Origin of the sequence: Methylomonas koyamae (assembly GCF_006483455.1) — a bacterium.
GTDB lineage: Bacteria > Pseudomonadota > Gammaproteobacteria > Methylococcales > Methylomonadaceae > Methylomonas > Methylomonas koyamae_B.
Genome location: NZ_PPPU01000011.1, coordinates 57,672 through 100,426, shown reverse-complemented (window position 1 = coordinate 100,426; position 42,755 = coordinate 57,672). Strand labels below are relative to the sequence as shown.

Below are 42,755 nucleotides of genomic sequence, written 5' to 3'. Positions count from 1 at the left end.
GACAAGCTCAGCCCGAACGGAATGCCAGTGTTAAATAGGGCTCGCTTAAGAAGAACCGCTGACTTTAGTTGACGAGCCCGTTTCATAATCGATTTTTAATGGCAATCGTGGTCGTAAATACTTTGCGTAACAAGTAGTCGGACGGTGTGACCGTTTCGCCAGTGTCTGCGACATCGCCGTCTGCGTTTGTGTCGATAGCGTACTGCTGTGGGGAACTGGTAAGCCCTTGTTCGTCTTGACGGGAGACCATTAATAAGCTGACGCGAATGCCTAAAACTTTCGACCAATCGGTCACATTGGTGGCTGTAACGTATGCATCGACCGCACCGTCGGTCCCGGTGTCTACCGCATACGAAATTTGCATGTCCTGCACGCCTTCGATCAGTTCTTCGGCGGTATTGGTCGGAGCGCCACCGGATGTCGATAAAACTTGGCGATACAACGACGGTTCGTTGCTGCTATTAAGGCGAATGTGATAAGTCGTAGCACTTAACCGAAATATTCTCGAGCCGGCATCGAACGTATCGCTAGTACCGTCCGGACAAGAACCAATCGGATTGCCGAGTCCTTTTCGGCTATTTCCGCTACTGCATGGGGTAACGGCATTATGCTGAATCAGACTATGGCCGCAATTGCCATTACTGTTATAAGTGCATTCTTTGGTATTTTGAAACACCGCTATGCGCGAGCAGTTTGCTTTGGCAGCAATAAGAATCTGGCCTTGCTTGATATCGTGATTGGCGGTCAGAGTAAATTGCGGCGGATTCGACGTCGGAGTATGAGCGGATACGATGTATTCTTGAGTATTGTCGGAATGGAGGATAGTTAAGGCGTCGCCGGCGACAACGTTTCCGACCACACCGGTCACTCCTGCCGGAAAAGCGCTCCAGGCCGCCGCGGTGGCTTTTTCGTAACCTATTAAGGGTTGAGCTATCAGATTTTTGTCCCAATCGGTACTGTTGACCAGAACATTGATATCCCCGCCAGCTGCTGCGTTGACTGGACAGCCCCGAAATCCCGTCATGCGAATGTCTTTTGCAATAATGTTAAAAGCGGTACGGGCACCTTCCTGCATCCGCGCCAAGGCGTCCTGGCTGCGGAAACTCTGCCGGGAGCCGAGTAATACGTATCCGATTGCCGCTATGATGACCAGGCCGATAGTCAGCGAAATCATGAGCTCGATCAATGTCACACCCGACATGGTGCGGGAGGCAGACGGCAAATGTGGTAATGTCCGCTGGGAACTCATATAAGGCTTTGGGTGGTAAATGTTGTAGGCGTAATCGTTCCATCGGCTGCGCCTTTGACTACTTCACTCCAACGTATGTTAATGGTGACGTTGCCTCCACCGTCAACTGTTACCTGACCGTCTCCGTTAGGCAACGAGTTTTCTAAATTTGTTTTCCAGTTCCTTAATTCCACATTCTGAATCTCTGTACCGCTGGGCACGCTTCCACTTGGGCTACTGCCGGCAGGGGCAAAGTTGATCGTAAAATTTCCGGCAACTGCCTGAGCACGATTCAGTCTTAGACGTTCCACTATGTCGTAACTTAATAGTGTCGCTTGACTCCTGAGAAACGCACTGTGGCTGGCTTTTGCCGACAATGCTATGACACCTGCTTGACCCAGTAGGCCCAGCGAAACAATCAGCATGGTTACGAGGACTTCGATCAGGCTGGCACCGTGTTGGTTGGTAAGCTTGGATAAGTTTTGCTCTGTACTGGCGCTTAACATAAGAAATTTGCCGCTCGGATTAAGGAGATGTACAAGATGTCAGTCCGTCTGGAATTCCGTCATGGTCGGCATCTTGGCCAAGGCGGACGCGTCCGGTACTGCTCACAATGATGCGTTTTGCTGTGCCTTGCTCTGGGGTATTGTTACCGTCAGAGTTGTCGCAAATAGCGAAAGACCCAAAAGTATTGCTTTCCCCGGTGGGGCTGTAGCTAATATAGTCGGCGAAATTGTTACCTCTTAACGTGTAATTGGTGGGCAAAGACTCGTAAGTTTTCAGACTACAGTCCTCGTCGTCCTCGCATAGTTTTTTATCGTTATCTTGGTTAAAGACGTTTGTTTTGCTTGACGACGAGCGATCTACGTCAACAAACACCTGCCATCCCTCTTCCCAGTTCGTACCGGTTTTGCGCACGACGACAATCCTTCCGCGCTTTACAGCTTCGCTACGGGCAAAACTTAACGAAGTAATAAATTGATTCGCTGCAGCGGTTAGCCGACTGCTTCTGATTGCCGCGGTAAAGCTCGGAACCGCGACTGCCGACAATATGCCGACGATCGTTACCACTATCAGTAGTTCGATCAGGGTGAATCCTGCGGCAGCTCTGAGTTTGCTCATAGGGGGGAGTGAATCCGGGTTTTCTTGGGCGGTATATTGCGAGGCCTGTTGGAAGATAGCACAGGATCAAACAAAGTTATGAGAGCTGAAACAAAATTCGGCGCGACCTCGCAAGATCGGATTTCAGTAACTACACTCTTGTAGGAGCTTGACTACACTTCCTGCGTCTGGGAATTGGAGTAACGCTCGGCGGAGCCAAAACGGCAATTTCGACTACGTTTTTTACTGTGACTCAAAACTGGAGGAAATAATTGTGGCGACGATTCTTGCCGTAGACGATTCGGCATCGATGAGACAAATGGTGGCGTTTACTCTGAAGGGGGCCGGCTACAGCGTAGTGGAAGCGGTCGATGGTGTGGATGCTTTGAACAAAGCCAAAGGGCAGGCTTTCGATTGTGTGGTGACCGATGTCAACATGCCCAACAAGGATGGAATCCAATTGATCAGAGAACTGCGGGCGCTGCCCAACTACAAGTTCACGCCGATGTTGATGTTGACGACGGAAGCGGGGTCAGACAAAAAGCAACAGGGTAAGGATGCCGGAGCAACCGGCTGGATCGTGAAGCCGTTCAATCCTGATCAGTTACTGAAAACGATCAAGAAAGTGATGGGCTGAAGTCCAACGGCATCTTGACAGTCATTTTTGGGTGGTTGTATGGCAATCGATATGGCGCAATTTCATCAAGTGTTCTTCGAAGAAAGTTTCGAAGGATTGGATGCGATGGAATCCGGCTTGCTGAACATGGATACCGGCGATGTTGATGCCGAAGAGATCAATACTATCTTCCGTGCAGCCCACTCCATAAAAGGCGGTAGCGGCACATTCGGCTTTAACGCGGTGTCCGATTTCACCCACGTGATGGAGACCTTGCTCGACGAAATGCGCGACGGTCGGCGTAAAGTGACGCAACCGGCCGTAGACGTTTTACTGGGTTCGGTCGATTGCTTGCGCGATATGTTGCAATCGATCCAGATCGGCGCCGAAATCGATCAGGCGACGGTCTCGGCCCACAAGCAAGCCTTGGATAACGAGTTGCGTAATGCCGGGCAGCCGGCCGGCGACCCTAGGGGCGTAATCGCTCAGCCGATCCTACAGCAACCCGCTCCGCAGCAGACTGATACTGCGGAACTGAGCGGTTGGTCGATCGCGTTCAGCCCGCATCTGAACTTACTCAAAACCGGCAATGAACCGGTAAGGATGTTCAGAGAATTAGCCGCTCTGGGAGAACTAACGACAACGGTTGATTTACAAGGCGTACCCAGTCTTTACGATCTGGATCCTGAAGAATGCCATTTGTCCTGGAAATTACACGTCGCGGGAAACATCCCGGCCGGCGAAATCGACGAAATTTTCGATTGGGTGGAAGACCACTGCGATTTGGCCAAGCAGCCCATCCGTCGGCCAGACGCGGTGCACGTTGAGCAACCGGTTGATATTCCGGCAGTGACTGCCAGCGTGGCGGCGGTCGAAGCCAAGCCTGAGGCGGAGCCGGGAAACGAAAGCGGCGCTCAAGCGGCAGATGCTAAATCGGCCAAAAAAGACGATGGGAAAGTTGCCGGCAAAGGCTCAAGCTCGATTCGGGTCGATACCGGTAAGATCGACACCTTGATTAATATGGTTGGCGAACTAGTCATCACTCAATCGATGTTGAGTTTGTTGGGCGAGCACTTTGAAATCAACAAGCTTGATCAGCTAAAAAACGGCTTATCGCAATTGGAGCGTCACACGCGCGAATTGCAGGAAAGCGTAATGAATATTCGGATGCTGCCAATCAGCTTCGTATTCAGCCGGTTTCCGCGTTTGGCGCATGACATCAGCAGTAAGCTGGGTAAAAAAATCGAGCTTCGATTGGTCGGCGAAAATACCGAAGTGGATAAAACCGTCGTCGAGTTGCTGAGCGATCCTCTGGTACATCTGGTCCGCAACAGCCTGGATCACGGTATCGAAATGCCCGAAGTGCGCGTTGCGGCCGGCAAACCCGAAACCGGCACGGTCACCCTGGAGGCGTACCACCGCGGCGGAAATATCGTGATTGAAGTTTCGGACGACGGCAAAGGTTTGGACAAAGAAAAGCTGCGCGCCAAAGCGGTCGAAAAAGGCTTGATTGATGCCGATGCCGTACTGAGCGAAAAACAGACATACGAATTGATCTTCATGCCTGGTTTTTCTACGGCGGAAAAATTGACAGACATCTCCGGCCGCGGCGTCGGTATGGATGTGGTGAGGCGTAATATTCAAGCCTTGGGCGGCGATATCGAAATCTTGTCGGAGTTGGGTAAGGGCTCGACTATCTCGATCCATTTGCCGCTGACCTTGGCGATTTTGGACGGCCAATCGATCGCGGTGGGCGACGAGACCTACATTTTACCGTTGGGCTCGATTATTGAATCCCTGCACGTCAGAGAAGAGTTTATTAACCGGGTGGCCGGGAAGGGCGAGACCTTTTTGCTGCGGGGCCAATATCTGCCGGTGATCCGCATTCACGAGATCTTTAAAGTACCCAGCGCCAAAAATACCAAATTGACCGAAGGATTAATCGTTGTGGTTGAGGGGCAAGGCGCACGCTGCGGATTGTTTGTTGACGACTTGCTGGGCCAACAGCAAGTCGTGATTAAGTCGCTCGAAGCCAATTATCGGCGGATCGAAGGCGTCTCGGGGGCGACCATCCTCGGCGACGGCTCGGTTGCGTTAATTTTGGATATTCCAGGATTGGTCCGATTATCAAATCAATAATTGCTGCGAATTAAATATGACTCATAACGTCGAAACGATTACCTCCGAACAGGCGGAAGCCATCAATCAGGAACATCTGTTGCAGTTTTTGAGTTTTACCCTGGGTCGGGAAGAATACGGAGTCGATATTTTAAGGGTTCAGGAAATCAGGAGCTGGGAACCCGTGTCGCGTATTCCGAACGTCCCCGCTTACGAAAAAGGCGTCGTTAATCTGCGCGGTGCGATCGTACCCATCATCGACTTACGAGAGCGGTTTCAACTCGGACGCTGCGAATATACCGCGCTTACGGTGGTGGTGGTGCTACAGGCTAAAGTTGCAGACCGGACTAGAATTATGGGCGTGGTGGTCGATGCGGTTTCCGACGTAGTGGACGTCAATAAAAAACAGATTCAAACCGCACCCGATTTTGGGGCCAAGGTCAGTACCGAGTTCATAACCGGTCTGGCTTCAGTCGGCGGCCGGATGGTTATGCTGTTGGACGTCGATAAACTACTCAGTCTCGATGGTGTAAATGATGAAAATGACAATTCGAACAAATAAAGCAAGAAAATTAGCGGCTAAGGAGCGTTCAAAATGAAGATAAACCATCCGGTAACCGACCGTGAAGTGTTGATGAAAGAAGGCACCATCCTGGTTACTAAGACCGATTTAAAAGGTCGGATTGTCGACGTTAACGAAGCCTTTGTCGAAATCAGCGGATTTTCGAGAGAGGAATTGCTCGGCCAGAACCACAATATCGTTCGCCACCCGGATATGCCGCCGGAAGCGTTCGCCGACTTGTGGAGTACGATTTCCAAAGGTAAGCCTTGGCGGAATTTAGTGAAAAATCGCTGTAAATCAGGCGATTACTATTGGGTGGAAGCAAACGTTTCGCCTGTTTTCGAGCAAGGCAAGGTCACCGGTTACGTCTCCGCCCGCTATGCACCGAGTCGGGAGCAAATCCGCGCGGCAGAGCTTTTGTACGACAGAGTCCGTAATAAGAAGAGCCAGATCAGATCGGATCGGTTTGTCGATAAGATCAATTTCGTCAATCGGCTGAACATAACCGCCAAACTGGTGTTATTCGCGCTGCTGTTGCTGCTGCCCGGCGCGGTTTTGCTGGGGATGGTCAACCAAGACAAAAACGCCGACATCGAATTCGCCAGAAAAGAAATCCGCGGCGTAGATTATCTAAAATCGTTGAAACATTTGCTTGTCGAATTGACCGAACATCGAGGAGCAAGCTATCTGGCCTTGTCTGCGGCCGGCAATCGCGACTCCGCCGCATTGAGCCAGTCTGGCAAACGGGTTGCCGACGCGATAAAAGCAGCGGATGCGGTAGATGCCGAGTTTGGCGCTGAATTCAACAGCACCGAAGCTTGGCAAAAAATCAAGAGTGATTGGGCGCTACTCGAGCCGCAAAACGCTGCGCAGCTGACTGCGCAAGCCAGTTTGGCTAAGCACAGCGAGTTGGTTGAGAACGTTACCAAGCTGATGATTCATGTTAGCGACCAGTCGAACCTGACGCTCGATCCCGAGGTAGGCACCTATTATGTGATGAATGTTGTCTCGATACGGCTACCGGAATTAATCGACCATGTCAGCGAGCACATGGCGAATGCGGTTGTATTCGCAAAAGCCGGGACTAGTCTGGACCCGCAAGCCAAAATCGAAATGGCCGTGGTCGACCAGCATATTGGCGAAAGGCTTGGAGAAACCGAACATGATTTGGCGGTGGCGTATGCCGCCGATGCAGAAGCGAAAACGGCGCTGGCCGACAAACAGGAGATAATGTTTGGCGACACCGCAAAGTTTTCCGATTTGATCGAACAAAATTTATATCTGGCGTCGGCGGTGAACGTTTCGCCGGACCGCATCGCGGCTTCCGGTGCGTCGGCCTTGCAAGCGGTGAATGCCTTATACGATGCCGCAAGTCCGTTATTGAGAAGCATGTTGCAGAAACGGGTCGATGGACTGGAGCAGGAAAAATATCGTCAGTTCGCAGCGGTAAGCGGATTGATAGTGATCGTAGCGCTGATCGGGTTCGCGATTGTCCGCCACATCACTTCGAATCTGCGTACTGTGAAAGGGGTATTTGCCAAAATCACGGAGGGTAATTTCCGTAGCACCATTCACTTGGACGGGCACGACGAACTGGGCGATTTACTACGCAGCTTGCAAATGATGCAAGTCAATCTGAATGTCGACATTTCCGACACACGGGAACGAGCCATAAAAGCCACTCGCGTCGAACGGGCCTTGGATAACGTCAGTTCGTGCGTGATGTTGGCGAATAGTAACTTGGAAATTATCTACATGAACAGAGCGGTAGCGGAGTTGTTCAAAAACGCCGAGCAGGATATTCGGCAGCAGTTACCTCGCTTCGATTCGGCTAAATTGATGGGGGCAAATATCGACCAATTTCATAAAAATCCGAGCCATCAGCGCGGTATGTTGGCCAAATTGGAATCGACTTACAAATCAGGCCTGGAAATCGGTAGCCGCCATATGAATATTATCGCCAATCCGGTCATAGATGCAGAAGGCAACCGGATCGGCACCGTAGTCGAGTGGCTCGATAGAACCCACGAAGTGAAGATCGAACGCGAAATAGCGGACATCGTCGAGGCGGTAAAAGTTGGAGAACTCTCCAGTCGAATCGAGTTGGGCAACAAGCAAGGCTTTTTTGCCTCGCTCAGTGCAGGCATTAACGAATTGACCGACGTTATCGAAAACGTATTCAGCGATATCGGCAGCACAATGCAGAGTATGGCGGAAGGTGATTTGACCAATCGTATCGATCGCGATTACCGGGGCACCTATTTGAAATGCAAGAACGACATCAACAGCACGATAGACAAATTGAACGAGATATTCGGCCAAGTCAGCGAGTCGGCGCATTTTATCAATAACTCCTCGCAAGAAATTGCTAGTGGAAACAATAACTTGTCGCACCGCGCCGAGCAGCAGGCGGCCAATCTGGAGCAAACGGCTGCCAGCATGGAGCAACTGACCAGTACGGTGAAAAACAATGCCGATAATGCTCAGCAAGCCAACTTGGTAGCCAATAACGCCAAAGATCTGGCCGAAAAAGGCGGAAACGTGGTTAAGGCTGCCGTATCGGCCATGCAAGAGATCAACGAAAGCAGCAATAAAATTGCCGACATCATCGGTGTCATCGACGAAATTGCATTCCAGACCAATTTGTTGGCATTGAACGCGTCGGTGGAAGCTGCCAGGGCCGGAGAACAAGGACGCGGTTTCTCGGTGGTGGCGACCGAGGTTAGAAATCTGGCGCAGCGCAGTGCGACGGCAGCCAGAGAAAGTAAAGAACTGATTCAAAACAGCGTGCAAAAAGTTCGGGCCGGAACCGAGTTCGTCAATGAAACCGGCAAGGCGCTCACCGAAATCGTTGCCGGCGTCAAAAAAGTGGGAGACATTGTGGCCCAGATAGCGGACGCCAGTGTCGAGCAGTCTGCCGGTATCGGTCAGGTCAACCAAGCCGTGGCGCAGATGGATGAGATAACCCAGCAAAATGCTGCATTAGCCGAAGAAGCTTCGGCGGCAAGCGTATCGATGAGCGATTTGTCCACCAATATGGTCGAGATGCTCGCTTTCTTTAAAACCGACAAAAACATTGGTCAACAACCTGTTGCGCAGCGTGGACATAGCCCCACGGTCGCCCGGGCGGAGGTAGTGCGTAGCGCTCCTGTTGCGGCTCCAGCCGCAAATACGCAGCCTGCCTTTGCCTCTAAATCGAACGATGCGGATGACGAGTGGCAGGATTTTTGAGGGTGTTGCAAACATTATCGAGCGATCGGCGAGGACGATGAGCCATGGCAACCAATAAGCAGGTTGAACAATTTCTGACGTTCGAACTGGCGGGAGACGCTTACGGTATCGATATCTTGAAAGTCCAGGAAATCCGGGGTTGGGAACCGATCCGTAAGATTCCGAATACACCGGCTTTCGTCAAAGGTGCGCTGAATCTGCGCGGGACCATTGTGCCGATTATCGATTTGCGCGAGCGGTTTCAGATGGAAAAAGTCGAATACACGCCGGTGACGGTGGTGATTGTCATGAGTATCCAAACCGCAGCCGGAACCACTGTGATGGGGGTCGTTGCCGATACCGTGTCCGACGTGTTGGATATTAATCCGGCGGATATTAAAAACGCGCCGAATTTGGGGACTAAAATCAATACCGAATATATGCGAGGCATGTATGTCGGCAAAAAACACATGGTGATGCTGTTGGATGTCGACAAATTGCTGAATCCGGAAGAGTTCATCAATATCGCCAATTTGCAATGAAGGCGAAAGTCATAGCCGTACTGAATCAGAAGGGCGGTGTTGGCAAAACCACGACTTCGGTCAATTTGACCCACGCTTTGGCCAGATCCGGAAAGGCAGTAACTGTGATCGATCTCGATCCGCAGAGCCACTTGGCGGTGTCGCTGGGAATCGTCGGGCCGCAGCCGCAAGGGGGGATCGATGAAGTGATGCTGAATGGCGGTTCGTTACAGAGTCGATGCATTCCGGCCAGAAAAAATTTGAATCTGGTGGTCTCCGGCCCACGCCTTCAAGAAATCGAGCAACTAAGCGACGGCGATTCCTGTCGCGGCGATTTACTGCGCAAGGCTTTGGAACATTCGGATCCGGATCAGGACTTTATTTTCATCGATTGTCCGCCGTCTTCGGGCGTGCTGGTCGCGAATGCCTTGTTCGCCGCCGACGAAATTTTGATTCCGATGACCAGCGATTATCTCGTTCTTCAAGGCTTGTCGCATTTGATGGGGACCATCAAGAAATTCGAGGCGGCGTTGCAACGGCAGTACCGTTTTTCGTTGGTAATGTCGCGTTACATACCGACGCGGCGGTTATCCGCAGATGTATTGGATCTGGTTAAAAACTATTTCCCCGGCAAAATTCTGGCGACACCGATCAGGGAGACGGCGTTGCTGGCCGAGTGCCCGAGTTTTGGTAAGACTATTTTTGAGTATCGTCCAGGCTGCCGTTCGGCACGGGATTTTGCCGAATTGGCCAAAGACTTTTTGGAAAATAGGGTGATGTAATGGCTGAAAATGGCGAAAACAGTTTAATTGGCTACGATCCGTTAGCCTGGATGCGAACCTTGGGTCCTGAGGAGCAAGCCGCTGAGGCGATGCCGGCGGCTTTACCCGCCGATGGCGAGGACGCCTTGACATCGGTAACGGAAGCCGCCGATACCATCGTCTCCGATACGGCGTCAACCGACCAACTATCTGAATCCGTGCCGCAAACGTCGGCTAAAGGTAGCTTGGCGTTGGAACCGTTGTTGAATATACAGGGCGTCGCCGATTTGCATCAAAATTTGATGCAAATGTTAAGCCGGTACGATGCGATCGACATAGACGCCTCGGCGGTGGCCAGCATCGACACGTCGACTCTTCAATTGCTGGTGATCCTGAAACGGACGGCCGCAGGGTTGCAGAAAGTCGTGGCGATCGATTTTCCTTCGGATAAGTTTATCGAGGCGGCGGAGCTGTTAGGCGTCTCCGAAATGCTGGAAGTCGATACCGCAGCCTCCGGTTTTTTTTAAACGTTTCCGGTTCGCTATCGAATGGCTACAAGCAATATGGCAAGCAGTATTCGCGAATTCGAATATACTCACGCGGATTTCGATGTTCTTCGAAAAATTTCCCGCCAATATTCCGGCATATTAGTGCCGGACGACAAGTTCGACATGTTTTATTCCCGGCTAGCGAAACGGATTCGTCTGTTGGGTCTGAGCAGCTTTAAAGAATATTGTCAGTATCTCACCGACCATCCCGACACCGAGTTTACCGAGTTCATCAATGCGGTTACGACCAACCTGACTGCGTTTTTTCGGGAAAACCACCATTTCGAATATTTGAGTAGTACCGTGGTGCCTGAGCTTTTGAGAAAAAAAGCCGGGATCAAACAGGTCAAAATTTGGTCGGCCGGGTGTTCTACCGGTGAAGAGCCCTATTCGTTGGCGATAACGTTAAAAGAAAGGTTGCCGGCCGATTGGGATATAAAGATTCTGGCGACCGATCTCGATACCAATGTGTTGGCCACTGCCGCCAGCGGGGTTTATAGCGAAGAGCGCGTCACCGGTATTGCCGAGCAGCGATTAAAGCGCTGGTTTCAAAAAGGCAGCGGCCGGCAGGCGAACAAAGTGCGCGTCAGAGCCGAATTGCGTCAATTGATAACCTTCAGGCAATTGAACTTGATGCAGGAATGGCCGATGCGCGGCGGTTTCGACGCTATTTTTTGCCGGAACGTATTGATTTATTTCGACCGCGAAACCAAAGCCATGCTCGCAGAACGCTATGCCGGTTTGCTCGATACCGGCGGTTGTCTGTTTATAGGCCATTCGGAATCGTTGCATCAGCTCGATACCGCCTTCGATCCGATTGGAAACACTATTTACAGGAAAGCGCGCAAGTGACCCGTCATACAGTCGAAAAACCACCGATCGCCGGTTTCGAGGGCATAAACCGCTACTGGGATCAGGAAAACCAAATTATTGCCGCGAAATTGATGCCCGGCGACTACTATGTCACCGGTGCCGATGAAATGATCACCACTGTGCTGGGGTCTTGTGTGTCGGCATGTATTCGCGATTGCGAATCCGGAATCGGCGGTATGAACCACTTCATGTTGCCGGAGACCAGCCAAAATCGTTTGAATGCGCGCGACGAAGCCGTGGTGGGCAATGCCTTGCGTTACGGCAATTACGCCATGGAGCATCTGATCAACACCATATTGCAACATGGCGGGAAACGAAAGAATTTGGAAGTCAAGTTATTCGGCGGCGGCAAAATTATTGCTTCGCTGAGTGACGTCGGCGCTCGCAACGTGCAATTTGTGTTGGATTATGTCGATACGGAAGCGTTGAAGTTGGTTTCTCAAGACTTGGGCGATATCTATCCGCGTAAAGTCAATTTCTTTCCGCGTACCGGACGCGTCAGAATGAAAAAAATCAAAGACTTGCATAACCAGACCATTTTCCTGCGCGAGAAACAATACAGTTTCAGCATCAAAGACGCACCGGTTGAAGGCAGCGTCGAGTTGTTCTAGAGGCGAACATGGCAAAAATAAAGCTACTGATCGTCGACGACTCGGCCTTGATCCGGCAGATGCTGACGCAAATTTTTAACGAGGCCGGCGACATAGAGGTCGTCGGCACGGCCAGCGATCCGTTGATCGCTCGCGATAAAATCAAAGCGTTAAACCCCGATGTGCTGACGCTGGATGTGGAAATGCCGCGTATGGACGGTCTGACGTTTCTGAAGAATCTGATGCGTTTGCGGCCGATGCCGGTGGTGATGATTTCGACCTTGACCGAAAAAGGCGCCGAAGTCACCTTGGAGGCTTTGGCTTTGGGTGCCGTCGATTTTGTCGCCAAGCCCAAAGTTGACGTATCGCAAGGCTTAAGGGCTTATGCCGACGAAATCGTTAGTAAAATCCGGGTGGCGGCACAGGCCAGGGTAAAGGCTTTGGAAACGCCTAATCCCCGCGTAATTCCCAGCCATACCGACGGCTTGGCAAACACCGTGATGAAAAAACATTTCAAGACTACGCACAAAATCGTCGCATTAGGCTCCTCCACCGGCGGAACCGAGGCGGTCAAACACTTGGTGAGGACTTTGCCGCGGACCGCCCCCGCGATCGTGATTGCCCAGCACCTCCCGCTAGCCTTTAGCGCTTCGTTCGCCAAGCACGTCAATGATGCTACCGACATGACAGTGGGCTTGGCCGAGGATGGGCAGCCGATAATGCCAGGGCATGTCTACATTGCCCCCGGCGATCGCCACTTGCTGGTTGCCCGCGACGGTGCCCGCTACATTTGCCGCTTGGACGACGGTCCGCCAGTGAATCGGCATAGACCGTCGGTTGAAGTTTTGTTTCGTTCAGTAGCGCAAAACGTGGGCGGTAACGCCATCGGCGTGATGTTGACCGGAATGGGGGCGGACGGCGCCAAAGCCATGCTGGAGATGCGCGAGGCCGGGGCGATCAATATCGTGCAGGACGAGGCTTCCAGCGTAGTCTGGGGTATGCCTGGGGAGGCCTTCAAACTGGGTGCCGCGCATCATGTGCTATCCTTGAACCGAATAGCGGAAAAACTTTTAGCCCTGGCGGAATAGATCATATGGTGCAGTTTTTTAAGGATAACGGTGTTTTGATTGGCTTGACCGCTGTGGTGTTAGCGCTGCCGTTATTGATTGCCGATACCCAGGTGTATTGGGCTGCAACCGGATTGCTCAGTCTGCTGTGGATGTTCCGCACGTTTCGTATACAGGCAGCCGGCATGCTCCGGCAAGCCGCTCAAGGCGAGCAAAATGAAACGGACATATCCAGGGCGGTTGACAGTTATCTGATTCACCTGAGCGATTGCATCGAACAGGAAAGCAGCACTTTTCGCAGCGAGCTTAACCAATTGAAGGCGATGTTGGCGGATGCGGTCAGCACCATGTCCAATAGCTTCAACAATTTACATGCCTTGACCAGCGGCCAGTCAACGGTGGTTTGCTCGCTGGTATCGGATTTGGAAGATAGTGTTGAGCGGGACAGTGCGCATATCAATTTCACCAGTTTTACCCACGAAACCGATAAAGTTTTGCAATTTTTTATCGACCACATCGTGCAAATCAGTAAGCAAAGCGTGGAAATGGTCGCCGTGATCAACGACGTCGGCGACCACATGGCCCATGTCGAAAAATTACTGGGCGATGTGCAGAAAATCGCCGACCAAACCAATCTGTTGGCGTTGAACGCGGCCATCGAAGCGGCGCGGGCAGGCGAGGCGGGGAGAGGGTTCGCCGTCGTGGCCGGCGAGGTCCGCAATTTATCGAAAAACTCCGATAAATTCAGCGAAGAAATCAAGGCGGTTGTCAAAGCGTCCAAAGATAACATCCGCAATGCTCGCGATATGATCGAAGTGATGGCGTCGAAGGACATGAACCTTGCGTTAAGTTCCAAAGCCAATATCGACAAGATGATGTTCGATATCAGCACGATCAATGCAAACGTCGCCCGAAACGTGGACGAGATTTCCCAACTGACCGGGAGGATAGAAGTCAGTGTGGGCAACGCCGTCAGAGGGCTGCAGTTCGAAGACATGGCCCGCCAATTGATCGAACAGATGCAGGCTAACCTGGACCATTTCGCCGCATTGAAAGACGAAGTTGCTATCGGTATGGCGACGTTCAAAGCGGGAAACCGCAAGGAGTGGCAGTTGGAATTGGGGCAGGGATCGGATCGTTTAAGGCAGATGAAACAACAATGGCAGGCCGGTAACTACCGCGTGGTATCGCAATCGTCTATGGACGAAGGCGATGTGGATTTGTTCTGAGTTTGCCGTTCGGGCAATTTTGCGATAAGGAGAAGCTATGGGTATTGAGGCAAGAGCCGATTCTGGCGTATTACACATTAAGGTCAGCGGAAAATTCGATTTCGGTTTGCATAACGAGTTTCGCGAAGCCACCAAACTGGCTGAGAGCGGCGTGAAACAGATTGATGTCGATTTGTCCGGCACTGACTACATGGACAGCTCAGCGCTGGGGATGTTGTTGGTGTTGCGCGATAAGGTCGGCGGCGACAAGTCGGCGATCCGGATAAAGAACGCTCGCGCCGAAGTAAAAAAAATTCTGGAAATCGCCAATTTCGATAAACTATTCTCTTTAGTTTAACGCCTTTCCTTTTTCCCGTCCGGTAGTTGGGTGCCGGCTCTTGCCGGACCTTCGTCAGCGCTCCATGAACCAGTACAGCAATAATTCCAGTCACGGCATCGTGCGCCTTTTTTTACGGCGTTTCTTACCCAATTCGCAGGTGGCCGGGTTGGCGATAATACTGTTGGGCGGTTTCCTGCTGATATACAGTCTATTGGGGCTGTTGATGCCGGTATTCGTTGCCGTGGTACTCGCGTATCTGCTGGAGGGCTTGGTCGTCAAATTGGAGTTGCGCGGCGTGGCGCGGCTACTCGCGGTGCATCTGGTGTTTTTTGCCTTTACGGCGGTGCTGGGTTTCGTGCTGTTCGTGTTGGTACCGATGGTATCGGAACAGACCGTACAATTGGTTCAGCACATCCCGGAAATCGTGTCCAGAACCCAAGCCGAGATCATGCGCTTTCCGGAACGCCATCCGGAGTTGATTTCGGAAACCCGGATTCGGGAAATCATGTTCTCGATCCAACAGGATTTGCTCAAATACGGCCAGGATCTGATATCGGGCTCCGCCCAATCCTTCGTCGGCTTGGTGGCCGTAATCATTTACCTGTTTCTGGTGCCGTTAATGGTGTTTTTCTTTTTGAAAGACAAACAGGTGCTGCTGGGGTGGATGCTACAGTTCCTGCCCGCCGACACCAGCTTGAGCCTGCGAGTCTGGCAGGAAGTCGACAAACAAATCTCCAACTACGTGCGCGGCAAGTTTGTCGAAGTCTTCATCTTGTGGGCAATAAGTTATCTGGTGTTTTGGTGGCTGGGCTTGAATTACGCGATGTTGCTTGCGGTGTTGATGGGCCTGTCGGTCGTGATTCCTTACGTCGGTGCAACTTTGGTCACCTTTCCAGTGCTGGGCGTGGCTTATGTGCAATGGGGAGTCGGCGGTGGCGACCAGTTCATGTACGTGTTCGTCGCCTATTCGGTAATCCAAGCCTTGGACGGCGTAATATTGGTACCGTTGCTGTTCTCGGAGGCGGTCAATTTGCATCCGGTAGCGATCATCGTTGCGATTTTGTTCTTCGGCGGCGTGTGGGGATTCTGGGGCGTATTTTTCGCAATCCCATTGGCCACGCTGGTTAAGGCTGTGTTAACCGCGTGGCCGCGCTGGGAAGCCAACGGCACGTTGGCGGGCTAGCTTACAAGTTGTCCGAGGCAAAATCGGCCAAACGCGAGCGTTCGCCGCGGCGCAAGGTGATGTGAGCGCTATTGGGCCAGTTTTTGAAGCGGTCCACCACGTAGGTCAGGCCGGAACTGGTCGCGGTCAGGTAGGGTGTATCGATCTGCGCCAGATTGCCGATGCAGATGATTTTGGTACCCGGTCCGGCTCGGGTGATCAGGGTTTTCAGTTGCTTCGGCGTCAGGTTTTGGGCTTCGTCGATAATCAGATAGCGGTTGAGGAAGGTGCGGCCGCGCATGAAATTCAACGAGCGGATTTTTACCCGGTTCATCACGACGTTTTGCGACGCGCCTTGTTCCCATTCGGTATTGCCGGCCCGGCTGCCGAGCAGTTCCAGATTGTCCATCAGCGCGCCCATCCACGGCGCCATCTTTTCTTCCTCGCTACCCGGCAAAAAGCCGATGTCCTGACCGACCGGCATGGTTTCGCGGGTCATGATGATTTCCTGATACAGCTTCCGCTCCAGCGTCAGCGACAGGCCGGCCGCCAATGCCAGCAGGGTTTTGCCGGTACCGGCCGAGCCGATCAGGGTTACGAAATCCACTTCCGGATCCATCAACGCATTCAACGCAAAATTTTGCTCCCGGTTTTTGGCGAAAATGCCCCAGATATTATTGTGTTTAGTCCGGAAGTCCCGCGCCAATTGCAGCACCGCGGTCTCGCCGTCGCAGCTTTTCACGATCGCCTCGAAGCTGTCCTCGCCCTCCATGTACAGGTACTGGTTCGGATACCACTCCCTGACCGCCGGCCCGTTGATCCGGTAGTAGGTGTTGTTGTTTTCCTGCCAGGATTCCATCTTGCCGCCGTTTTCGTCCCAGAAGTCGGCATCCAGCGCCAGGCTGCCGCTGTAAAGCAGGTCGATGTCTTCGATGGTCTGGTCGTTGTGGTAATCCTCGGCGTTGATTTGCAGCGCGGCGGCTTTGATGCGCATATTGATGTCTTTCGACACCAAAATCACGTTGACGTCCGGATATTCCTTGCTCAAAGCCAGCACGATGCTGAGGATGGAGTTGTCGGCGATTTGGCCCGGCAGATCGGCCGGTAACAGATGCGACAATTGCCGGGTTTGAAAAAACAGGCGACCGTCGAATTCGCGCTCGCCGGCCAGACCGTGCTCGATCCGGGACAGCGGCAGGCCGTCTTTGATCGATTGCTGGTCGGCGTCGCGGATCAACTCGTCCAGAAACCGGCTGACTTGGCGGACGTTACGCGATACGTCGGATAGGCCTTTCTTGGCGTGGTCCAACTCTTCCAATACCACCATCGGGATGAATACGTTGTGCTCCTGAAACCGGAAGATTGACGTCGGATCGTGCATCAAGACGTTAGTGTCCAGGACGAACAATTTTTTACCGGCGGATTGTATATTCATGGGTTCCTTTTCAAGATCGGTTGCGGCGTTGGCAAGCACGGAGGCGTGCCACTGTTTGTCTTTCTACTCCATCCCGCGCGCCATCGTCAACCGGGCGGGATTTCGGCTTAAATTCCGCTAAAGCGGCGGCTACCGGACGGAATCAAAAAAGCGGCTGGCAAGCGCGCTGAAATCGGCGAATTTTCTATACTTAAGCCGACGCCATGCCGAAGCGCATAGTCGGTTACAATACCCGCGCTGGCCGTCGATCTCGAATCGATACATTTACTTCCAGGATTGCTTTATGAATTATTCAGTATCAAACCAGCCCGACTTGGATTGGAGCCAAATCAGGGAGACGATCAAGCTGTTGACGGTCTCGGTGGCCCAAGTTGAGAGCAGCATTAAAGACGGCGACGAATCGGTTAACGCATTGGCCAGTACGTTTACCCATATGGTCGACGATATGCAGAAAATTCACGAGTTTTTAGCCTTGGTCGCCCCGAACGACTCGTCCGCTGCGGCTTTAGGCTATTGCGAGTCGATGCAGGACAAGATCAATCAGGCGATCGTGGCGTTTCAATTCTACGATCGCATGCAGCAATGCCTGCAGCACGTCTCGAACAACCTGAAGGGCTTGTCCGAGATCATCGAGACACCGCACCGGCTTTACAATCCGCTGGAGTGGCACAAATTTCAGGAAAGTATTCGCAGCCGCTACACGATGGAGTCGGAAAAAGTCATGTTCGACGCCATCCATCAAGGTAAGAGCATCGAAGAGGCGCTATTGTTGTTTGCTCAGGCAAGTGCACAGAGCCGTCCGGACGAGATCGAACTGTTTTAACTTTTTATCTGTTTGAATTGGCATCACTAATGAAAAATAAATGTTTGTTGGCCCTGGTCCCGTTTTTGCTTCTCGGAGCAGGTTGTAGCAGCGTAGCCGAACCACCGGTGTCAGGCAGCTCGCCGACGAAAAAGATTGCGAAAAAGCCGGCGGCAAAAGCGCCGGCAACAGCCGTCGCCCCAAAAAAACCGGCCGCAGGTCCCAACCCGACCGCAACTTATGCCATTGACAGCGGCCCCGGCAGCGTGAAAGTCGAGCCCAATTTGCCGGCCTTCCGCGCCGAACCGTTGATGCCGCCGGCCGACGTACCGCCGGCACAGCCCGGCGCGGCGGCTCCGGTAGTTCCGGCCAATCCGACTACGCCGCTGGCTACCGTGCCGGCGCCGAGATATGCGGTGGAAGACGCCGCGATTCCGAGCGGGACGCCGCCTGCCGTGCTGGCGCTGCTCAGCGAAGCCGACCGTAGTCGCAACAGCGGCGATCTGGATGCCGCTGTCGTCGTGATGGAACGCGCGCTGCGCATCGACGCTCGTAACCCGACCTTGACCTACAAACTGGCCCAATTGCGCCTGAAACAGAACAAACCGCAACTGGCCGAGGAACTGGCCGGCAAGGCGGCTCTGCTCGCAGGAAGCAACCTGGATTTGAAACGTAAAAGCTGGATGTTGATTGCCGAAGCGCGCAACATGCAGCAAAACCCGCAAGGCGCCAAACAAGCCAAAGCTAAAGCCGAAAGCTTTTTCGGTCATTAAACCGGCTGAAGTTGCAGCGGAGTCAGTGTTAGCGTGAGTAAACTGGATGAAGTGTTCGCTAGCGATGGTGCTTTGGCCGGCATCATCGCCGGTTACTCGCCGCGCGCGGCCCAGATCGAGATGGCGGAAAAAATCGCCTACGCCATCGAATCGCAACAAAACCTGATCGCCGAAGCCGGCACCGGCACCGGCAAGACCTTCGCCTACTTGATTCCGGCCATCCTGTCCGGCAAACGCGTGATCGTGTCGACCGGGACCAAAAACCTGCAAGACCAGTTGTTCAATAAAGATCTGCCGCTGATACGCAAAGCGTTGGCGAAACGGCCTTTTAAAGCCGGCTTGTTGAAAGGACGGGCCAATTATTTGTGCACCTACCGCTTGGAACAGGCGCTGAATTCCGCCTTCGGCTATAGCCGGGAAGAGGCGTCGGCGCTTGCGCAAATCAAGGCCTGGTCGAAACGGACCAAAACCGGAGACGTCTCGGAAGCGGCCGATGTCCACGATGGCGACCCGGTCTGGTTTCACGCCACGTCGACCACCGACAACTGTCTGGGTCAGAATTGCCCGGACTACGCCGATTGCTTCCTGACCAAAGCCCGCAAACAGGCGCAAGAGTCGGATATCGTCGTGGTCAACCATCATTTGTTGTGCGCGGACTGGTCGATTCGCGAGACCGGATTCGGCGAGTTGCTACCCGATGCCGATGTCGTCGTCATCGACGAAGCGCATCAATTGGCCGACACCGCCTCCAATTTTCTGGGCGTGACCATCAGCGGCAAACAGTTGACCGATCTGGCCGACGATGCCTTGGCCGAATATTTTACCGATGCCAAGGACATGCCGGACCTGCGCACGGCTTGCGAGGATTTGCAGCACGAAGTCAAGGACATGCGTTTGGCCTTTGGCTTGGAGCTGAGGCGTGGCGACTGGCAGGAGATCGAAAGTAATCCGAAAATCGCCGGCGCCTTGGAGTCCCTGCAAAAGCAGTTGGCCCGCTTGACCGACCAATTGGAGCGGGCTTCGGTGCGCAGCAAAGGCCTGGAGTCCTGCTTCGATCGGGCCGAGGCGCTGGATGCGCAACTGGATACCTTGATTAGCGACAAGGACGGCCAATGGATCAAATGGTACGAAACCTACAGCAAGTCGTTCACGCTGAGCCGGACCCCGCTGGATATCGCCAAGGAATTCCGCGGTTTCATGGCTCGCCATAAGGCCACCTGGATATTTACCTCGGCGACGCTCAGCGTCGCCAACAATTTCGTGCATTTCTCCAAGAGCTTGGGTTTGAGCGGCGCGTTGAGTCAAAGCTGGGACAGCCCATTCGATTATCCGAATCAAGCCTTGTTTTACCACCCCAAGGGCCTGCCGCAACCGAACGATCCGGACTTTACCGACAAAATCGTCGATTTTGCGTTGCCGGTGCTGGAAGCCAGCCGGGGCAGAGCATTTTTTCTGTTCACCAGCCACCGGGCCTTGCAGCGCGCCGCGCAATTGCTGGAAGGCAAACTCGACCACCCCTTGCTGGTACAAGGTACCAAGTCCAAAGGTGTGTTGCTGGATCAGTTCAAGGAGCTAGGCAATGCGGTGCTGTTGGCCACCGCCAGTTTTTGGGAAGGCGTCGACGTGCGCGGCGATGCCTTGTCCTGCGTGATTATCGACAAGCTGCCGTTTGCATCGCCGGGCGATCCGGTATTGAAAGCCCGGATGAACGCAATGGAGAAGCAGGGGCGCAACCCGTTTTTCGAACACCAATTGCCCAGTGCCATTATCATGCTGCGCCAGGGCGTGGGCCGCTTGATCCGCGACGTCAACGACCGCGGCGTGTTGATGGTTTGCGATCCGCGCTTGTTGAAACGCTCCTACGGCCAGATGTTTCTGGATAGCGTGCCGGCCATGAAACGCAGCCGCGATATCGCCGACGTCCGCCAATTTTTTGCATAACGAAGGAAAGGCTTTGAAGTTACTAGCGGTAGAAACCTCGACCGACGCCTGTTCGGCGGCATTGTTCATCAACGGCGAAATCCGGGAAGAGTTTGCCATCGCCCCGCGCGAGCACACCAAGCTGATTCTGCCGATGATCGATCGTCTGATGGCCGAGGCGCAACTGCGGCCGCAACAGTTGGATGCCATCGCCGTCAGCCGTGGTCCCGGCTCGTTTACCGGCGTTCGCATCGCCGGCGGCGTGGTACAGGGTATCGCCTACGGCGCCGATTTGCCGGTGGCGCCGGTATCGACCCTGGCCGCGATTGCTCAAGATTTCTTCAATAAGCGCAGCGATCCCGAAATTGCATTCACCGCGATGGATGCGCGGATGGGCGAGATCTTTTGGGGCGTTTATCGGCGTAGCGATTTGGGCTTGGCCGAATTGCTCGGCGCCGAAGCGGTTACGCCCGCCGCGGATATTCAGGTCGGCGATGAAACCGGCTATGGCGTTGGCTCCGGCTGGACCGAGTACGCCGAGCTGCTGGCGCAGCGATTAGGTCAGCGGCTGTTGTCCGTCGAAGCCGAAGCAATATGGCCGCGCGCCGCCTGTATCGCCCAACTCGGCGCATTTCTGTGCGCCAACGGCGGTGCGGTGCCGGTGGAGCAGGCCATGCCGGTCTATTTACGCGACAAGGTCGCGAAAAAGCAGTCGGAGAGGTAATAAATTAACGGATTCAGCAAGTTAAGTTGTGGCCGTTAGCCGGCAAGGCAAATGTCCGGCAAGGTTTTCCGCCGCTTGTGCGGTACAATGACCTTCTTTAAGCCGACTTTCTAGCCCATGGCGCAATATTTCGAAATCCACCCGAAGAATCCGCAGCCGCGGCTGATTCAACAAGCCCTGAATATTCTGCGCGACGGCGGCGTGATTGCCTATCCGACCGATACCTCATACGCGTTGGGCTGCCAGATCGGCGACAAGGCGGCGATGGATACCATCCGCGCGATTCGCCGGCTGGACGATAATCACAATTTCACATTGATTTGTACCGATTTATCGCAGGTATCGACCTTTACCAAAATGGGTAACGATGCCCATCGGCTGATCAAAAAACTGACGCCGGGGCCGTTCACGTTTTTGCTGGATGCGACGCGGGAAGTGCCGCGCCGGCTGCAACACCCGAAAAAGAAAACTATCGGCGTGCGGATACCGGATCACGTCATTGCCAGAACCTTGGTCGAGCAGTTGGGCGAGCCGTTGCTGACCACTACCCTGATCATGCCCGGCGAAACCGATGCGCTGGCCGATCCTTACGAAATCAGGCAGCGCCTGGAAAAAGAGCTGGCTCTGGTCATTGACGGCGGCGTGATCGAACACCAATCGACCACGGTAATCGCCTGCGGCGATAAAACCATCGAAATAGTCAGGCAAGGTATCGGTATCGCGCCGATGTTGGAGTAAAAGCGATGATGGACGAATTAACTCTGGTGCAGCGCATCGTGGTCTGGATCTTACCGGTGATTTTTGCGATTACCGTGCATGAAGTGGCTCACGGCTGGGTTGCCAAACTGTTGGGCGACAATACCGCGGCGTCGCAAGGCCGGTTGACGGTGAATCCGCTCAAGCATATCGATATCTTGGGAACCCTGATTATTCCAGGCTTGTTGCTGCTGACTTTCACCGGGTTCGTATTCGGTTGGGCCAAGCCGGTGCCGGTCGATCCGCGTAACTTCAAGAAACCGTTACAGGGTATGGCCTGGGTGGCCTTGGCCGGACCGGTGTCCAACCTGTTGATGGCCGCGGCCTGGGCGTTGATCGCCAGGCTGGGGGTGATGCTGGAAATCGAATTTATTTCGATGCCTTTTATCTACAGCGGCGTGGCCGGCATCAGCATCAACCTGGTATTGGCCTTGATCAATATGTTGCCGATCCCACCACTGGACGGCAGCCGGATATTGTCCGGTATGCTGCCGCATTACTGGGCCTGGCAATACAACCGCTTGGAACGTTTCGGTTTTGTGATTTTGCTGATTCTGTTGGCGACCGATGTCTTGAAATACATCCTGGCCTACCCGTTGTATTACGCCCAGCAATTGTTTTTCAGTCTGGCGGGAATTTAGGTTTGAACGAAACCGCGTTAGCTGTCGAGCCGGTAGCGGCGCCGTTGGCCTTGGTCCAAGGCCAACCCTTCCAGGAACTGCCGGAAGACCTTTACATTCCGCCTGACGCGCTGGAAGTGTTTCTCGACGCCTTCGAAGGGCCGCTGGACTTGCTGCTGTATTTGATTCGCCGTCAAAACCTGGATATTCTCGACATTCCTATCGCGCAGATCACCCGGCAATACATTGCCTACATCGAGATGATGGAAAACCTGCGCTTGGAACTGGCCGCCGAATATTTAGTCATGGCGGCCTTGCTGGCCGAGATCAAATCGCGGATGTTGTTGCCGCGCCAGCCGGAGAGCGAGGAAGAGGAAGAAGACCCCAGGGCGTTTTTGATCCGCAAATTGCAGGAATACGAGGCGATCAAGAAAGTCGCCGAAGAAATCGATCTGTTGCCCAGAAACGAGCGCGACACCTTCGAATTCGGCGTCGACACCTCGACTGTCAACGTTCGGCAGATCCTGCCGGACGTGGAACTCAAGGAATTATTGCTGGCCTTTCAGGACGTGTTGAAGCGCGCCGAACGGCTCAGCCACCACCACATAACCAAAGAGCCTCTATCAGTCCGTGAACGAATGGCAGCCATTTTGGAAAAACTTAACCGAGCAGATATCCTCCCTTTCCCAGCGTGTTTTACCCGAGGTGAAGGAAAAAACGGGGTGGTTGTCGCGTTTCTTGCCATCCTTGAACTCTCCAAGGAACGAGTCATCGACATCTTCCAGCCCGAGCCCTACGCCGGCATCCACGTCCGCTTCCGAGTCAATAGCAGCACTGGCGATTGAGCCGCCGCCAACCGCCAACCTTGCCGACCATGTTAGCCCGCCAACCAAGCCTCGCGCCCCGCGCAAGCCGCGGATCAAACCCGAGCCGGTCAAAATTTTGGTACCGGTCAAGCGTCGGGCAGTACGGTTGCCGCCCGGCTGGAGCGGCGAACGTCGACTCCAACTGCAGCCGCGCGAAGCGCCGGCACTCCTTGCCAAACCTGCGGGCCGGCGTGCGGTACGCTTGCCGCCTACTTGGCAAAGCGATTGGCGTAAACCGGAAAGCGAACATAAATCCGAATGCATCATTGCCCGCCGCCGCTCTACCCGCCTACCGCCGCAATGGGCTGCCGTCATCCGCGCCAGCGAACACCAGGCCATCATTGTCGAACGCCATTTGCCGGCGCCGGAACGGGTTAAAGACTGCGACATGAACACCAAACGCATTGTCGAAGCCATTTTGTTCGCCGCGAATCGGCCGATGACCATCCGTCAGATTCAGGAGACCTTTCCGGAACTGGAACAGCCGGACACACTGACGATTCAGATGGCCCTGGAAGACATCGCCCGCGATTACGCCGACCGGCCGATCGGCCTCCGGCAACTGGCCAGCGGTTACCGGTTTCAGGTGCGCGAAGGCCTATCGCCTTATGTGACCCGGCTATTCGAGGAAAAACCGGCCCGCTATTCGCGCGCGCTATTGGAAACCCTGGCCATCATCGCCTACCGTCAGCCGGTGACCCGTGGCGAAATCGAGGACATTCGCGGCGTCAGCGTCAGCAGTTCCATCATTCAGACTTTGCTGGAACGGGAGTGGATTCGGGTGATCGCGCATAAGGAGGTGCCGGGCCGGCCGGCCTTGTTCGGCACCACCAAACTATTTCTGGATTATTTCAATTTAACTTCGTTGAACGACTTACCGACCTTGCAAGAAATCGCCGATTTCGATTTCGGTAATCCGCCGCAACCGCAGACCGAGCAGGACCACAGTGAAAGATCGCAAACCGTCGAAACCGCACCAACCGTCAACCCGTCCGGAGCACCGGAAGCCGATGGAACCGAACCGCAAACCGAAGTCGGCGCCAATGCGCAAGCCGAAACCGGCTCCGGCGGCGAAAAAGGCGTCACCCTCCACTGACAACGTAACAGCGGGCGGCGAACGGATTCAAAAATTGCTGGCCCGCGCCGGTTTGGGCTCCCGGCGGGAAATCGAGCGCTGGATCGGCGAAGGCAAGCTGTTGGTGAACGGCAACGCGGTGCAATTGGGCTATCACCTGAAACCGGGCGACCATTTGCAAATCAACGGTCGCATCGTCAAATGGGAAAAATACGCCGAACAGCCGACCCGGGTGTTGGTTTACCACAAACCGGTCGGCGAGTTGGTGACGCGTCGCGATCCGGAAGGCCGGCCGGTGATATTTACCCAACTGCCGCGACTCCAGGTCGGACGCTGGATCGCGGTCGGCCGGCTGGACATCAACACCTCCGGCTTGATTCTGGTCACCAACAACGGTGAATTGGCCAACCGCTTGATGCATCCGTCGCGGGAAGTGGAGCGCGAATACGCGGTGCGTATCCTGGGCGAAGTCGACGATGCCATGCTGGAACGTCTGAAACAAGGCGTCGAGCTGGACGACGGCCCGGCGCATTTCGAAGACGTCAGTTTCTACGCCGGCGAGGGCGCCAACAAATGGTACTACGCAACGGTCAAACAGGGCCGCAACCGCTTGGTAAGGCGGCTATGGGAATCGCAAGGCGTCAAAGTCAGCCGCCTGATCCGGGTCCGCTACGGCGACATCACGCTGCCGGAGCGGGTCAGGGCGCATTCGTTTTATGAATTGGAACCCAAGGAATTGCAGGGATTGATGGAGTTTGTGGGGTTGTAGTCTGAGGAATTCCGCATTTCCTGAGCTCGCGCGGGATAGTCTGTAACAGCTTCAGTTCCCGGATCGTTGAAAAAGCGGTTCCATCCTTCGACTGTCCAAGTGCAAGAGTTTTACAGGGCCAACTGTTTTTAAGATCAACAGTAGCTGGCTACCGCTCAGCTTGATCGATTACCGGTTTGCGAAAGCGTAAAGTCATGCGGTCGCTTTCGCCGATGGCGGCGTATTTCGCCCGGTTTTTCGCGCCGAGGCTGAAGTTGGGCGGTAAATTCCAGACTCCGCTCTCATGGTCTTTCGTATCTGCCGGATTGGCGTTGATTTCGCTGGCGGCTTCCAGCTCAAATCCGGCCTGTTCGGCCCAGGCAATCACTTGGCTTTGCGTGGTGTAACCGGCACTGCCGCCGTTGGCTGCATCCGGATTGGCCCGATGTTCGACGAAGCCCAGAATGCCGCCGGGCTTCAACACGTCGAAAAAGCCGCGAAACATCGGTTCTGCAGTACCGTTTTCCCGCCAATTATGCACATTGCGAAAGGTTAGTACCCTGTCGGCCGAGCCGGGCGGGCCGAATATGGGTTTGCCTTCGTCGAAGCGGCGGATTTCCGGTCTGCCGTAAATTCGGGGTAAACGCGCCAGTTTGATTTTCAGGGTTTTGAGTTGCCGCTGGTAATAGTGTTGCGAACTTGAGTTAACGGCACTGTCCGGTTCGATCACTGCCGCGACGTAATGGCCGTTTTCCTTTAGGAAAGGCGCCAGTATTTCGGTATACCAACCGCTGCCGGGGATGATTTCGATCACGGTCTGATCGGGATTGACCTCGAAAAAGCTTAAAGTTTGTGCCGGATGCCGCCAAATGTCGCGGGCGACGTTGGCCGGCTCGCGCCAGTGTCCGGCGATCGCGGCTTCCAGGGTAGAGCTTGCCGGCGCGGAAGTTTCGTTGGGCGGAGTACAGGCCGCCAAAGCGGTAAGGATGCATAAATGAATGCTTCTTGCCATCGGTTTCGGCCTTGTTTCCGGGAAGGGAGTCGGCTCGAGGCCTGGGCGTTCAATATAACGTGTTCGCGGCCATCGTCAACCCAGCCAAACCGGAGGGTAGGTGCCGATCTTTGTCATCTCGACCTTCCAGCCTAATCCGGGCGAATCGAGATACCTTGTGCTCAATTGATTTCGTTTAGCACGTCTTCCTCGGCGTAGAATCGGTTTTCGGTGATGACGTCGGCGGCGATGCGATTGTTGAGCAGGTTGTCGACGTCGTCCAGCACGCGGTCGACGATGTTCGGGATTTCGGCGCGTTCGGCCGATTTTTGCAACGCGTTACCCCATATCCCGACGTGCCGGGTCGTGATGCGGCGCACGCTATTGTCTTTGGCCCATTCTGCGGCGATGGCGATGCCCAATCGGCGCAGTTTGGCTGCTATTTCGCGTTTGACGCCGGGGTCTGTAATTTTGCCGGCCAAATCCCGGCTGATTTGGTTCCAGCCGGTCGGATACAGGTCCCAGCCCTGGTAAAAACGTTCGACCCAGGCCAGGTATTGGTCCAGGCTTTGCAGCTCGGCATTGCGGTGGTCTTGCAGGTAAAACTCGGCAAACCCGGCTTGCGCCGGCAAGCTGGCCGGCCATGCCGCGTGCCGGTCGGCGCTGGTCGCACAGCCACCCAGCCAGCCCATCGCCAACAAAATCAGAATACGGATTGTCATGGCACGTGTCCGGAGCCGGGAATAAAGCCTGGATTTTAGGGCGCGGCCGTGACAGGACGGTTAAGGTCCGGTTACGGTTATTTGACGCAAGCCAAACGCCTCCGGCTCAAAACAATTCGAAGCGGGCCAGGTAACCGAAGTGGTCGGATACGGCCGGATAAAACTCGTCGTTGAAAATCGGCGTCATTTCGCGGACCCGCAACGGCTGGCCCTTACGTTTGAAGATGTAATCAATGCGCCGCGGCGGACTGTGGCGCCAGCCGTCGATCTGGCCGCGGAAAGTCGGTTCGTAAAACCGCTGCGGATGCAGTTCGTGATATTGGTCGACGTATTCGCTGTTGCCGACGATTTGATGGTAGGCCTGCTCGCCGGCTGGAGCATTGAAATCGCCGACCATCAAATCGCCGCGGACGCCGAAATGGTAACGCGACCCGATCAGCCATTTCAGCTGTTCGTATTCCTGATGGAAGCCGTGGTGGGCCCAGCTCAAATGCACGTTGGCCAAGTGCAGCAGGCCGAAGCGGGGCAGGTCGATGCAGCTCAGCGTGACATTGCGCGACATGTAATTGTCTTTGCCGCAATCGTGCGACACGTACGCCGAATAATTGTGCCGCAGCGGATGGCGGCTGAGTATGGCGGTGCCTTCCCGCCAGTTTCGAAAGCCGATGTGACTCCAGTCCTGGTGGATGTGGAACCAATGCCCCCATTCCCGCAAGCGTCGGCAAATCCGGAATGCCATGTTCGACGGCGCCTCACCATAAGGCTGGGTAATAGGATCGTACCGGTATTCGCCGACTTCCTGAAAGCAGATCGCGTCTATGCCTTGTTGGGCAACGGCTTCGGCGATGATGTGCACCTCGCGTTCGTGCAGGTGCATGGTTTCGAAGCAGTTGTGGCGGGGGTGTTGCTGGTAGGTATGCAGATTCAGCGTCAGTAGCGAAAACACCGCCGCTCCAGCCGAAAACGGTTTAACCCAATTTGGCGAATTCGGTTTGCAGCGTGGTCAGAAAGGTTTCCCGCGCGACTTGGGCGATGCCCAATTGTTGTTGCAGCCGCTGAATCTCGGCGTCGACGATTTGCAGATTGGCCAGTTGCGCTTTGGCAAGCTCGCTAAGGCTGTCGATCGGGTGGGTTTTGTCGCCTATGGTCAGGGTTGGAGAAGTGGTGTTGGTGTCAGTCATCGAATAAATCCGGAAGTGGTCAAGTAAGCCGGCCCGACTGCCGGGCCGAATCTTATTCCAGTTTAATCGGGAAATATTACAAATTTGTTAGCGTTGGCAGCATGCCGGAAATGGCCGCTGTCATAAATCGGTCATCTGGCCGACGTATCCTCGATCGGTATCTTCAACTTCCGGCCGCGGCCGCTCGACCATGCAACACTCGGCAACCGTACACGGCAGAAGCGTCCGTTTCGCCGATCTGCGTACCTTGATGGCCAAGGCCTCGCCCAGACGGGCGGCCGACGAATTGGCCGGATTGGCGGCAGAATCGGAATTCGAGCGCGCCGTCGCCCAGCAAATTCTGGCCGATGTGCCGCTGAGCGAGTTTCTGGAGCAACCCTTGATTCCGCCGGAACGCGACGAGGTCAGCCGATTGATTCTGGAACGTCACGATCCGGCGGCCTTTGCACCGGTGGCGGCGTTGTCGGTCGGCGAATTCCGCGACTGGCTGTTGGCCGATACCGGCGACCTGACGGCTTTGGCCGCCGGCTTGACGCCGGAAATGGTGGCGGCGGTCAGCAAGATCATGCGAAATCAGGATTTGATCGCGGTAGCGCGCCGCCTTCGCGTGGTCAGCCGGTTTCGCAACACGCTGGGTTTGGCCGGGCGCCTATCGACCCGCTTGCAACCCAACCACCCGACCGACGACCCGCGCGGCATCGCCGCCAGCATCATCGACGGTTTGCTTTACGGTAGCGGCGATGCGGTGATCGGCATCAATCCGGCCACCGACAATCTGCACAACGTGCGCACCTTACTGGAATTGCTCGACGACGCAATCGGCCGTTACCAAATTCCGACCCAGTCCTGCGTACTGTGCCACGTGACGACGGCAATGGAGTTGATGCAACGCGGCGCACCTGTCGACCTGGTGTTCCAATCCATCGCCGGCACCGAGGCGGCCAACCGTAGTTTCGGTATCGATCTGGCGCTGTTGGGTGAGGCCAAAGCGATGGCCGAAGCGCTGAACCGAGGCGAGGTCGGCAATCAGGTGATGTATTTCGAAACCGGCCAGGGTAGCGCGCTGTCCGCCAACGCCCACCACGGCGTCGACGCCCAAACCTGCGAGGCGCGGGCTTACGCCGTGGCGCGCGAGTTCTCGCCGTTGCTGGTCAATACCGTGGTCGGCTTCATCGGCCCGGAATATCTGTACGACGGCAAACAAATCCTCCGCGCCGGCTTGGAAGACCACTTCTGCGGCAAATTGCTCGGCCTGCCGATGGGCTGCGACGTCTGCTACACCAACCACGCCGAAGCCGACCAGAACGATATGGACAACTTATTGACCTTGCTCGGCGTCGCCGGCTGCAATTTCATTATGGGCATACCCGGCGCCGACGACGTGATGCTGGCTTACCAGAGCACCTCGTTTCACGATGCCTTATATCTGCGCCAAGTGCTGGGCTTGCGGCCGGCGCCGGAATTCGAAGCCTGGCTGGAGCGGATGGGCATTTTCGACGGCGAGAACCGGCTGGCGGACTTGCGTGCCAAAGCCCCGTTGTTGAGCCGGTTCGCGGCCTTGCTCGAATAATGTCCGCGCCCGACCCCTGGTTCGAACTCCGGCGTTACACTCAGGCCCGCATCGGCCAGGGCCGGGCCGGCTGCGCCACGCCGACCGCGGCGCAACTCGAATTCCAACTGGCCCACGCGCTGGCGCGGGACGCAGTGCATCAGCCCTGGCAAGTCGGCGATTTTGCCGAGGCTTTGGCGGCAACGGGTTGGCAAACCTTGCGCTTGGCAACGCCGATCCACAGCCGGCAGCATTATCTACAACGGCCCGATCTCGGCCGCGTCCTGGACCAGACTAGCCGCGACAGCTTGCAAAAACTGGACTTGCCGGCCGCGGATGTTGCGCTGGTCGTAACCAACGGCTTGTCCTCAGCCGCCGTCGAACAGCACGGCCTAGCGCTATTGGCGGCGATAGTCGCGGCCTACGCCAAGTGTTCGCTGAGCTTGGGCCCGATCTGCCTGGTGCCGGACGCGCGGGTCGCGGTCGCCGACGAAATCGGCGCTTTGCTGGGGGCGAAACTGGCGGTGATTGTCGTCGGCGAACGGCCGGGTCTGAGTGCGGCGGACAGTCTGGGCATTTACTTGACCTACGCCCCGCAACCGGGTCGCACCGACGCCGAACGCAATTGTCTTTCCAATATTCGCCCACCCGCAGGCATGAGCTACACCGCTGCGGCGGCCAAATTGGCTTATCTGAGCTGCCAAGCGTTACAGCGGCAACTGTCCGGCGTGGCGTTGAAAGACGATACTAACGATATCGCTATTGCGGCCGCTCCGGGTCGCGCCAACCTCAAGCCCTTGAGTTAATTTTCAGTCCGGTTGTAGATATCCGGCCTTACTGTTTTACCGATCAAGGTCCAACGCACCGCGCCTGCGCTGACCGCCAGATGGCAAATCAGAGTCGGCAAATGGTTTGGCGTAGGGGCGTTTTGCTCCGGATTTGCGCCACCTGAGCCGTTCGAGTTTTTCAGGTAAAAAATCGCCCGTGTTTTTGCTGCTCAGAAATCAGCGCTCGGTTCTCGAATAGCCCTTCCTGCGCATGAACTTCGCACCTCCCTCCCTCCGCAATGCTTTCCGGATTCATCGCTAAAGCCGATTAGTCGCCGTTCCACTGCATAAGGTTCAGAAACAGTGATAAATATTTCGATGTGGTGCTTGCCAAACAGAGTTTGTTCGGAAATAATAAAAACGAAACGTTTTATTTTTATTTACCGGAGCAGACGATGGCAGCGGAAACGACGAACAAACCTAAAGTGGGTAGGCCGAAAGCCGGTACCGAAGCCGAGCGCAACGATCATTTGCTGGATCAGGCGCTGGTACAGTTCATGCGCGAGGGCTATGCCGCCGCCAGTATCGCCAAAATCGCGGCGGCGGCCGGGGTTTCGACCCGGACCATTTACGAACGCTATAAAAACAAGGCCGAGCTAATGCTGGCGTCAGTCGATAGGCTGGTCGAAACCGACATTTCCGAAATGCAAGGTATCGAAAATTTGGAGCATCTGGCGTGCCGCGACGGCTTGATCGCGCTCGGCGAAAAGCTGCTGGGCAAAGTCATGCAGGCCGACATGATCTCGTTTTACCGGATGGGCGTCGCCGAAGCCTGCCGGTTTCCGGAACTGAGTGAACTGATCAAGAACACCGGCCCCAAGCGCATTCAAGAGATGATCGCCGCTTACCTGCACCGGCACGCCGGGGATACCGTGCTGTCGGCAGCGGAGTTCGAGCCGGCGGCGGCCTTGTTTTTGGAAATGTTGATTGCCGAACCGCGAAACAAAGCCTTGTTCGGCATTCTGGAAACAGATTGGGATGCTCGCGCCCACGTCGAATTCGTAGTGCAGGTGTTTTTATACGGTATCGCCGGCCGGAGGCCGTCATGAAGGCCGCGATCATGACCATATTGGCCGGCGGCGCGCTGGCCGGCTGCAGCGTGTTTCCCGATTACGTTCGGCCGGCTGTCGACACGCCGGCGCAATGGCAAGTTCGACGCACCGAGGCCGACGGCGCGGCGGAACGGCTGGACTGGTGGCGCCAGTTCAACGATCCGGTGTTGACCCGCTTGCTGCAGGCCGCCGAACAGGATAATCCGACGCTGGATCAAGCCGTGGCGAGCATCGCTTCGGCGCGCGCCAGTCTGGCCGGCGCGGAGGCGGGCGGCATGCCCGGCCTGACGGCAAATGGCGCGTTCAGCCGGTCCAAGGGCGGCACCTCCAACGGTATCAACGGCCAAACCAGCGGTGCTATCGGCACTGGGTTCAACAGCGGGATTACCCAACTTCTGTCCGGCAGTCTGGACGCCAGTTGGGAACTGGATTTGTTCGGCAAATTCGCCTTCGGTCGCCAAGCCGAGCAGGCCCGGCTGGATGCGGCTGAATTGGCATTGCACAACGCTAAAGTGAGTTTGGCGGCGGAAGTGGCGAGCGATTACGTCGGTTACCGGGCCTGCCAACTGACCGCGGCGGCCTATCAAAACGCAATTGACTCAAAGCAGGATACTGCCCGCCTGACCGGCACTCTGGCTCATGCAGGCTTTTCGTCGCCCGCCGACGCGGTTTTGGCCGAGGCCAGCCTGCACGCCAGCGAATCCAGTCTGATCGCCCAACGCGTCGAGTGCGACAACACGGTCAAGGCCTTGGTGGCGTTGACCGGTCTGGCCGAGGCCGAGTTGCGCGCTTGGTTGGATCGTGGCGGCGGCATACCGACCCCGACCCAATTCCGGGTGGATAGCGTGCCGGCCGATCTGTTGACTCAGCGTCCTGATCTGGCCGCCGACGAGCGCAAGCTGGCGGCGGCCAGCGCCGACATCGGCAACGCGGTCGCCAAGCGCTATCCCAGCGTCAGCCTGACCGGTTCGATCGGCAAGCGCAAAACCGAAACCACCGGCTTGACCCTGAGCAGCAACACCTGGTCGATCGGCCCGACCGTGAGCTTGCCGATCTTCGACGGCGGCGAATTGCGCTCCAAGGTCGATAGTGCCGAAGCCGCCTATGCCGGCGCGCTGGCCACGTACCGGAGCGACATTCGCGCCGCGGTCAAGGAGGTCGAGCAAGCCTTGGTTAATCTGAGCGGCGCCGAGCAACGCGAAAGCGTCGAAGCCCGTAGCGCCGAACAATATCGCCGGTATTTTCAAGCGTCCGAGCAGAACTGGCGGGCCGGCGGCTTGAGTCTGCTGTCGTTGGAAGACGCGCGCGGGCAGATGATCGCGCAGGAAATCAGCCTTATCACTCAACAACAAAATCGCGTGCAGTACTGGATCGCACTTTACAAGGCTCTGGGTGGCGGATGGCGCGCCCAGGATACGCAATTGAGCGTCGGCGACGCCCGGCACGAGGAACAATTATGAAGATACGGCAAACGCTACACCTTAAAACCTGGTTTGTCGGCCTGACGCTGGCCGGTTTGAGCATCGCCGTGCTGGCATTCGCCGCCAAACCGGCGCCGGCTGAGGTTGTCGCCAAAACCAAGGCGGTGCTGGCCGTGGAAACGCTGACGCCGAGCCGGCAAGACTGGCCGACCACGATCAAGGTCAACGGCGCGGTAGCGGCTTGGCAGGAAGCCAAAATCGGCGCCGAAATCGGCAGTTTGCGCATCAAGCAAGTCTTGGTCGATGTTGGCGACCGGGTCAAGCGCGGTCAGGATTTGGCGGTGTTGGCCGACGACACCGTCGTTGCCGAACTGCACAAGCAACAAGCCAGCGTCGATAAAAGCCGGGCGAATTTGGCCAAGGCCCGCGCCGACGCCGCCCGCGCCCGCGAAATTCAAGACAGCGGCGCGCTATCGTCGCAGAAAATCGACGAATACGTGATCGCCGAACAAACCGCCCGCGCCGATCTGGCCTTGGCGGAAGCCGAATTGGAAAACCAGCGGATTCGCTTGCGCCAGACCCACATCGTTGCCTCGGACGACGGCGTGATTTCGGCGCGTAGCGCCGGCTTGGGTGATGTGGTGACAGCGGGGACCGAGTTGTTCCGGCTGGTGCGGCAGGGACGGGTTGAGTGGCGGGCCGAGGTCAACGCCCAGCAGCTCGCCCAAATTCGGCCCGGCCAAACCGTTGAATTGAGCTTGGCGGACGGCGGCCGGGTGAGCGGCACTGTGCGGATGACCGCGCCGACCGTGGACGACGCTACCCGCAACGCGCTGGTTTACGTCGATATTCCCAGCGCCGCCGCCAAACCGGGCATGTATTTGCAAGGCAGCATCGCCGTCGGCGAACAGGCTGCCTTGGTCGTGCCGCAGACCGCGCTGGTGTTACGGGACGGTCGCGATTATTTGTTCGAAATCGCCGAATCCTCGGTCGCCACCGGGACTCAAACGGTGATACAGCGCAACGTGGTGACCGGCCGCCGGGTCGGCGACTGGGTGGAAATCCGCGAGGGCATTGCCGGCGATGCCCATTTGGTTGCCGGCGGCGGCGCATTTTTAAAGGACGGCGACATCGTCAGCGTCGCCCCCTGACAACCGACGAACGGGGCGGATATCCGCCACTCTTAAACCGGCGCTGTCTAGCACATCGCCATAGACTAGCGCCCAAGCGCCGCATCGAGCGGTTTCGGGCGCGGGAGCAAAATCATGAATTTTTCCGCATGGGCCATCCGTACGCCGGTGCCCAGTATATTGTTGTTCGTGGTGTTATCGATTTTGGGCGGCATGGGTCTCAAGCAATTAGGCAAACAAAACTTTCCGGACATCGAAGTGCCGACCATCACCGTCGCCGCTACTCTGGAAGGCGCGGCGCCGGCGCAATTGGAAACCGAAGTGGCGCGCAAGATCGAAGACAAGATCGCCGCGATCGGCGGCGTCGAGCACGTGCGCACCACGATCACCGACGGTTCGGTTTCGATCAAGGTCGAGTTCAACATCGATAAAAATTCCGAGGAGGCGCTGAATCAGGTGCGCAACGCGGTGGACGGTGCCCGCTCGGAATTGCCGTCGGCGATGGCGGCGCCCATCGTCTCTAAGACCACGACCGCCGGCGGCGCGATTTTGACCTACGTGGTCAGCGCCGAAAACATGGACGAAGCGGCCTTGTCGTGGTTCGTCGATAACGACGTCAGCAAGCACTTGTTGGCGGTGACCGGCGTCGGCAAGGTCACCCGCACCGGTGGCGTCGATCGCGAGGTGCACGTTGACCTGGACCCGGTGCGGATGGCGGGCTTGGGCGCGCTGGTCAGCGAGGTGGCGACGCAACTGAAGAAGGTTCAGCAGGACGCGTCCGGCGGCCGCGGCGATATCGGCGGCGGCGTGCAAGCGGTGCGCACCATGGGTCGGGTGGCGACGGCCGGCGAGCTGCGCAACCTGGACATTCCGCTGAGCAACGGCAGCCACATCAAACTGGACCAAATCGCCGACATCAGCGATACCATCGCCGAGCGTTCCACCTACGCGACCTTGGACGGCAAGCCGGTGGTTGGCTTCGACATCGTCCGCAACAAAGGCACCAGCGAAGTCACCGTGGCGGAAGCGGTACGCGCGGCGTTGGCCGAGTTTGCCGCCGCGCATCCGCAAGTGCAAATCCGCGAGGCCTTCGACACCGTGCAGCCGGTCGAAGACAACTTTACCGGCTCCATGCATTTGCTCTACGAAGGCGCCTTCCTGGCCGTCATTGTGGTCTGGTGGTTTTTGCGGGATTGGCGGGCGACGCTGGTCGCGGCGGTCGCCTTGCCCTTGTCGATTTTGCCGACCTTCGCGGCGATGTGGTATTTCGGCTTCAGCCTGAACATTCTGTCGCTGCTGGCCCTGGCCTTGGTGGTGGGGATTTTGGTGGACGACGCCATCGTCGAAATCGAAAACATCGTCCGCCACTTGCGGATGGGCAAGACGCCGTTGCAAGCGGCGATGGACGCCGCCGACGAAATCGGCTTCGCGGTGATCGCCACCACCTTTACCTTGGTCGCGGTGTTCTTGCCGACCGCGTTCATGGGCGGCGTAGCGGGCAAATTCTTTCGCCAATTCGGCGTGACCGCCGCCGCCGCGGTACTGGCGTCGTTGTTGGTGGCGCGCTTGCTGACGCCAATGATGGCGGCTTATTTACTGAAGCCGCATCCGGAACGCGATAGCGGCGACAGCGCGATGATGCGTATTTATCTGCGGGTGGTCGAGTGGTGCCTGAGCCATCGAATGACGGTCGGCGTCGGCGTGGTGGTGTTCGTGGTGGCTTCTTTGAGCCTGATGCCTTTGCTGCCCAAGGGCTTCGTGCCGGCGGCCGACAACAGTCAAACCAAGGTTTCGTTGGAATTACCGCCGGGCAGTTCGCTGGCGCAAACCCGCCGTGTCGCCGTCGAGGCCGAACGCCGCTTGCGCGAATTGCCCGACGTCACCCAGGTGTTCACCGCGGCCGGCGTCTCCAGTAGCGGTGGCGGCGGTGCGGATGCCGCGACCACCAACTACGAAGTGCGCAATGCCACCTTGACCTTGAGTTTGCGCGATCGCGCCGAACGCCCGTATAAACAAGCGGCGGTCGAGGCGGCGATTCGCGAGAAACTGGCCGATCTGCCCGGCGTGCGGGTGGCCGTCGGTGCCGGCGGCAGCGGTGAGAAATTGCAACTGACGCTGGCCAGCGACGATCCGCAAGCCTTGCGCCGGGCCGCCGATGCGGTCGAGCTTGAGTTGCGCCAACTGCGCGGTCTCGGGAACATTACCTCCAGCGCCAGCCTGCAACGCCCGGAGATTCAAATCACTCCGGATTTCGGCAAGGCCGCCGAATTGGGAGTCACGGTCGAGGCCTTGGCCGACGTGGTGAGGGTCGCCAGTTACGGCGATTACTCCAACGTGATGGCCAAGCTGAATCTGCCGCAACGGCAAATTCCGATTCGGGTGCGGCTGGCCGAATCCGTCCGCCGGAGTCTGGACGAAATCGGCCAACTGCGGGTGGCCGGACGCGGCGGCAGCGTCAGTTTGGCCACCCTGGCCGACATTCGCCTGGCCGGCGGCTTGCAGCAAATCGACCGGCTGGACCGGATGCGCAATACCACCTTCGACATCGAGTTGGGCGAGCGGGCGGTCGGCGACGTGCTGGCCGAGGCCATGCAATTGCCGACGCTGCAAAATCTGCCGGCCAGCGTGCGCACGATAGAATCGGGCGATGCGCAACGGATGAACGAGTTGTTCGGCAGTTTCGGCGGGGCGATGGCCATTGGCGTGTTGTGCATTTATGTGGTGCTGGTACTGTTGTTCGGCGACTTCAGTCAGCCGGTGACCATTCTCGGCGCGCTGCCCTTATCGCTGGGCGGGGCTTTTCTGGCCTTGCTGATGACCGGCGGCAGCTTCGCGATGCCGAGTGTGATCGGGCTGTTGATGCTGATGGGCGTCGTCACCAAAAACTCGATCCTGCTGGTCGAATACGCGATGATTGCCCGCCGGGAACACGGCCTGAGCCGGCTGGAGGCGGTGATCGACAGTTGCCGCAAGCGGGTGCAACCGATCCTGATGACGACGATCGCGATGGGTGCCGGCATGCTGCCGATCGCGCTGGGTCTGGGCGCGGACCCGAGTTTCCGGGCACCGATGGCGACTACCGTGATTGGCGGCTTGCTGACATCGACCGCGCTGAGTCTGGTGGTGATTCCGGTAGCCTACACCGCGATCGACGACCTGTTGAGTTTCGCCCGCCGTCTTTTTGCTTCGGTTCGACCCGGAAACGATGGTCGCGATGCAAGATACGGATTGGCCGAATAACCGGTTTAACGAGTTGGAGACCAAACTTGAGCGGGCGCTGAGGGGAGAGCAATCATGCCGCTCTCCCAAATCTCCAGGCATTGATTTTAAGGGGTGGTGCCAGGCGACTGCGCCGGCAGGCTGTTTAACTGCGGCAATAGGCCCCCGGATACTTTCCCCGATCCGGGGGCGCAGGAATCAGGCAATCTCGGCGCTGCTGATCCACAAATCGTGCTTGTTGCACAAACTCAGGGCGTACAGCGTGCCGACATAGCCGTCCAAACTAAAGGTCGAAACCGGCACCGGGTCTTTACTTGGGTCCAACATGTGTTCGGCCAGGAATTTGTAGTCCTTGTCCAGCAGCACGTGTTTGACGATGTAATGCTCGTATCCTTTCATTTCGTGCGGGGTGGTGACTTTTATGCTGATTTTGCCGCCGTCTTTGGTCGCCTCGATCACCGGCAAGTGGGTGGCAGCCTTTCCGGCCCAGCGGCCCTGAGCGTCCTTGGTGTAGAACAGGTCCCCCGGCGGTGTCGGTACCGCGCCGGCTGCCGCCGAAGCAGCGTGGGGAAGGGCCAGGCCGGCTACCGCGCCGGCCGCGCTGAATTTAATAAAATCGCGACGTTCCATAATAATTTTCCTGGGTTGTGATGGCTGGATGTGGGCGATTCGGCCCGGTAGCTAACGATAATGGATAAATCCGGCCGGGTAAACCGCTTAGACTTGCCGGAGCTGGGATAACACGGAATCCGGGCGGCCAATTAATCGTCGGCGTAGACGCGGTTAACCAGTTCTTTAAACCAGCGCGGCCGGAAAATAACCACGTATAAGCCCAGTGTGCTGGTGATCGGAATCGGTCCGACGCTAAAAATCATGAACACTAAAAACACGGCAGCGCATTTGAATCGGGTCGCGGAGGAGGCTTTCATTGTGGTTCTCCGCTAATGCGGGCATCGCCGGCTGGTTGCGGCTTGCCGCTCGGTTTCGGCCAGTACGGTAACGCCAGAATCAGGATGCAGACCAGCCAAGCCAGCAATTGCCGGTTCTGCAAGGTATAGCCTAGCGCGACCGGCAGGCCCTCGCCGATGCTGGGGTGGGCCTGGATAAAGTCGTAGGCCGACATGAAGGAATAGGTTTCGCCGGCGACGACGCCGAATATGCCCAAGCCCAACAAAAATGCCAGGCGGCCGCTGTATTTGCCGGCCTCGGCCCCGCTATTCGTCGTCAAGTCGCCGAGCCGGCGGCATACGGCTAGCGCAGCGATCCCCACGGCCGGAATCGTGAATTGCTCGACCGGAAAACTCAAATAGCGGCCGTCGAACGCCAGCAGATAGGTTTTTGCGACGGCCAACGCCATGAACAGCAAGTACCCGGTTTGCAGCGCTACGCGGCAGGGGGCCGGAACGGCTCGCTCGGCTACTGCGGCGTAAACCTGGATCAGCAGCAGGCCGGCGAGTGCCGCATTGCCGCATATCATGATCAGCGTGTAGGCCTGTTGCCAGACGCTGTAACTGGTCTCCCAGGATAAGTCGGCCAGATGCACCAGGCATCCGCTGAATACCTGGATCAGCAGCAGATACGCCGTTAGCTTCGGCCAGGCCAAATGTTGTAAAGCCCGCCGGCCGATGCCGGCCGCGGCCAGACTCAGCGCCGCGCCCCAGCCGAACTGCTGCAGCCAGTCCGGATTTTCCTGTACCGGTCCGGTCAGCGGAAACACCGGTTCGCGGTCTATGTCCAGTAAGCCCCAATTGGCGCCGACCACGCCTTCGTTGTGGCTTTTCCAGGGCTGATTGAAAGCTTCGACGATGTTGTAATCGAAACCGTGGCGGTTGGCGACCTGAATCAAATCGCGGATATAACGCGCCGAGTTGACCACGCCGGGTACTGCGGCGCCGCGCTGCCTGCCGAGCGAGGGCCAGCCGGATTCGCCAATCAGAATCGGTTTGTCGACGCCCATACTGCGGGCCTTTTCTTCGATCTGGCGCACGATTTTTTCGACGTGGTCCGCTGCGTGTTCGATCGCGACCGGTTCGTCTTCCCAGTAAGGCAGGATATGCACGGTGATGAAATCCACTTCCTGGAACAGTTGCGGATATTGCATGTAACTGGACCAGACGTCGGCATAGGTCACCGGTTGTTTCACCGCTTGCTTCACCTGGCGGATGTAAGCGATCAGCGTGTCGATATCCATGTCCTTGCGCAATAACACTTCATTACCGACGATGACCCGGGTTACGACGTCCGGGTGCTGGTTGGCGGCTTGAATCAGGCTCTGGATTTCGACTTTGTTTTCCGGGTGGCCGTCGCCGAGCCAGGCGCCCATCATCATATTCAAACCGTATTGGCGGGCGTATTCCGGTGTCGGTTGCATGCCGCCGCGCACGGAATAGGTGCGAATGGTGTAAGTTTTGTCGGCGATCAGCCGGGCGTCGGTGTCGATATGCTCCGGCAACGGAAATTTTTGGGCGATCGGGCTAAAGCCGGCGTGGTAAGGCGCAAACGATAGGCTGCGCAATTTGCCGGACGGCACGTCCGGGCCGGCCGCTTGCGGTTGGTTGCGATACCAAGCGATGGAGCCGTGGGCGACGAAAACGAGTAGCAGGCAGAGCAGGACTTTGAGCGAAGACATGCGGATGAGGGAAGCCGATAATGAATTCGGCGATTATACACCGGCCGTTGCGGTGCCGATGTCCGCGGCTGCAATAGTGATGACGGCAACGGCCGCTCGAATCTATTGCCGATGAAGGAATTTTAAACTGTGCCAAAATTATCGAAATAGGCGGGCGGGTATCGGCCCGTGGCAAGCGATCCCTTTATCCGGACCATTCGAACATTTTGGCATGGCGAGAAACCGATTTATTTTGTTTGCAACGACGGCTTACCTGATACTCGGTTTGGCCTGGATATTTTTATCCGACACCTTGTTGGCTCAAATTACCGACACCGAATCTGTGGTCTGGTTTTCGACCGCAAAAGGGGTGTTGTTCGTCGTTGTCACTACCGGTTTTCTGTTTTTTGCATTGAATTCGGTCGCGACCGCTTCGGCAGCCGATCAGGCCCAATCCCATCTGAATTCGGCGGTAACCGGTTTTCTCGATAAACCGCGGCGCTGGCCCATGTACCTGTTTGCCGTCTGCATTACGCTGGCGACGATTTGGGTCAGGCAAGAGTTCGCCATGCCGTTCGGCCAGCGACCGATGCTGGTGCTATTCATGATCCCGGTCGTGTTCAGTGCCTTGCTCGGCGGCAGCGGGCCAGGGTTTACCGCGACGCTGCTGTCGACCGGTTTCGTCTGCTATCGGCTCCTGCTGCCGCTGGACAGTTTCGTGGTGGTACCGGCGGTGGAAAGTTTGCAATTGGCGATTTTTCTGCTGTCGGGAATTACCTTGTCGTCGCTGAGCGGGCGCTTGCAGCGTTCCTTGGCGGAAGCGCAAGCCACCCGCTACCTGCTGCAAGCCATCGTCGACGGTACCCCGGATGCGGTATTCGCCAAGGATGCACTGGGCCGATACGTGCTGGCCAACGCCGCCACCTGTGAATTCATCGGCAAACCGCTCGCGGAAATCATCGGCAAAGACGACTTGGCCTTGTTTCCGGTGGAGGTCGGGATGGCCTTCATGACCAACGATAGGGCGGCGATGCTCAGCGGCAAACCGATCATGCTGGACGAGCATCTGGAAAACCGGGACGGTTTAGTCCTGGAGTTTTTAACCATCAAAGGGCCGGTCGTCGGCCGTAACGGATCGCCGATCGGCATGTTTGCCGTTGCCCGCAACGTGACCGAGCGCAAACGCTTGATGGATACCATCGAGCAACAGCGAATAGCGTTGGCGGCCAGCGAGACCCGCTTCCGCCGGATGTACGAGCAGTCGCCCGTGGCCTTTTCCACCAGCAACCGCGATGGCGCCTTCGTCTCGATGAACCGCGAATTCGTCAAACTGTTTGGCTATGGGCCGGACGAATTGTCCAGCATAGAAGATTGGCGGGATAAAGTGATCGCCGATCCCGAATCGAGTCTGCAGCAACTCCAACTCTGCCGGCAGCGGTGGGCCGAACTGGTGGAAACCGAGTTAACCCAATCCGAGTTGTCGGTGCGCAGTAAAGACGGCAGCATCAAAACCGTACTGCTCGGCCGGGTCCGGTTGGGCGACGAAATGTTGTTGTCGGTGTTGGATATTACTCAGCGCAAACGGGCCGAAGACGCCTTGGCGGACAGCGAGGAGCGGTTGCGGATATTGATCGAACATGCGCCGGCGGCATTGGCGATGTTCGACCGGGACATGCGTTACCTGGCGGCCAGCAAACGCTGGCGCGAGGATTACCGCTTGGGCGACACCGCACTGTCCGGCGTATCGCATTATGCCGTGTTTCCGGAGATCGGCGACGACTGGAAAGCTGTTCATCGCCGCGGCCTAGCCGGGGAGGTGATCCGCAAAGACGAGGATTGTTTCCGGCGTAGCGATGGCAGCGTGCAATGGTTGAAATGGGAGGTACGGCCATGGCCGGCGCGAGATGGTTCGGTCGGCGGCGTTGTTTTCTTCAGTGAGGACATTACCGAACGCAAGGCCGCGGAGAGCGAACGCTACCGCCTGTCGGAGGCCTTGCGTCAATCCGCGGCTCCCAATGTAATCGCCGCTGCCGACGGCACCATTGAATTTGTCAATCCGGCGTTTTTGCAATTATTCGGCTATGCCGAGCATGAGGTCTGCGGCCGCCACCCGAGTTTTTTGGTGCCGGACGACCCGGACAGCAGAGTCGAACAACTGGACATATTGCGGCAGGCTTTCGAGCAGGGCGGTTGCGCGCGGGAAGTTGTGCGGCAAGCCAAAGACGGTAGTGCCGTGCCGGTGTTTCTGACCGTGTCCAGTATCCGCGATGCCCAAGGCAATTTTCTCGGTCTGATGACAACGATTTTCGATCTGCGGGCGCTCAAGGCCAAAGAAGCGGAACTGGCGGTGCGGGAAGTTTTTTACCGTACCATCCTCGATAATGTCCCGGCCATGATCGGGTACTGGGATAAAGATTTGGTCAATCGCTTC

At 56.4% G+C, this 42,755-nt stretch carries 40 protein-coding genes (1 of these 40 only partly in view); 29 read left to right on the top strand and 11 right to left on the bottom strand.

The window, feature by feature from the left end:
* Nucleotides 1-82 precede the first annotated feature (82 nt).
* From C2U68_RS05955 to C2U68_RS05945, 3 genes are read right to left on the bottom strand one after another with little or no spacing between them, the layout of a single operon-like run.
* Nucleotides 83-1,192, bottom strand: a complete 1,110-nt coding sequence (locus tag C2U68_RS05955; RefSeq protein WP_186289509.1) for a PilW family protein — start codon at nucleotides 1,190-1,192, stop codon at nucleotides 83-85.
* 53 nt (nucleotides 1,193-1,245) lie between these two features.
* Complete coding sequence (gene pilV, locus C2U68_RS05950) at nucleotides 1,246-1,734, bottom strand: type IV pilus modification protein PilV (RefSeq protein WP_140911596.1); 489 nt, start codon at nucleotides 1,732-1,734, stop codon at nucleotides 1,246-1,248.
* A 19-nt stretch (nucleotides 1,735-1,753) separates the two neighbouring features.
* Entirely contained in the window at nucleotides 1,754-2,350 is a 597-nt protein-coding gene (locus tag C2U68_RS05945) for a GspH/FimT family pseudopilin (RefSeq protein WP_140911595.1), read from the bottom strand.
* A gap of 253 nt (nucleotides 2,351-2,603) precedes the next feature.
* Between C2U68_RS05945 and C2U68_RS05940 the strand changes: the two genes are divergently transcribed.
* The 13 genes from C2U68_RS05940 to C2U68_RS05875 all read left to right on the top strand — a co-directional run bounded on the left by C2U68_RS05940 (nucleotide 2,604) and on the right by C2U68_RS05875 (nucleotide 15,926).
* The gene (locus tag C2U68_RS05940; RefSeq protein WP_140911594.1) at nucleotides 2,604-2,966 is read left to right on the top strand and encodes a response regulator; all 363 of its coding nucleotides are present in this window, start codon (nucleotides 2,604-2,606) and stop codon (nucleotides 2,964-2,966) included.
* A 39-nt stretch (nucleotides 2,967-3,005) separates the two neighbouring features.
* A complete protein-coding gene (locus C2U68_RS05935; RefSeq protein ID WP_140911593.1) occupies nucleotides 3,006-5,084 on the top strand; it encodes a chemotaxis protein CheA in 2,079 nt (692 codons plus the stop codon).
* Nucleotides 5,085-5,100: 16 nt separating this feature from the next.
* Complete coding sequence (locus C2U68_RS05930; protein WP_140911592.1) at nucleotides 5,101-5,625, top strand: chemotaxis protein CheW; 525 nt, start codon at nucleotides 5,101-5,103, stop codon at nucleotides 5,623-5,625.
* 33 nt (nucleotides 5,626-5,658) lie between these two features.
* A complete protein-coding gene (locus C2U68_RS21720; RefSeq protein ID WP_313901403.1) occupies nucleotides 5,659-8,856 on the top strand; it encodes a methyl-accepting chemotaxis protein in 3,198 nt (1,065 codons plus the stop codon).
* Between the two features lie 44 nt (nucleotides 8,857-8,900).
* Complete coding sequence (locus C2U68_RS05915; RefSeq protein WP_140911591.1) at nucleotides 8,901-9,377, top strand: chemotaxis protein CheW; 477 nt, start codon at nucleotides 8,901-8,903, stop codon at nucleotides 9,375-9,377.
* The gene (locus tag C2U68_RS05910) at nucleotides 9,374-10,138 is read left to right on the top strand and encodes a ParA family protein (RefSeq protein ID WP_140911590.1); all 765 of its coding nucleotides are present in this window, start codon (nucleotides 9,374-9,376) and stop codon (nucleotides 10,136-10,138) included. The genes C2U68_RS05915 and C2U68_RS05910 overlap by 4 nt, the downstream gene beginning before the upstream one ends.
* The gene (locus tag C2U68_RS05905) at nucleotides 10,138-10,644 is read left to right on the top strand and encodes a lipid asymmetry maintenance protein MlaB (protein WP_140911589.1); all 507 of its coding nucleotides are present in this window, start codon (nucleotides 10,138-10,140) and stop codon (nucleotides 10,642-10,644) included. Before C2U68_RS05910 ends, C2U68_RS05905 begins: the two co-directional genes overlap by 1 nt.
* A 36-nt stretch (nucleotides 10,645-10,680) precedes the next feature.
* A complete protein-coding gene (locus tag C2U68_RS05900; protein WP_260839234.1) occupies nucleotides 10,681-11,517 on the top strand; it encodes a protein-glutamate O-methyltransferase CheR in 837 nt (278 codons plus the stop codon).
* Nucleotides 11,514-12,149, top strand: a complete 636-nt coding sequence (gene cheD / locus C2U68_RS05895) for a chemoreceptor glutamine deamidase CheD (RefSeq protein WP_140911587.1) — start codon at nucleotides 11,514-11,516, stop codon at nucleotides 12,147-12,149. The genes C2U68_RS05900 and cheD overlap by 4 nt, the downstream gene beginning before the upstream one ends.
* Before the next feature lie 8 nt (nucleotides 12,150-12,157).
* Nucleotides 12,158-13,216, top strand: a complete 1,059-nt coding sequence (locus C2U68_RS05890) for a chemotaxis response regulator protein-glutamate methylesterase (RefSeq protein ID WP_140911586.1) — start codon at nucleotides 12,158-12,160, stop codon at nucleotides 13,214-13,216.
* A 5-nt stretch (nucleotides 13,217-13,221) separates the two neighbouring features.
* Nucleotides 13,222-14,424, top strand: a complete 1,203-nt coding sequence (locus tag C2U68_RS05885; RefSeq protein ID WP_140911585.1) for a methyl-accepting chemotaxis protein — start codon at nucleotides 13,222-13,224, stop codon at nucleotides 14,422-14,424.
* A gap of 37 nt (nucleotides 14,425-14,461) precedes the next feature.
* Nucleotides 14,462-14,761, top strand: coding sequence for an STAS domain-containing protein (locus C2U68_RS05880; RefSeq protein ID WP_140911584.1), 300 nt, complete (start codon nucleotides 14,462-14,464; stop codon nucleotides 14,759-14,761).
* 64 nt (nucleotides 14,762-14,825) lie between these two features.
* Nucleotides 14,826-15,926 carry an AI-2E family transporter gene (locus C2U68_RS05875; protein WP_140911583.1) on the top strand — a complete coding sequence of 367 codons (1,101 nt, stop codon included), beginning with the start codon at nucleotides 14,826-14,828 and terminating at the stop codon, nucleotides 15,924-15,926.
* A 1-nt stretch (nucleotide 15,927) separates the two neighbouring features.
* Here the strand turns inward: C2U68_RS05875 and C2U68_RS05870 are convergent, their stop codons facing one another.
* Complete coding sequence (locus C2U68_RS05870; RefSeq protein WP_140911582.1) at nucleotides 15,928-17,340, bottom strand: PhoH family protein; 1,413 nt, start codon at nucleotides 17,338-17,340, stop codon at nucleotides 15,928-15,930.
* Between the two features lie 283 nt (nucleotides 17,341-17,623).
* On the opposite strand from C2U68_RS05870, the gene C2U68_RS05865 reads away from it, so the two are divergent.
* From C2U68_RS05865 to rluB, 9 genes are all read left to right on the top strand, one after another.
* Nucleotides 17,624-18,163 carry a hypothetical protein gene (locus C2U68_RS05865; RefSeq protein WP_140911581.1) on the top strand — a complete coding sequence of 180 codons (540 nt, stop codon included), beginning with the start codon at nucleotides 17,624-17,626 and terminating at the stop codon, nucleotides 18,161-18,163.
* Nucleotides 18,164-18,408: 245 nt separating this feature from the next.
* Entirely contained in the window at nucleotides 18,409-18,915 is a 507-nt protein-coding gene (locus tag C2U68_RS05860) for a tetratricopeptide repeat protein (protein ID WP_260839233.1), read from the top strand.
* 120 nt (nucleotides 18,916-19,035) lie between these two features.
* Nucleotides 19,036-20,856 carry an ATP-dependent DNA helicase gene (locus C2U68_RS05855; protein WP_409563845.1) on the top strand — a complete coding sequence of 607 codons (1,821 nt, stop codon included), beginning with the start codon at nucleotides 19,036-19,038 and terminating at the stop codon, nucleotides 20,854-20,856.
* A 13-nt stretch (nucleotides 20,857-20,869) separates the two neighbouring features.
* On the top strand, nucleotides 20,870-21,559 hold the full coding sequence (gene tsaB, locus C2U68_RS05850) for a tRNA (adenosine(37)-N6)-threonylcarbamoyltransferase complex dimerization subunit type 1 TsaB (RefSeq protein WP_140911578.1): 690 nt from the start codon (nucleotides 20,870-20,872) through the stop codon (nucleotides 21,557-21,559).
* Nucleotides 21,560-21,676: 117 nt separating this feature from the next.
* On the top strand, nucleotides 21,677-22,297 hold the full coding sequence (locus tag C2U68_RS05845) for an L-threonylcarbamoyladenylate synthase (protein WP_140911577.1): 621 nt from the start codon (nucleotides 21,677-21,679) through the stop codon (nucleotides 22,295-22,297).
* A gap of 5 nt (nucleotides 22,298-22,302) precedes the next feature.
* On the top strand, nucleotides 22,303-22,956 hold the full coding sequence (locus C2U68_RS05840) for a site-2 protease family protein (protein ID WP_140911576.1): 654 nt from the start codon (nucleotides 22,303-22,305) through the stop codon (nucleotides 22,954-22,956).
* Nucleotides 22,957-22,958: 2 nt separating this feature from the next.
* Nucleotides 22,959-23,780, top strand: coding sequence for a segregation and condensation protein A (locus tag C2U68_RS05835; protein ID WP_140911575.1), 822 nt, complete (start codon nucleotides 22,959-22,961; stop codon nucleotides 23,778-23,780).
* A gap of 223 nt (nucleotides 23,781-24,003) precedes the next feature.
* The gene (gene scpB / locus C2U68_RS05830; RefSeq protein ID WP_313901402.1) at nucleotides 24,004-24,897 is read left to right on the top strand and encodes an SMC-Scp complex subunit ScpB; all 894 of its coding nucleotides are present in this window, start codon (nucleotides 24,004-24,006) and stop codon (nucleotides 24,895-24,897) included.
* Nucleotides 24,845-25,645 carry a 23S rRNA pseudouridine(2605) synthase RluB gene (gene rluB, locus C2U68_RS05825; RefSeq protein WP_260839232.1) on the top strand — a complete coding sequence of 267 codons (801 nt, stop codon included), beginning with the start codon at nucleotides 24,845-24,847 and terminating at the stop codon, nucleotides 25,643-25,645. The genes scpB and rluB overlap by 53 nt, the downstream gene beginning before the upstream one ends.
* 148 nt (nucleotides 25,646-25,793) lie before the next feature.
* On the opposite strand, the gene C2U68_RS05820 is transcribed toward rluB, so the two are convergent.
* The 4 genes from C2U68_RS05820 to C2U68_RS05805 all read right to left on the bottom strand — a co-directional run bounded on the left by C2U68_RS05820 (nucleotide 25,794) and on the right by C2U68_RS05805 (nucleotide 28,518).
* Complete coding sequence (locus tag C2U68_RS05820; RefSeq protein ID WP_260839231.1) at nucleotides 25,794-26,636, bottom strand: class I SAM-dependent methyltransferase; 843 nt, start codon at nucleotides 26,634-26,636, stop codon at nucleotides 25,794-25,796.
* A gap of 161 nt (nucleotides 26,637-26,797) precedes the next feature.
* The gene (locus C2U68_RS05815) at nucleotides 26,798-27,337 is read right to left on the bottom strand and encodes a hypothetical protein (RefSeq protein WP_140911574.1); all 540 of its coding nucleotides are present in this window, start codon (nucleotides 27,335-27,337) and stop codon (nucleotides 26,798-26,800) included.
* A 106-nt stretch (nucleotides 27,338-27,443) separates the two neighbouring features.
* On the bottom strand, nucleotides 27,444-28,283 hold the full coding sequence (locus C2U68_RS05810) for an endonuclease/exonuclease/phosphatase family protein (protein WP_260839230.1): 840 nt from the start codon (nucleotides 28,281-28,283) through the stop codon (nucleotides 27,444-27,446).
* Between the two features lie 22 nt (nucleotides 28,284-28,305).
* A complete protein-coding gene (locus C2U68_RS05805; RefSeq protein WP_140911573.1) occupies nucleotides 28,306-28,518 on the bottom strand; it encodes a DUF6447 family protein in 213 nt (70 codons plus the stop codon).
* A 190-nt stretch (nucleotides 28,519-28,708) separates the two neighbouring features.
* On the opposite strand from C2U68_RS05805, the gene C2U68_RS05800 reads away from it, so the two are divergent.
* The 6 genes from C2U68_RS05800 (at nucleotide 28,709) to C2U68_RS05775 (ending at nucleotide 37,737) form a co-directional block, all read left to right on the top strand.
* A complete protein-coding gene (locus tag C2U68_RS05800) occupies nucleotides 28,709-30,088 on the top strand; it encodes an ethanolamine ammonia-lyase subunit EutB (protein WP_140911572.1) in 1,380 nt (459 codons plus the stop codon).
* Nucleotides 30,088-30,873 (top strand): ethanolamine ammonia-lyase subunit EutC, encoded by a 786-nt coding sequence (eutC, locus tag C2U68_RS05795; RefSeq protein ID WP_140911571.1) that lies wholly within the window; start codon nucleotides 30,088-30,090, stop codon nucleotides 30,871-30,873. Before C2U68_RS05800 ends, eutC begins: the two co-directional genes overlap by 1 nt.
* A 416-nt stretch (nucleotides 30,874-31,289) precedes the next feature.
* On the top strand, nucleotides 31,290-31,943 hold the full coding sequence (locus C2U68_RS05790; protein ID WP_140911570.1) for a TetR/AcrR family transcriptional regulator C-terminal domain-containing protein: 654 nt from the start codon (nucleotides 31,290-31,292) through the stop codon (nucleotides 31,941-31,943).
* Nucleotides 31,940-33,406 carry an efflux transporter outer membrane subunit gene (locus tag C2U68_RS05785; RefSeq protein WP_140911569.1) on the top strand — a complete coding sequence of 489 codons (1,467 nt, stop codon included), beginning with the start codon at nucleotides 31,940-31,942 and terminating at the stop codon, nucleotides 33,404-33,406. The genes C2U68_RS05790 and C2U68_RS05785 overlap by 4 nt, the downstream gene beginning before the upstream one ends.
* Nucleotides 33,403-34,518: an efflux RND transporter periplasmic adaptor subunit gene (locus C2U68_RS05780; protein ID WP_140911568.1), complete on the top strand. Its 1,116-nt coding sequence runs from the start codon at nucleotides 33,403-33,405 to the stop codon at nucleotides 34,516-34,518. Before C2U68_RS05785 ends, C2U68_RS05780 begins: the two co-directional genes overlap by 4 nt.
* Before the next feature lie 114 nt (nucleotides 34,519-34,632).
* Nucleotides 34,633-37,737 (top strand): efflux RND transporter permease subunit, encoded by a 3,105-nt coding sequence (locus C2U68_RS05775; protein WP_140911567.1) that lies wholly within the window; start codon nucleotides 34,633-34,635, stop codon nucleotides 37,735-37,737.
* Between the two features lie 177 nt (nucleotides 37,738-37,914).
* Here the strand turns inward: C2U68_RS05775 and C2U68_RS05770 are convergent, their stop codons facing one another.
* From C2U68_RS05770 to C2U68_RS05765, 3 genes are all read right to left on the bottom strand, one after another.
* On the bottom strand, nucleotides 37,915-38,346 hold the full coding sequence (locus C2U68_RS05770) for a desulfoferrodoxin family protein (RefSeq protein WP_140911566.1): 432 nt from the start codon (nucleotides 38,344-38,346) through the stop codon (nucleotides 37,915-37,917).
* Nucleotides 38,347-38,477: 131 nt separating this feature from the next.
* A complete protein-coding gene (locus C2U68_RS21115; protein WP_186289507.1) occupies nucleotides 38,478-38,645 on the bottom strand; it encodes a hypothetical protein in 168 nt (55 codons plus the stop codon).
* Entirely contained in the window at nucleotides 38,642-40,345 is a 1,704-nt protein-coding gene (locus C2U68_RS05765) for an exo-beta-1,3-glucanase (RefSeq protein ID WP_140911565.1), read from the bottom strand. The genes C2U68_RS21115 and C2U68_RS05765 overlap by 4 nt, the downstream gene beginning before the upstream one ends.
* Before the next feature lie 211 nt (nucleotides 40,346-40,556).
* On the opposite strand from C2U68_RS05765, the gene C2U68_RS05760 reads away from it, so the two are divergent.
* Nucleotides 40,557-42,755: the 5' end (the start) of a PAS domain S-box protein gene (locus C2U68_RS05760; RefSeq protein ID WP_140911564.1), read on the top strand. It continues 2,259 nt past the right edge of the window; 2,199 of the gene's 4,458 nt are visible here — the first part of the coding sequence; the start codon lies at nucleotides 40,557-40,559; the stop codon falls past the right edge of the window.

What these genes read in the sequence shown, in the direction of transcription:
- pilV (WP_140911596.1), bottom strand. Translation starts at nt 1,734, where the DNA reads ATGTTAAGCGCCAGTACAGAGCAAAACTTATCCAAGCTTACCAACCAA.
- C2U68_RS05945 (WP_140911595.1), bottom strand. Translation starts at nt 2,350, where the DNA reads ATGAGCAAACTCAGAGCTGCCGCAGGATTCACCCTGATCGAACTACTG.
- C2U68_RS05935 (WP_140911593.1), top strand. Translation starts at nt 3,006, where the DNA reads ATGGCAATCGATATGGCGCAATTTCATCAAGTGTTCTTCGAAGAAAGT.
- C2U68_RS05930 (WP_140911592.1), top strand. Translation starts at nt 5,101, where the DNA reads ATGACTCATAACGTCGAAACGATTACCTCCGAACAGGCGGAAGCCATC.
- C2U68_RS21720 (WP_313901403.1), top strand. Translation starts at nt 5,659, where the DNA reads ATGAAGATAAACCATCCGGTAACCGACCGTGAAGTGTTGATGAAAGAA.
- C2U68_RS05915 (WP_140911591.1), top strand. Translation starts at nt 8,901, where the DNA reads ATGGCAACCAATAAGCAGGTTGAACAATTTCTGACGTTCGAACTGGCG.
- C2U68_RS05910 (WP_140911590.1), top strand. Translation starts at nt 9,374, where the DNA reads ATGAAGGCGAAAGTCATAGCCGTACTGAATCAGAAGGGCGGTGTTGGC.
- C2U68_RS05905 (WP_140911589.1), top strand. Translation starts at nt 10,138, where the DNA reads ATGGCTGAAAATGGCGAAAACAGTTTAATTGGCTACGATCCGTTAGCC.
- C2U68_RS05900 (WP_260839234.1), top strand. Translation starts at nt 10,681, where the DNA reads ATGGCAAGCAGTATTCGCGAATTCGAATATACTCACGCGGATTTCGAT.
- C2U68_RS05890 (WP_140911586.1), top strand. Translation starts at nt 12,158, where the DNA reads ATGGCAAAAATAAAGCTACTGATCGTCGACGACTCGGCCTTGATCCGG.
- C2U68_RS05885 (WP_140911585.1), top strand. Translation starts at nt 13,222, where the DNA reads ATGGTGCAGTTTTTTAAGGATAACGGTGTTTTGATTGGCTTGACCGCT.
- C2U68_RS05880 (WP_140911584.1), top strand. Translation starts at nt 14,462, where the DNA reads ATGGGTATTGAGGCAAGAGCCGATTCTGGCGTATTACACATTAAGGTC.
- C2U68_RS05875 (WP_140911583.1), top strand. Translation starts at nt 14,826, where the DNA reads ATGAACCAGTACAGCAATAATTCCAGTCACGGCATCGTGCGCCTTTTT.
- C2U68_RS05870 (WP_140911582.1), bottom strand. Translation starts at nt 17,340, where the DNA reads ATGAATATACAATCCGCCGGTAAAAAATTGTTCGTCCTGGACACTAAC.
- C2U68_RS05865 (WP_140911581.1), top strand. Translation starts at nt 17,624, where the DNA reads ATGAATTATTCAGTATCAAACCAGCCCGACTTGGATTGGAGCCAAATC.
- C2U68_RS05855 (WP_409563845.1), top strand. Translation starts at nt 19,036, where the DNA reads ATGGCGGAAAAAATCGCCTACGCCATCGAATCGCAACAAAACCTGATC.
- C2U68_RS05845 (WP_140911577.1), top strand. Translation starts at nt 21,677, where the DNA reads ATGGCGCAATATTTCGAAATCCACCCGAAGAATCCGCAGCCGCGGCTG.
- C2U68_RS05840 (WP_140911576.1), top strand. Translation starts at nt 22,303, where the DNA reads ATGATGGACGAATTAACTCTGGTGCAGCGCATCGTGGTCTGGATCTTA.
- rluB (WP_260839232.1), top strand. Translation starts at nt 24,845, where the DNA reads ATGCGCAAGCCGAAACCGGCTCCGGCGGCGAAAAAGGCGTCACCCTCC.
- C2U68_RS05820 (WP_260839231.1), bottom strand. Translation starts at nt 26,636, where the DNA reads ATGGCAAGAAGCATTCATTTATGCATCCTTACCGCTTTGGCGGCCTGT.
- C2U68_RS05815 (WP_140911574.1), bottom strand. Translation starts at nt 27,337, where the DNA reads ATGACAATCCGTATTCTGATTTTGTTGGCGATGGGCTGGCTGGGTGGC.
- C2U68_RS05805 (WP_140911573.1), bottom strand. Translation starts at nt 28,518, where the DNA reads ATGACTGACACCAACACCACTTCTCCAACCCTGACCATAGGCGACAAA.
- C2U68_RS05800 (WP_140911572.1), top strand. Translation starts at nt 28,709, where the DNA reads ATGCAACACTCGGCAACCGTACACGGCAGAAGCGTCCGTTTCGCCGAT.
- eutC (WP_140911571.1), top strand. Translation starts at nt 30,088, where the DNA reads ATGTCCGCGCCCGACCCCTGGTTCGAACTCCGGCGTTACACTCAGGCC.
- C2U68_RS05790 (WP_140911570.1), top strand. Translation starts at nt 31,290, where the DNA reads ATGGCAGCGGAAACGACGAACAAACCTAAAGTGGGTAGGCCGAAAGCC.
- C2U68_RS05785 (WP_140911569.1), top strand. Translation starts at nt 31,940, where the DNA reads ATGAAGGCCGCGATCATGACCATATTGGCCGGCGGCGCGCTGGCCGGC.
- C2U68_RS05780 (WP_140911568.1), top strand. Translation starts at nt 33,403, where the DNA reads ATGAAGATACGGCAAACGCTACACCTTAAAACCTGGTTTGTCGGCCTG.
- C2U68_RS05775 (WP_140911567.1), top strand. Translation starts at nt 34,633, where the DNA reads ATGAATTTTTCCGCATGGGCCATCCGTACGCCGGTGCCCAGTATATTG.
- C2U68_RS05770 (WP_140911566.1), bottom strand. Translation starts at nt 38,346, where the DNA reads ATGGAACGTCGCGATTTTATTAAATTCAGCGCGGCCGGCGCGGTAGCC.
- C2U68_RS21115 (WP_186289507.1), bottom strand. Translation starts at nt 38,645, where the DNA reads ATGAAAGCCTCCTCCGCGACCCGATTCAAATGCGCTGCCGTGTTTTTA.
- C2U68_RS05765 (WP_140911565.1), bottom strand. Translation starts at nt 40,345, where the DNA reads ATGTCTTCGCTCAAAGTCCTGCTCTGCCTGCTACTCGTTTTCGTCGCC.